The 56,673-nt window shown below is 67.9% G+C and carries 61 protein-coding genes (2 of these 61 running past the window's edge); 54 read left to right on the top strand and 7 right to left on the bottom strand.

Translation table 11 applies throughout. From position 1 onward, the window contains the following. Nucleotides 1–456 carry the 3' portion of a hypothetical protein gene (locus ACZ5UM_RS04165; protein WP_464847104.1) on the top strand. 57 nt of this gene lie to the left of the window's left edge, so only the last 456 of its 513 coding nucleotides appear in the window; its start codon lies off the left edge, out of view; it ends in the stop codon at nt 454–456. Between the two features lie 464 nt (nt 457–920). Beyond that, nucleotides 921–1,163 (top strand): hypothetical protein, encoded by a 243-nt coding sequence (locus ACZ5UM_RS04160; RefSeq protein WP_464847103.1) that lies wholly within the window; start codon nt 921–923, stop codon nt 1,161–1,163. A 246-nt stretch (nt 1,164–1,409) separates the two neighbouring features. Here the strand turns inward: ACZ5UM_RS04160 and ACZ5UM_RS04155 are convergent, their stop codons facing one another. Next, on the bottom strand, nt 1,410–1,832 hold the full coding sequence (locus ACZ5UM_RS04155; RefSeq protein ID WP_464847102.1) for a hypothetical protein: 423 nt from the start codon (nt 1,830–1,832) through the stop codon (nt 1,410–1,412). Nucleotides 1,833–2,002: 170 nt separating this feature from the next. Here ACZ5UM_RS04155 and ACZ5UM_RS04150 point away from each other — a divergent pair, with 170 nt between their 5' ends. The 44 genes from ACZ5UM_RS04150 to ACZ5UM_RS03935 all read left to right on the top strand — a co-directional run bounded on the left by ACZ5UM_RS04150 (nt 2,003) and on the right by ACZ5UM_RS03935 (nt 41,776). After that, complete coding sequence (locus ACZ5UM_RS04150; protein ID WP_464847101.1) at nt 2,003–3,106, top strand: HNH endonuclease; 1,104 nt, start codon at nt 2,003–2,005, stop codon at nt 3,104–3,106. A 123-nt stretch (nt 3,107–3,229) separates the two neighbouring features. Continuing rightward, complete coding sequence (locus ACZ5UM_RS04145) at nt 3,230–3,583, top strand: P27 family phage terminase small subunit (RefSeq protein WP_273381290.1); 354 nt, start codon at nt 3,230–3,232, stop codon at nt 3,581–3,583. Further along, the gene (locus ACZ5UM_RS04140) at nt 3,564–5,303 is read left to right on the top strand and encodes a terminase large subunit (RefSeq protein ID WP_464847100.1); all 1,740 of its coding nucleotides are present in this window, start codon (nt 3,564–3,566) and stop codon (nt 5,301–5,303) included. Before ACZ5UM_RS04145 ends, ACZ5UM_RS04140 begins: the two co-directional genes overlap by 20 nt. Next, the gene (locus tag ACZ5UM_RS04135; protein WP_464847099.1) at nt 5,304–6,569 is read left to right on the top strand and encodes a phage portal protein; all 1,266 of its coding nucleotides are present in this window, start codon (nt 5,304–5,306) and stop codon (nt 6,567–6,569) included. Next, on the top strand, nt 6,570–7,310 hold the full coding sequence (locus ACZ5UM_RS04130; RefSeq protein WP_464847098.1) for a head maturation protease, ClpP-related: 741 nt from the start codon (nt 6,570–6,572) through the stop codon (nt 7,308–7,310). Nucleotides 7,311–7,313: 3 nt separating this feature from the next. After that, complete coding sequence (locus ACZ5UM_RS04125) at nt 7,314–8,459, top strand: phage major capsid protein (protein WP_464847097.1); 1,146 nt, start codon at nt 7,314–7,316, stop codon at nt 8,457–8,459. Between the two features lie 13 nt (nt 8,460–8,472). Further along, nucleotides 8,473–8,817, top strand: coding sequence for a head-tail connector protein (locus tag ACZ5UM_RS04120; RefSeq protein WP_464847096.1), 345 nt, complete (start codon nt 8,473–8,475; stop codon nt 8,815–8,817). 256 nt (nt 8,818–9,073) lie between these two features. Continuing rightward, nucleotides 9,074–9,427, top strand: coding sequence for a phage head closure protein (locus ACZ5UM_RS04115; protein WP_464847095.1), 354 nt, complete (start codon nt 9,074–9,076; stop codon nt 9,425–9,427). Then, complete coding sequence (locus ACZ5UM_RS04110; protein ID WP_464847094.1) at nt 9,394–9,891, top strand: HK97-gp10 family putative phage morphogenesis protein; 498 nt, start codon at nt 9,394–9,396, stop codon at nt 9,889–9,891. The genes ACZ5UM_RS04115 and ACZ5UM_RS04110 overlap by 34 nt, the downstream gene beginning before the upstream one ends. Continuing rightward, nucleotides 9,888–10,283, top strand: coding sequence for a tail completion protein gp17 (gene gp17 / locus ACZ5UM_RS04105; protein ID WP_464847093.1), 396 nt, complete (start codon nt 9,888–9,890; stop codon nt 10,281–10,283). The genes ACZ5UM_RS04110 and gp17 overlap by 4 nt, the downstream gene beginning before the upstream one ends. Nucleotides 10,284–10,286: 3 nt before the next feature. Beyond that, nucleotides 10,287–10,712: a phage tail tube protein gene (locus tag ACZ5UM_RS04100; RefSeq protein ID WP_464847092.1), complete on the top strand. Its 426-nt coding sequence runs from the start codon at nt 10,287–10,289 to the stop codon at nt 10,710–10,712. Nucleotides 10,713–10,728: 16 nt separating this feature from the next. Next, nucleotides 10,729–11,094, top strand: a complete 366-nt coding sequence (locus ACZ5UM_RS04095; RefSeq protein WP_464847091.1) for a hypothetical protein — start codon at nt 10,729–10,731, stop codon at nt 11,092–11,094. 50 nt (nt 11,095–11,144) lie between these two features. Then, a complete protein-coding gene (locus ACZ5UM_RS04090) occupies nt 11,145–11,477 on the top strand; it encodes a phage tail assembly protein T (protein WP_464847090.1) in 333 nt (110 codons plus the stop codon). A gap of 14 nt (nt 11,478–11,491) precedes the next feature. Next, the gene (locus ACZ5UM_RS04085) at nt 11,492–15,130 is read left to right on the top strand and encodes a phage tail tape measure protein (protein ID WP_464847089.1); all 3,639 of its coding nucleotides are present in this window, start codon (nt 11,492–11,494) and stop codon (nt 15,128–15,130) included. 4 nt (nt 15,131–15,134) lie between these two features. Next, nucleotides 15,135–15,494, top strand: coding sequence for a hypothetical protein (locus ACZ5UM_RS04080; RefSeq protein WP_464847088.1), 360 nt, complete (start codon nt 15,135–15,137; stop codon nt 15,492–15,494). 7 nt (nt 15,495–15,501) lie between these two features. Next, nucleotides 15,502–17,361 carry a hypothetical protein gene (locus ACZ5UM_RS04075; RefSeq protein ID WP_464847087.1) on the top strand — a complete coding sequence of 620 codons (1,860 nt, stop codon included), beginning with the start codon at nt 15,502–15,504 and terminating at the stop codon, nt 17,359–17,361. Further along, the gene (locus tag ACZ5UM_RS04070; protein ID WP_464847086.1) at nt 17,362–18,096 is read left to right on the top strand and encodes a hypothetical protein; all 735 of its coding nucleotides are present in this window, start codon (nt 17,362–17,364) and stop codon (nt 18,094–18,096) included. A gap of 6 nt (nt 18,097–18,102) precedes the next feature. Beyond that, nucleotides 18,103–18,624, top strand: a complete 522-nt coding sequence (locus ACZ5UM_RS04065; protein ID WP_464847085.1) for a hypothetical protein — start codon at nt 18,103–18,105, stop codon at nt 18,622–18,624. 1 nt (nt 18,625) lies between these two features. After that, nucleotides 18,626–18,826: a hypothetical protein gene (locus ACZ5UM_RS04060; RefSeq protein WP_464847084.1), complete on the top strand. Its 201-nt coding sequence runs from the start codon at nt 18,626–18,628 to the stop codon at nt 18,824–18,826. A 33-nt stretch (nt 18,827–18,859) separates the two neighbouring features. Beyond that, nucleotides 18,860–19,687, top strand: coding sequence for a copper amine oxidase N-terminal domain-containing protein (locus ACZ5UM_RS04055; RefSeq protein ID WP_464847083.1), 828 nt, complete (start codon nt 18,860–18,862; stop codon nt 19,685–19,687). 13 nt (nt 19,688–19,700) lie between these two features. After that, nucleotides 19,701–20,114: a phage holin family protein gene (locus ACZ5UM_RS04050; RefSeq protein ID WP_464847082.1), complete on the top strand. Its 414-nt coding sequence runs from the start codon at nt 19,701–19,703 to the stop codon at nt 20,112–20,114. Nucleotides 20,115–20,149: 35 nt separating this feature from the next. After that, nucleotides 20,150–20,788, top strand: coding sequence for a peptidoglycan recognition protein family protein (locus ACZ5UM_RS04045; protein ID WP_464847081.1), 639 nt, complete (start codon nt 20,150–20,152; stop codon nt 20,786–20,788). Further along, entirely contained in the window at nt 20,770–21,171 is a 402-nt protein-coding gene (locus tag ACZ5UM_RS04040; protein WP_464847080.1) for a RusA family crossover junction endodeoxyribonuclease, read from the top strand. Before ACZ5UM_RS04045 ends, ACZ5UM_RS04040 begins: the two co-directional genes overlap by 19 nt. Continuing rightward, nucleotides 21,168–21,491 carry a hypothetical protein gene (locus tag ACZ5UM_RS04035; RefSeq protein ID WP_464847079.1) on the top strand — a complete coding sequence of 108 codons (324 nt, stop codon included), beginning with the start codon at nt 21,168–21,170 and terminating at the stop codon, nt 21,489–21,491. Before ACZ5UM_RS04040 ends, ACZ5UM_RS04035 begins: the two co-directional genes overlap by 4 nt. Before the next feature lie 234 nt (nt 21,492–21,725). After that, on the top strand, nt 21,726–22,400 hold the full coding sequence (locus ACZ5UM_RS04030; RefSeq protein ID WP_464847078.1) for a hypothetical protein: 675 nt from the start codon (nt 21,726–21,728) through the stop codon (nt 22,398–22,400). 542 nt (nt 22,401–22,942) lie between these two features. Beyond that, nucleotides 22,943–23,221: a ubiquitin-like small modifier protein 1 gene (locus tag ACZ5UM_RS04025; RefSeq protein ID WP_464847077.1), complete on the top strand. Its 279-nt coding sequence runs from the start codon at nt 22,943–22,945 to the stop codon at nt 23,219–23,221. 108 nt (nt 23,222–23,329) lie between these two features. Further along, entirely contained in the window at nt 23,330–23,806 is a 477-nt protein-coding gene (locus tag ACZ5UM_RS04020) for a 4Fe-4S dicluster domain-containing protein (RefSeq protein WP_464847076.1), read from the top strand. Between the two features lie 3 nt (nt 23,807–23,809). After that, on the top strand, nt 23,810–25,624 hold the full coding sequence (locus ACZ5UM_RS04015) for an aldehyde ferredoxin oxidoreductase family protein (protein ID WP_464847075.1): 1,815 nt from the start codon (nt 23,810–23,812) through the stop codon (nt 25,622–25,624). A gap of 77 nt (nt 25,625–25,701) precedes the next feature. Next, complete coding sequence (locus tag ACZ5UM_RS04010; RefSeq protein WP_464847074.1) at nt 25,702–27,141, top strand: hydrogenase 4 subunit D; 1,440 nt, start codon at nt 25,702–25,704, stop codon at nt 27,139–27,141. Continuing rightward, nucleotides 27,142–29,157, top strand: coding sequence for a proton-conducting transporter transmembrane domain-containing protein (locus ACZ5UM_RS04005; protein ID WP_464847073.1), 2,016 nt, complete (start codon nt 27,142–27,144; stop codon nt 29,155–29,157). It begins immediately after the preceding gene. Next, the gene (locus tag ACZ5UM_RS04000) at nt 29,157–30,710 is read left to right on the top strand and encodes a hydrogenase large subunit (RefSeq protein ID WP_464847072.1); all 1,554 of its coding nucleotides are present in this window, start codon (nt 29,157–29,159) and stop codon (nt 30,708–30,710) included. Before ACZ5UM_RS04005 ends, ACZ5UM_RS04000 begins: the two co-directional genes overlap by 1 nt. Further along, a complete protein-coding gene (locus tag ACZ5UM_RS03995) occupies nt 30,707–31,612 on the top strand; it encodes a respiratory chain complex I subunit 1 family protein (RefSeq protein WP_464847071.1) in 906 nt (301 codons plus the stop codon). Before ACZ5UM_RS04000 ends, ACZ5UM_RS03995 begins: the two co-directional genes overlap by 4 nt. Nucleotides 31,613–31,627: 15 nt before the next feature. Continuing rightward, nucleotides 31,628–32,143, top strand: coding sequence for a 4Fe-4S dicluster domain-containing protein (locus ACZ5UM_RS03990; RefSeq protein WP_464847070.1), 516 nt, complete (start codon nt 31,628–31,630; stop codon nt 32,141–32,143). Further along, the gene (locus ACZ5UM_RS03985; RefSeq protein WP_464847069.1) at nt 32,136–32,789 is read left to right on the top strand and encodes a hypothetical protein; all 654 of its coding nucleotides are present in this window, start codon (nt 32,136–32,138) and stop codon (nt 32,787–32,789) included. Before ACZ5UM_RS03990 ends, ACZ5UM_RS03985 begins: the two co-directional genes overlap by 8 nt. A 12-nt stretch (nt 32,790–32,801) precedes the next feature. Next, nucleotides 32,802–34,265 carry a complex I subunit 5 family protein gene (locus tag ACZ5UM_RS03980; RefSeq protein ID WP_464847068.1) on the top strand — a complete coding sequence of 488 codons (1,464 nt, stop codon included), beginning with the start codon at nt 32,802–32,804 and terminating at the stop codon, nt 34,263–34,265. A gap of 3 nt (nt 34,266–34,268) precedes the next feature. Continuing rightward, the gene (locus tag ACZ5UM_RS03975) at nt 34,269–34,802 is read left to right on the top strand and encodes an NADH-quinone oxidoreductase subunit B family protein (RefSeq protein WP_464847067.1); all 534 of its coding nucleotides are present in this window, start codon (nt 34,269–34,271) and stop codon (nt 34,800–34,802) included. Then, the gene (locus ACZ5UM_RS03970; RefSeq protein ID WP_464847066.1) at nt 34,789–35,328 is read left to right on the top strand and encodes a hydrogenase 3 maturation endopeptidase HyCI; all 540 of its coding nucleotides are present in this window, start codon (nt 34,789–34,791) and stop codon (nt 35,326–35,328) included. The genes ACZ5UM_RS03975 and ACZ5UM_RS03970 overlap by 14 nt, the downstream gene beginning before the upstream one ends. Next, entirely contained in the window at nt 35,321–35,665 is a 345-nt protein-coding gene (locus tag ACZ5UM_RS03965; protein ID WP_464847065.1) for a hydrogenase maturation nickel metallochaperone HypA/HybF, read from the top strand. The genes ACZ5UM_RS03970 and ACZ5UM_RS03965 overlap by 8 nt, the downstream gene beginning before the upstream one ends. A 3-nt stretch (nt 35,666–35,668) precedes the next feature. Further along, complete coding sequence (gene hypB, locus ACZ5UM_RS03960; RefSeq protein WP_464847064.1) at nt 35,669–36,343, top strand: hydrogenase nickel incorporation protein HypB; 675 nt, start codon at nt 35,669–35,671, stop codon at nt 36,341–36,343. Then, complete coding sequence (gene hypF, locus ACZ5UM_RS03955) at nt 36,280–38,604, top strand: carbamoyltransferase HypF (RefSeq protein ID WP_464847063.1); 2,325 nt, start codon at nt 36,280–36,282, stop codon at nt 38,602–38,604. The genes hypB and hypF overlap by 64 nt, the downstream gene beginning before the upstream one ends. Next, nucleotides 38,595–38,885: a HypC/HybG/HupF family hydrogenase formation chaperone gene (locus tag ACZ5UM_RS03950; protein ID WP_464847062.1), complete on the top strand. Its 291-nt coding sequence runs from the start codon at nt 38,595–38,597 to the stop codon at nt 38,883–38,885. Before hypF ends, ACZ5UM_RS03950 begins: the two co-directional genes overlap by 10 nt. Continuing rightward, the gene (gene hypD / locus ACZ5UM_RS03945) at nt 38,885–40,012 is read left to right on the top strand and encodes a hydrogenase formation protein HypD (protein WP_464848274.1); all 1,128 of its coding nucleotides are present in this window, start codon (nt 38,885–38,887) and stop codon (nt 40,010–40,012) included. The genes ACZ5UM_RS03950 and hypD overlap by 1 nt, the downstream gene beginning before the upstream one ends. Nucleotides 40,013–40,024: 12 nt before the next feature. Continuing rightward, a complete protein-coding gene (gene hypE, locus ACZ5UM_RS03940) occupies nt 40,025–41,032 on the top strand; it encodes a hydrogenase expression/formation protein HypE (protein WP_464847061.1) in 1,008 nt (335 codons plus the stop codon). A 174-nt stretch (nt 41,033–41,206) separates the two neighbouring features. Continuing rightward, a complete protein-coding gene (locus tag ACZ5UM_RS03935; protein ID WP_464847060.1) occupies nt 41,207–41,776 on the top strand; it encodes a restriction endonuclease in 570 nt (189 codons plus the stop codon). Between the two features lie 121 nt (nt 41,777–41,897). Here the strand turns inward: ACZ5UM_RS03935 and ACZ5UM_RS03930 are convergent, their stop codons facing one another. Beyond that, complete coding sequence (locus ACZ5UM_RS03930) at nt 41,898–42,431, bottom strand: histidine phosphatase family protein (protein WP_464847059.1); 534 nt, start codon at nt 42,429–42,431, stop codon at nt 41,898–41,900. Nucleotides 42,432–42,586: 155 nt separating this feature from the next. Here ACZ5UM_RS03930 and ACZ5UM_RS03925 point away from each other — a divergent pair, with 155 nt between their 5' ends. From ACZ5UM_RS03925 to ACZ5UM_RS03900, 6 genes are all read left to right on the top strand, one after another. Then, on the top strand, nt 42,587–43,591 hold the full coding sequence (locus tag ACZ5UM_RS03925; RefSeq protein ID WP_464847058.1) for a 2-hydroxyacid dehydrogenase: 1,005 nt from the start codon (nt 42,587–42,589) through the stop codon (nt 43,589–43,591). Continuing rightward, nucleotides 43,588–44,298 carry a response regulator transcription factor gene (locus ACZ5UM_RS03920; protein ID WP_464847057.1) on the top strand — a complete coding sequence of 237 codons (711 nt, stop codon included), beginning with the start codon at nt 43,588–43,590 and terminating at the stop codon, nt 44,296–44,298. Before ACZ5UM_RS03925 ends, ACZ5UM_RS03920 begins: the two co-directional genes overlap by 4 nt. Before the next feature lies 1 nt (nt 44,299). Continuing rightward, nucleotides 44,300–45,421 (top strand): sensor histidine kinase, encoded by a 1,122-nt coding sequence (locus ACZ5UM_RS03915; RefSeq protein ID WP_464847056.1) that lies wholly within the window; start codon nt 44,300–44,302, stop codon nt 45,419–45,421. 146 nt (nt 45,422–45,567) lie between these two features. Further along, entirely contained in the window at nt 45,568–46,344 is a 777-nt protein-coding gene (locus ACZ5UM_RS03910) for an ABC transporter ATP-binding protein (protein WP_464847055.1), read from the top strand. After that, on the top strand, nt 46,319–48,250 hold the full coding sequence (locus ACZ5UM_RS03905; protein WP_464847054.1) for an ABC transporter permease: 1,932 nt from the start codon (nt 46,319–46,321) through the stop codon (nt 48,248–48,250). The genes ACZ5UM_RS03910 and ACZ5UM_RS03905 overlap by 26 nt, the downstream gene beginning before the upstream one ends. A gap of 13 nt (nt 48,251–48,263) precedes the next feature. Then, nucleotides 48,264–49,073, top strand: coding sequence for a CPBP family intramembrane glutamic endopeptidase (locus tag ACZ5UM_RS03900; protein ID WP_464847053.1), 810 nt, complete (start codon nt 48,264–48,266; stop codon nt 49,071–49,073). 426 nt (nt 49,074–49,499) lie between these two features. On the opposite strand, the gene ACZ5UM_RS03895 is transcribed toward ACZ5UM_RS03900, so the two are convergent. The 5 genes from ACZ5UM_RS03895 to ACZ5UM_RS03875 form a co-directional block, all read right to left on the bottom strand. Beyond that, nucleotides 49,500–51,272, bottom strand: a complete 1,773-nt coding sequence (locus ACZ5UM_RS03895; protein ID WP_464848273.1) for an NADH-dependent [FeFe] hydrogenase, group A6 — start codon at nt 51,270–51,272, stop codon at nt 49,500–49,502. A gap of 7 nt (nt 51,273–51,279) precedes the next feature. Further along, entirely contained in the window at nt 51,280–53,112 is a 1,833-nt protein-coding gene (locus ACZ5UM_RS03890) for an NADH-ubiquinone oxidoreductase-F iron-sulfur binding region domain-containing protein (RefSeq protein WP_464848271.1), read from the bottom strand. Between the two features lie 74 nt (nt 53,113–53,186). Further along, nucleotides 53,187–53,744, bottom strand: coding sequence for an NADH-quinone oxidoreductase subunit NuoE family protein (locus tag ACZ5UM_RS03885; RefSeq protein ID WP_464847052.1), 558 nt, complete (start codon nt 53,742–53,744; stop codon nt 53,187–53,189). Nucleotides 53,745–54,028: 284 nt separating this feature from the next. Continuing rightward, nucleotides 54,029–54,457, bottom strand: coding sequence for a CBS domain-containing protein (locus ACZ5UM_RS03880; RefSeq protein ID WP_464847051.1), 429 nt, complete (start codon nt 54,455–54,457; stop codon nt 54,029–54,031). A gap of 29 nt (nt 54,458–54,486) precedes the next feature. Continuing rightward, nucleotides 54,487–54,951, bottom strand: coding sequence for a chemotaxis protein CheX (locus ACZ5UM_RS03875; RefSeq protein WP_464847050.1), 465 nt, complete (start codon nt 54,949–54,951; stop codon nt 54,487–54,489). 142 nt (nt 54,952–55,093) lie between these two features. Here ACZ5UM_RS03875 and ACZ5UM_RS03870 point away from each other — a divergent pair, with 142 nt between their 5' ends. Continuing rightward, a complete protein-coding gene (locus ACZ5UM_RS03870; protein WP_464847049.1) occupies nt 55,094–55,864 on the top strand; it encodes an ABC transporter permease in 771 nt (256 codons plus the stop codon). Between the two features lie 2 nt (nt 55,865–55,866). After that, nucleotides 55,867–56,673, top strand: the 5' portion of a protein-coding gene (locus ACZ5UM_RS03865) for an ABC transporter permease (RefSeq protein ID WP_464847048.1). It continues 3 nt past the right edge of the window; only the first 807 of its 810 coding nucleotides appear in the window; its start codon is at nt 55,867–55,869; its stop codon lies off the right edge, out of view.

Below are 56,673 nucleotides of genomic sequence, written 5' to 3'. Positions count from 1 at the left end.
GAGATCGCACAGGAGTTGCGCCAGTATCAGCACCGACGCCGGCGTTACGAGTACCTGCGTCTCCGCTACCAGCAGGTGCCGCTGGAGTCTCCGATGCCCTCCGAGGGTGCCGGCCGCAATCCTGGGCCGAGTAATCCAACCCTTCGGGCCGTCGAGCGGATGGAGTCGATTCAGCAGGAGATGGCGGAGCTGGCTGCCTGGATCACGACGGTCGACAGGGCCCTGGAGGATCTCTCGGAGATCCAGCGGGAGATCCTCCGGCACCTGTACCTCCTGCCGCGCTCGGCGCGGGAGTACACCATGATCGGCCTGGCCCGGCGCCTGGCCGTCAGCGAGCGGGAGGCGTATCGGGCCCGGAATGAGGGGCTGCTCTACATCGGCCTGGCCCTGCACGGTGAGGCGATTTTGGCAGGATCGTGGCAGAATCCTGGCAGAATCGTGGCAGGCCACCCCTGAGAAACCGTGTTACGCTGTTACCGTGGGATGTCGGGAGACATCCCGGGTTCCCTCCTCGCCCGGCCGCAGATCCGTCAGGCCCATTCTCCTCTCCCTTTCCTCCTTCGGCAGAGCCCCGCCGGCCAGCCAGCAGGTCGGCGGGGCACCCGTTTAGCGGGAGGTGACGCGGCCATGCGATGGGTCAGACGCACGGAGGACGGCGCCTACATCGTGCGGCGCACTGCTGAGGGCTGGACCGTCGAGACGGTCAACCGCAGAGGGCGGAACTTGTTCGGGCCGCGCCTGGTGAGCCAGGAAGCGGCTCTCGCTGTTATCCGAGGTACGTCAGCTATGGGCCGTAACCTGTCGGGCCTCCGTAAACGGCCGGACGCCCGAGCTCTACGACATCGGCGGAGGACAGCCGGGGGCAGACATCCTGCCTCCGGCTCCCCGCCGCGGCCCAGGAGATAGAAGGGGGAGAACGCATGGCGCATCCGTTGCAGACGGTGCTGGTCGATACGTACAAGGGCCTCATGGAGATGCGGTTCAGCCACGTCGTCTCCACACCCTTGGGAAACTTCGCCGTGTTCACGGCCGACGACGAGGAGAACACCGTCGCCTATTACAGACTGGTGGAGCCCACGCCGGACGAGGAGCAGATGCTCCTGGATATGTGGGCCGACATGGGCGAGGGTGAGGGGTTCCCGATGATCAGGCCGAGCGAGTAAGGAGGGATGAGGTTGTGTCGAGGTGGCAGCGGTTCTGGTGGGCCTGGAGCATCGCGAGGAGGAGCGGCTGCGGCCTGATCGAGTCATACCGCCTGGCGCGGTGGTTCAGCAGGAATCGAGGAGAGATCACCCGGCAGCAGCGCAGGGCATTCGAGCGTCGGCTCGCGGGATAAGGAAGTATAGGCGGGACATCCTTACAGATGAAACACACCCCATGCTGGGCACGGGGTGCATGTTTAGAATCGCTTAGCCGAGCCGTGCTATGGCTTCGAAGAACGCCTGCGGGTTTGCCGACACCTGGTCTCTGGATCTGCGGATCTCCACCGCGCCGAAGCCCTCGAAGTGAAGCGTCAGGGACGGGGTGACTCTGAACCCGGTAAGGTAATGCTGATCGGGAACCATTTCGTATGTACGGTCGACGCGAACAAGGCGGCTGAGTGGGAGCCGTCGAACCTCCACAGTCTCCTTCTGGATCAACTCTCCGTCTCTTACCAGCGCGATGTCCACCAGCAGCAAAGCGTCTGCAAGCAGAATGTATACCCGAATCGGTTCTTGGTCGATGGTTGCGAGGTAGTGAAAATCGTTGGGGAGATCAACGTCCACGTCTGACACTCGTGCCGGAGGCCAGTGAACCAGCCCCATGTTGAGCAGCCATTCAGCGAGCTTCATGGAACTTCCCCCAATCATCTTTGGATAAGTCTTAACAGTCAAATTCTACGCCTCTGGGGGAGTTCCTTTTATGCACGCGACCGGCGAGCCGGCGATTGGTACGGGTGTTCCACAGGTTAGTTAGGAACGATTTGCCCGGGCAGTGGACCGCGTTGCGGAGGTCTGGGTGTGTGCAGCCAGCGGCGACTGTGCGTAGCTCCGATGCCGACCGCTACTACGACAGGTACAAGTGCAACAAGGACGCCAGACGCTTCTACAACAGTGCGGCATGGAAGCGGCTGTGCCTGCTCGCTCTGCAGCGTGACCACTACCTCTGCCAGCCGTGCCTGCGCCGGGGAGTGCTGACGCTGGCTGATGGCACGCACCATGCTGTGGCACGATGGACGAAGCGGCCGGGGAATGACGATCTTGGCAGTACGCGAGAACTGCCAGCGCAACCCGGACGCGGACCGGCACTACGACTAGTAATGCACAACCTTGGCCGGCGCTGGCTGGCGGGAAAGAAAGGAGAGGACGTACTGGTGGCTGACACACGAGTTGTTCTGGTGTGCGGCCCACCCGGCTCCGGTAAGACCACCTATGTGCGTGAACGGGCCCAGCGCGGAGATCTCATTCTCGACCTTGACGCGCTTATGTCTGCCCTCTCCGGCCAGCCGTGGTATGAGGCGCCGCGCGAGATCCTGCCGTTCGCGCTGGCGGCCAGGGATGCGGTTCTGGAGCGGCTGAATCACCCGCATGGCGTTCGGAAGGTGTGGGTCATCTCATCTTTGGCCAACAAGGCCGACCGCGAGCGGTTGCGCCAGCGGTTGAACGCAGAATCGGTGATGTTGGATGTGCCGCCAGAGGAGTGCCTGCGTCGCATCGCACAGGACGAGAGGCGAGCACATCAACTCTCGCAGTGGGAGCCAATCGTATACCGCTGGTGGCGCGAATATTCCGAGGAAGCACCGCCCAAGCGACGAGGGAGACCGCCGGAAGCGAGGCAGTTCTACAACTCGGCAGCGTGGCAGAAGGCTCGGGAGGCAGCCTTGGTCCGTGACCACTATCTATGCCAGCCATGCCTGCGCAGAGAGCGGCTCACGCCGGCCGTGGCCGTACACCACATCAAACCGATAGAGACGCACCCTGAGCTGGCACTGGTGCTGGACAACCTCGAATCGACCTGCCTTGCATGTCACAACAAAGAGCACCCGGAAAAGGGGCGGGCACCAAGGGTGGCGGTCAAGCGGAGGGCCCGAATCATGGCCGTTCAGGCGAACCCAGAGGTGGTGTAGGGGGGCGAGGGAGCGCAGGGATCCCCCCCCCTGCCTGGAAACTGAAGGCAGAAAGCACCGGAGACCGGCCGCCGGCCCGCCTTCACACCGCGGGAAGTTTTCCACGCGAGGGGGGGTGTAGCGATGTACAAGCCAAAGCCGGTGATCAAGCGGAAGCAGGCCAAGGACCTGTTCAAGCTCCTGGTCAAGGAACTGGAAGAGTCCGGCAACCTCAACGACCAGACGATCCTGCTGGTGGACAACATGGTCCTCTTGGAGCAGCTGAAGTACCAGCACCTGGACGACATCAAGGAGCGCGGCGTCGTGGAGCTGTTCCAGAACGGGTCGCAGACCATGTACCGGCAGAACAAGAGCGTCGACGCCGTGTTGAAGATCGTGGAGCAGCAGCGGAAGCTCCAGGCGGAACTGAAGCTCACCCCCGCCTCGAACAAGCGGGTCACCGAGGCGGTGACCGTCGATGAGTTCGAGGAGTTCTAAGACCAAGATCACCCTCCCTCTCACCGCCCCGAGCCCGAAGCTGCTGACCACCTGGTACGCTCAGCAGGTTGTTGCCGGCAAGATTGTGGCCTCCCAGAAGGTCAGGCAGGCCTGCGAACGGCACCTCAACGACCTGAAGAGGCAGGGGACGACGGAGTTCCCGTGGGTGTTTGACGAGGAGAAGGGTCACCGGCCGATCCGGTTCATGGAGCAGTTCTGCCGGCCCAGCCAGGGCAACTATCGGCAGTTGGTCCTGCAGCCGTGGCAGCACTTCATCATCGGTTCGCTCTACGGGTGGGTGCACAAGGACACGGGGCTCCGCAGGTTTCGAGAGGGGCTCATCTTTGTTGGCCGCAAGAACGGCAAGACGACGAAGGTCAGCGGCCTGAGCCTCTACGGAGCATCGAAAGACGGAGAGCGCGGCGCCCGGGTGTATCAGCTCGCCAACTCGATGAAACAGGCCCGGCTCCAGTTCGACGAGTGCAAGGCCATGGTGCAGCAGTCGCCTGCCCTCGCGAAGCACTTCCGGGTGACCCGGGATGCGATCTTCTTTGACAAGACCCTATCCAAGATTGAGCCCCAAGCCTCGGATTCCGAGCGCCTGGACGGCCTGAACACCCACCTGGCGATTTTCGACGAGATCCATGAGTACCGGGACTACAAGCTGATCAACGTCATCAAGAACAGCCGGGGCGCCAGGCAGCAACCCCTGATCCTCTACATCACGACGGCCGGCACGGTCCTGGACGGGCCGCTCATGGACTACTATGAGCTGGGCGCCGACATCCTGAGTGGCGCCATCACGAATGAGCGGTTGTTCTTCTTCATGGCCGAGCTGGACCCGGAGGACGATGTGGAGGATCCGGCAACCTGGATCAAGGCCAACCCTAACCTCGGTGTGTCGCTCCAGTTGGACGACATGATCGAGGAGTGGGAGCGGGCGAAGTTGATCCCGGCGGAGCGCAGCGACTTCATCACGAAGAGGCTGAACGTTTTTGTGAAGGCCGGCGAGGAGTCCTGGCTCCCCTGGGAGGTTATCCAGCGCAACAACGGCGAGATCCCGATCGAGGAGTTGGAGGGTCTGGAATGCGTAGGCGGGTTTGACCTTTCCGACACCCAGGACTTCACCGCCGCCTGCCTGGAGTTCCCCATTCCGGGCGAGCGGAAGGTGGCCGTGATCTCGCACTCCTGGGTTCCCCAGGCCAAGGTGGCACTTGACCAGGAGAAGATCCCATTCCGGGAGTACGAGGAGGCTGGCCTGCTCACCATCGTGCCGGGCGATTACGTCCGGCACGAGCTCGTCTATGAGTGGTTCGTGAAGCAGGCCGAGCGGTTTGCCATCACCAAGATCGCCTACGACCCAGCCAAGGCCTTCGAGTTGGTGAAGGCGCTCACCGGGTATGGGTTTGAGTTGAAGCCGGTGAGGCAGGGCTTCATCACTCTCGGACCGGCGCTCGACCACCTGCAGGAATTGTTCCTGGACGGAGCTGTGGTATACAACAACAACCGCCTGCTCCGCTGGTACATCAACAACGTGAAGCTGGTGGAGGACCGCAACCGAAACAAGATGCCGACGAAGATTGGAAAATATCGCCGGATCGACGGCTTCGCGGCCCTCCTCAACGCCCACACCGAGGTCATGCACATGCTGACTACGCCGTCTCCTGGTGGATCCATCGAGTTCGTGTCGATCTCCAAGCTGCTGAAAGGGGGTGAGTAGGTGGGCTTCTGGGCGAGCCTCCGAAGCTGGTTCCGGGCTGTCGAAGCAGAGACCAAGAACGGCCAGGAGGTGAAGGCCGAGGCCGGAAAGAGGAGCGAATGGGTCTCCTCCAGCGGTAAGTCGGACTTCACCCGCTGGTTCGAGCCTAAGAACGTGTTCGCTTCGATGACGGCTGACAAGTTGGCCTCTAGCGAGACCGTCTTCGCGGCCATCTCGCTGCTTTCGAACGCCATGGCATCCCTGCCGCTGAAGCTCTACCGGGACTATGAGCCCATCCGGTCCCCGCTGGCAGACCTGATGGCAAACGAACCGAACCCGAACATGACCAGCTTCGATTTCATCCGCACCCTGGAGACGCACCGGAACACCCACGGGAAGGCGTATGCCATCAAGGACTATGACGACAGGTTCCAGGTCCGGGCTCTGTGGATCCTGGACCCGACAAAGGTCACACCTGTCATCGAGCAGGCCACGCAGGAGCTTTGGTACGAGATCCAGGGCGATAAGGGACGGTACTACGTCCACAACTCGGACATCATCCACGTGAAGCACATCCATGCTTCAGGGCATGAAGGGATCAACCCTCTAAAGGTGCTCCAGAACACCATGGAGTTCGACAGCGAGGTGCGGCAGTTCAGCCTGGACACCATGGACGGCGCCATCAAGGCCAGTTTCCTTCTGAAGATGGCGACGCACCTCTCCGAGGAGAAGAAGAAGCAGATCCTGGAGAACTTCCGCCAGTTCTACCGGGAGAACGGAGGGGTGATCATCCAGGAAGCCGGTGTAACGATTGACCCCATCAAGCGGGAGTTCATCGACACCAAGGTGTTCGAGGCCGAGCGCATCACCGTCCGACGGGTAGCTACGGTCTACAACTTGCCCGTACACATGCTGGGCGAGACAGAGGGTATGAACTACTCCAGCAACGAGCAACTCATGTTGGAGTTCGTGCAGCTGACCCTGGTGCCCATCGTCCGGCAGTACGAGCAGGAGTTCAACCGCAAGCTCCTGACGCCGCGACAGAGGCGGATAGGCTACACGTTCAAGTTCAACGTCAACGCTCTTCTCCGTGGGGACATCAAGACCCGCGGAGATTTCTACTTCAAGGGCGTCCGCAGCGGGCTGTTCACTCCCAACGAGGTCAGAGCCTGGGAGGAACTGCCGCCGGTGCCTGGTGGGGAGCGGCTGTTCATGAGCCGTGACCTGTCACCCATCGGCGAGCGGCTAGGGCCGCAGAGTGCAGGGGAGTCGGAAGGGGGTGAATAGGTGAAGCGCAAGTTCTGGGAGTTTCGGGCCCAGGCCGGGGGCACCGGGGGAAAGGTGGGAGAGCTCTACATCTATGGCTCCATCACCTCGTACAAGTGGGACGACACCGACGTCACAGCCAAGAGTTTCAAGGATGACCTTGAAGCCCTGGGAGACATCGACACCCTCAACGTGTACATCAACTCGCCGGGAGGCAGCGTGTTCCAGGGTCAGGCCATCTACTCGATCCTGCGGAGGTTCCGTGAGCGGGCGGCAGTCAACGTCTTCATCGACGGGCTGGCCGCCTCCATCGCGTCCGTGATCGCCATGGCCGGCGGCACCGTGACGATGCCGCGCAACGCCATGATGATGCTCCACAATCCCTGGACCATCGTAGCCGGGAACGCTGCGGAACTCCGAAAGGCAGCCGACGACCTGGACAAGATCCGGGTCTCGCTGGTGGAGGCCTACATGGAGAAAGCCGGCGACAAGCTCAGCCGGGAGAAGTTGGACGACCTGCTCAACGCTGAGACTTGGCTTACCGCCCGGGAGTGCTACGACTACGGCCTGTGCGACGTGGTGGCGCCCGAAAAGGAGATGGCCGCCTGCATCGACGAGCAGATCATGTCGCACTACCGCCACGTCCCGGAGACCCTGGTTGCCCGGGCCCCGACCCTGCTGACCGAGAGCGACCGCCAGGCGCGGATCGCCGCTGCCAAGCAGAACATCGAGCGCATCAAGTCTGTTCTGGAGGTGCTGTGAGTAATGAAGAGCACGGTGTACGATCTGAAGGCCAAGCTGGCCACCGTGGGCGAGCAGCTGCAGGCTGTCGAGAACGAGCTGGTCTCGAAGCTCGCCAATCCCGCCGTTGCGATGGAGGAGATCAACAAGCTGGAGTCCCAGAAGGCCGACCTGCAGAAGCGGTTCGACCTGCTGAAGGAGGCCCATGACCGGGCCGTCGCCGAGCAGGAGGCGCGGATCCGCCGGGACAATCCCATCGGCGCCGCGGCAACCGATAAGGAGCGCCTGATCGCCGCCAAGGCCGAGTTTATCCGGGCGACGATTCAGGGCCGGCCGATCGCTGACGAGGCGCGGAATGTGCTGCGGGCCATTCCGAGCCCCAATACCACTGGCGGCGACAAGTTCCTGCCCAGCACGCTGAGCGAGCAGCTCATCTATGAGCCGTTCGTCACCAACCCGCTGCGCGGCGCCATCCGTATCACCAACATCAAGGGCCTGGAGATCCCGAAGATCGCCTACACCCTGGACGATGACGGCTTCATTACCGACGAGGAGACCGCTAAGGAGCTCGAACTCGAGGGTGATCGGGTCACCTTCGGCCGGAACAAGTTCAAGGTTAAGGCGGCCATCTCCGACACCGTGCTGCACGGCTCCGATCTTGCGCTGGTGCAGTACGTGGAGAATGCGCTGCGGTCCGGCCTGGCCGCCAAGGAGAAGAAGGTGACGTTCGCCGTCAACGGCCCCGACGCGGAGAAGCACATGAGCTTCTACCAGGTCGGCATCAAGGAGGTCGAGGGCGCCGACCTGTACGAGGCGATCCTCAACGCCATCGCCGACCTGCACGAGGACTTCCGTGAGCGGGCCCGGGTGGTCATGCGGTTCGCCGACTGGGTGAAGATCCTGCAGAAGCTGGCCAACAGCTCCGTGGCCCTCTACCAGGCCCAGCCCGAGCAGATCATCGGCAAGCCCGTGATCTGGTCCGATGCCGCTGTCACGCCGATCGTCGGCGATCTCAGCTACGTGCACCTGAACTACGACGGCGAGCTGGTGTACGACAGCGACAAGGACGTCGACTCCGGCGACTACCTCTTCGTGCTCACCGGCTGGATGGACCAGCACATTCTGCTGAAGTCCGCCTTCCGCCTCGCCAAGGTGGTCCCGACCGTGTAAGGGGGGCTGCTCCGTGGCCCTGAGTCTCCTGGAGCAGGTCAGGCGGTATCTGCGGATCGACGGGGGCGAGGACGATGATGTCCTCGCCCTGCTCATCAACGACGCCAAGGGGTACCTGGCCGACGCCGGTGTGTTGGAGATTGCCGAGCCCGATTCGTCGCAGGATCCTGAACGGGCTGAGCGGATTCGGCGGTACCTGGACAGCTACAAGCTGGCAATCATGCAGTACGTGGCCGCCAAGTATGAGAACCGGGAAGCCATCGGCGGGCGACTCGAGGTATTCTCCCTGGGGTTTGCCAGCCGGATCCCGCAGCTGCAGCTGGAGTGCCGGGCGCTGATGGGAGGTGAGACGGCGTGAGGTACGAGGTCATCCGATCGTTCAGGGACAAGTTGGACAGCGGCCGACGCTACGATCCTGGCGACACCTATGCATCGCCCACCGAGGAGCGAGCCCGGCAGCTGGTCTCCATGGGGTTCATCCGCCCTGTCGAGGTTAAGGCAGCACCGGACCAGGCCGATCCACCGCCCGAGGCTCTGCCATCCCCCGAGCATGACCAAGTCAGGCCGCGGAAGACCCGACGGGGGCGGGGTGCCGAGGGCGCGGGTGAGGTCGAATGAGGATCGGCGACCTCCGTCACCGCGTGACCATTCTGCACCAGACCGACGGTGTGGACGAGTGGGGCGCCCCGGCCCCTGGTCAGTGGGTGCCGCTCGCCACCGTCTGGGCCTGTATGGAGGGCCTCCGCGGCAACGAATACTGGCAGGCCCAGCAACTCGTCGACCAGGCAGATCACCGCATTACCATCCGGTACCGCCGGGACGTGACCGCCCAGATGAGGGTGCAGCACGACGGGAGGCTGTTCGAGATCCGGGCGGCCCTGGATCGGGACGGCCGACGCCGGTGGCTGGAACTCATCTGCCGGGAGGTGCTGCCGTGGCAAGGCGCAGCGCAAAGCCAGTCTCCGTGAGGGTCTCGGGGGCAGATGAGATCCTCCGCAACCTCAACCGGCTGCCCCCGCAGGTGCGCCGGCAGCACCTCTTGGAGGCGGTGAAGCCCGGGGCCGAGGTGATCAAGCGGGCGGTGGAGGAGAAGGCCCCCAGGGGCGAGGGCGACGCCACCTACAAGGGGCAGCCCATCGGGCACCTGGCAGACTCCATCGTGGTCGAGGGCGAGGTCATGGATGATGATGCCGTGATCTACAAGATTGGGCCTGACAAGCACCACTTCTACGCCCCGTTCGTGGAGTTCGGCCATGCCATCGTCCGGGTAACCAACCGGATCAAGAACGCGGCGGGCCGGACGATCCGGCGGGAGACCCAGGAGCTCGGCCAGGTTCCGCCTCATCCGTTCATGCGGCCGGCCTACGACGAGTCGAAAAACGAAGCGGAGCGGGCGGTGGCCCGGGAGTTGCAGAGGAGGCTGGGACTGTGACCAGGATCGAGACCCTGTTTCGCTCGCATCTGCTGGCCCATCCCGGCCTCTCGGGTATCGTGGGCAACCGAATCTACATGATCGCCCGCCCCGGCAACTCTGCCCTACCGGCCATCACCCTGCACCTGATCAGCAACCTTGATCAGCGAGACCTGGATGACGTGGCCTACATGCAGGCCCGCATCCAGGTCTCGTGTTGGGCGACGAGCTACGGCCACGCCAAGGCAGTGCCTGACGAGATCCGGGCGGCCGTGGACACGTTCCGTGCCCAGCCTGGGGTGTTGGACGCCGAGGTTGTCTACGAGCGCGAGGACTACGATGGCGAGGCCACCATCTACCACGTCCCCGTGGACGTGCTCATCAAGTACGACCAGAACGAGATAGGGGGGTAGCACATGGCCCGTTCGACTGGTTTTAAGACCAGGTTCTACATGAAGGGCGAGACCGGCGAGTGGGAGCAGATCGCCCACGTGCGGTCCATCACGCCGCCTGAGGATGAGACCGATGAGATCGAGCTCGAGGAACTGGACGGTGACGGCTACAAGGAGTTCCTGCTGGGCCTGACCGACCCCGGCGAGGCGACCGTGACGCTGAACTTCGACCCGGAGAACGAGGGGCACCTGGCCCTCATCGAGGCCAAGGAGTCCAAGGAGGCCAAGGACTTCCGCATCGTGTTGCCCAGCGGCACGTTCGGCTGGGAGTTCAAGGCGTTCGTGCGGAGCTTCGCTGTCCAGGAGATCAGCGGCTCCGAGGTCATCCAGGCCCAGGTCACGCTGCGGATCACCGGCTCCAGCGCTCCGAAGCCGATCAGCAACCCGTAAGGAGAGGGGATAGAGCATGAGCAAGCTGCTGACCCGTGAAGCCATCCTGCAGGCGCAGGATCTGCCCTATGAGGACGTAGCCGTCCCGGAGTGGGGCGGCAAGGTCCGTGTCCGGGCCCTCACCGGCGCCGAGCGCGACCGGTTCGAGGCCTCAATCGTGGAGCAGCGCGGGAAGGCCGGCCCCAGGCTGAACACCGCCAACATCCGGGCCAAGCTGGTGGCGCTCTGCTGCGTGGACGAGCAGGGCAACCGGCTGTTCTCCGATGAGGACGCCGAACTTCTGGGTCGCAAGAGCGCCGCTGCCCTGAACCGGGTCTTCGAGGTGGCGCAGCGCCTCAGCGGCCTGACCCAGGCCGACATGGAGGAGCTCGAAAAAAACTAGTCCAGCGGCCAGAGCGGCGGTTCTACTTCCGCCTGGCTCTGGCCCTGGGCATGACTGTTCGGGAGCTCCTGGCTCGCATCGACAGCCGGGAGCTCTCTGAGTGGATGGCCTACTTCAAGCTGGAGCCCTGGGGAACCGAAGTGGACGACTGGCGGGCCGGCATGATCGCTTCGGTCATCGCCAACGTCAACCGGGACCCCAAGAAGCAGAGCAAGCCATTCCAGCCGACCGACTTCATGCCCAGGCGGGCCTCGGTCGAGGACCGGGAGCAGACTGAGGAGGAGATGCTCCTCGCCATCTGGCAGATCCATGCACGGTTCCAGGCAGCGCAGAAAGCCGCGCAGAAGGGCGGCCTCCCATCCGGGGGGCCGCCTGAGCATTAGGGGAGGTGAGGCACGTGGCGACCATCGGGACGCTGGTCATCAACATCATCGGCGACTCCAGCCAGTTTCGGGACTCCATCGAGGAGTCCATCAAGACCATGCAGCGGGCCGAGCGCCAGGTGGCCAGGAGCGCCCGCAACATCGAGAAGTTGGGCCAGGGCCTCATGATCGGCCTCACCGCTCCCCTGATGCTCATCTCCGGCTACGCCACCAAGGCGGCCATCGACTGGGAGGACGCATTCGCCGGCGTCCGCAAGACGGTCGAGGGCACCGAGGAGCAGCTCGCCGAGCTCGCCCGGGGCATCCGGGATATGGCCCGGGAGATTCCAACGGCTGCGACCGAACTGGCGGACATCGCGGCCATGGCCGGCCAGCTGGGGATCCAGCGCGAGGCCATCCTGGGGTTCACGCGCACGATGGCGGACCTCGCCGTGGCCACCGACCTCGCTGGCGAGCAGGGCGCCACCGCCCTGGCCCAGTTCGCCAACGTCATGCAGATGAGCCAGCGCAACTTTGACCGCCTGGGCGCCACCATTGTGGCCCTGGGCAACAACTCCGCTACGACGGAGAGCCGCATCGCCGAGTTCGGTCAGCGCATCGCGGCCGCCGGGCGGATCGCCGGCATGGCGGAGGCCGAGGTGCTGGCTATCGGTGCGGCGATGGCGTCCGTTGGTGTCGAGGCCGAAGCGGGCGGCACGGCGGTGCAGAAGATGCTCATCGCCATGACCCAGGCCGTGGCCCAGGGGAATGAGAAGTTGGCCGTGTTCGCGGCCGCCGCTGGCATGACTGCCGACCAGTTCGCCGCACTCTGGCGGGAGGATGCCGCCCAGGCGTTCACCGCGTTCGTGGAGGGCCTGGGCCTGGCCGGGGACCAGGCGTTTGTGATCCTGCAGCGGCTGGGCATGACCGACTCCCGGCTGACAAAGGCGTTCCTCTCCCTGGCAAACGCCGGTGACCTGCTGCGCCGGACCGTTGACCTTGGCAATCGGGCCTGGGAGGAGAACACCGCCCTCGCGGCGGAGGCTGCGGAGCGGTACCGGACCCTGGCCTCGCAGCTGCGGATCAACCGTAACCGGCTCCAAGAGGTGGCGATCACCCTGGGCGAGTCCCTGGCGCCGGTGGTGGAGTCGTTCCTCGATCTCATCCAGCCCATCATCAACGGGCTCCACCGGCTGGCGACGGCGTTCTACCAGGCGCCGCCGGTCATCCGCCGCACCGTCATCGCCATGGGACTGCTGGCTGTGTCCATCGGCCCGGTGCTCTGGGGTTACTCCAAGGTGGTCACGCTGAGCGCCACGTTGATCTCCGCCAAGCGTGCCATGGTCAACTGGGTTGGCAAGCTGGTGACGGCGTTTGCCGGCCTACGGGCAGGCACCATGACCGTCGGCCAGGCTCTTGTTGGCGTGTTCGGCCGGACGGGCCTCATCGTCGGCGGAACCCTCGCTCTCGCCTCCGCGGCCGTCTATGTGGCCGCCAACTGGGATCGCTTCGCCCAGGTGGCGGCCAGGGTATGGAGCGGGATCTCTGCGGTAGTGCTCTATGCCGCCTCTCTGATGGTCCGGGGAGTCGGCATCATCGTGTCCGCCATGGGTGCCATCATCCCGGCTCTGCGCCCCGCCGGCCAGGCGATCCAGGGGTGGGCCGACGGGTTGAAGTCCTCAGCTCAGGCAGCCATGAGTGCCGCCCGGACGGCCTCGGCGGTCCAGGAGGTGGCCGACTCTGCACAGGCCACGGCTGAGGCGGGGCAGGCGGCCGCGGCCTCGCAGGAGGGGCTGGCTGAGTCCATCGAAGAGGCGTCAGCGGCGGCCAAGGGCACTTTGGCGTCGTTCGACCAGGTCCACAACATCCAGGAGGAGATGGCCGACTCCGGCCTTGCCGGCCTGGATCTGAGCCTGGCCGACATCGCCGTGCCCGAAATCGCCATGCCCGGGGGCGATATGATGGTGGCTCTCGGCGAGCAGATGCAGGCGGTGGCCTCCACCGTGTCGACCGCCTGGGAGAATGCGTCCGCGGCGATCTCGGGCGCATGGCAGCGGCTACTGGAGCGGTCCCCGCTGCTCAGGTCGGCCGTGGACGGCGTGAACCAGGCGTTCGACTGGATCCGGCAGAACTGGCCGAGCATCCAGCCTGTTGTGGAGGGTATCGCAGCGGCGCTGACGCTCACGCTGGTGCCGGCGCTCATCCGGGCCGGTCTGGAGGCCACAATCGCAGGCGGGAAGATGGTGGCCGCGTGGGCGGCTGCGGGCGCGTCGGCTGTGGCTCAGGGTGCCAAGGTTGTTGGGCAGGTCATCACCGTGGCCGCCCGGTGGGCCTGGATGGGGATTCAGGCCACGGTCAACGCCGCGCGCATGGCGACCGCCTGGGGTGTCGCGATGGGACCGGTAGGCTGGGTTATCCTCGCCGTCGCCGCCGTGGGTGCCGCCCTGGTGGCGCTCTGGGCGACGAATGAGGATTTCCGCAACGCCGTCATCGCCGCCTGGGAGTGGATCAAGGCCCGGGCCGCGGTGATCTGGGACGGGATCCGGGCGGGCCTCGCTGCGGTGTGGGGCTGGATCTCCACCGCAGGCCCGGCCGCGTGGGCCTGGCTCTCTGCTGAGTTGTTGCCCCTGTGGCAGGTGGCGCGGGACGCGGCTGTTGACATCTGGGGTTCCCTGTCCGAGACGCTGCTGTGGCTCTGGGGCCTACTCAGGGATACCGGCATCTCCATCTGGACCGAGCTGTCGCTGACCCTGCAGCCTATCTGGGCGGCGATGCAGGAGGCTCTGATCCTCTCGTGGCAGCTGATCAGCACGGTCCTGCAGGCCATATGGCAGGCGATCTCCGCGGTGGCCATGGCCGTGTGGGACGCCCTCCGGGCTTGGTGGGAGGACTGGGGCGCTTCGGTCCTGGCGATCCTCTCCGCCGTCTGGGAGCAGATCAAGCTGATGATCGAGACGACCATCTACCTGATCCGAGACATCCTGGGGCTGGTGCTCGCCCTGATCCGCGGTGACTGGGAGGAGGCCTGGAACCGGGTTAAGTCGATCGCTGAGACGGTCTGGAACTTCATCCTGGGCACCGCTCAGAACGTCGCCGCCGTCCTGGCCGCCGTGTGGCAGGGTGTGGCGAACACCCTGCAGCGGCTCTGGGAGGGGATCCAGTCGGTTGCCCTGTCGGTGTGGAAGGGCATCGCCAACGGGGTTATCCGGTTCATTAACGGGATCATCAACGGGATCAACCAGATGATCCGGGCTCTGAACAACCTCAAGTTCAGCATCCCCGACTGGGTACCGGTGCTCGGCGGCAAGTCGTTTGGGCTGAATCTGAGCACCATCAGCACCATCCCCTATCTGGCCCGGGGCGGCAACATCGTCGGCACCGGCCTGGCCGTCGTGGGCGAGGCCGGTGCCGAGCTCCTGGAACTCCCCCGGGGTGCCCGGGTGACTCCCCTGTCCGGCGGCCGCGGCGGGGCCCTGTCCGATGAGGTAGGCAACGCCGTTTACCAGGCCGTTCGGGCCGCGTTCCGTGAGGCGTCCACCCAGCAGCGGCAGGGCACCCGGCAGGAGATCACCCTGCAGATCGACGGCCGGACGTTTGCCCGACTGCTGCTGCCCCTGATCGACGCCGAGACGGAGCGGCAGGGGTTCCGTTTCGTCCGGGTGCAGGAGGTGTAGCCCCATGGCACTCGTCACGATCAACGGGCAGGCCGTCACGCCGAACCCGAGCGATTGTAAGGTGGGCCACTTCTGGCTGACGAAGGCCGGGCGCGCGGCGTCCGGCCTCATGCTGATGGAGCGGATCGCCAAGAAGCGGACGGTCACGCTCTCCTGGGACGCGATCCGTGAGGACCACCTGAAGGCGATCCTGGACAACCTGGACAGCCGGACGTTCCACACCGTCACCTACCCGGACCCGCAGGGAGACGATGGCAAGGCCGCCATCACGGCCTATGTGGGCGACATCAAGATGGACCGCTACCACACCCGAAACGGGTACCGGTGGTGGATCGACGTTGAGATCCCCCTGATCGAGAGGTGAGATCCCGATGAGACAGGTCAGTCAGGCGTTCCTGGAGGCGATGGTGGCGCCGGAGCGGCAGGTGACCGCCCGGGTGACCATCGACTACACGGATCCCGAGATCGACCAGAGCATCGAGGTCTCCGCCTCCGATCAGGGGGCGATCTCGTATCCCGAGCAGACCGCCGACGCGGTGCAGGACCCGCCGTACAAGTGGGCCTCGCTGGACGGCTCCTGGGTGCTGGACGGCACCTACCACCTGATTCCAGACACTCCCGATGATGCCGCCCGGTACCAGGTTGGCTGGTGGGGCGCAACTTTGGCCGGCGCCGACGGAGCGTTCTCTGCGCCGTACCCAACGCTGACCGTGACGTTTCTTCCCCGGCCGGTCCACTCCCTCAAAGTGGTGGGCGATAGCGCCCGCCAGGAGTGGCCGGTCGATTTCGTGATCCGCCTCTACAACGCCGAGGGCGCCCTGCTCCATGAGGAGGTTGTCACCGGCAATACGGAGGTGGCGTGGGCCCGACCACTGGAGGAACCCATCACCTCCGTGACCCGAATGGAGCTGGAGATCCGGCGCTGGTCGCACGAAGATCGCGTGGTAAAGATCTTGGAGTTCTTCACCTCCGTCCAGCAGACGTACCTGGCGGGTGACATCCTGGAGATCAGTCTGCTCGAGGAGCGGGAGGTCTCGCAGAACACCCTCCCGGTGGGCTCGATCTCTGCCAACGAAATCAAGATCCGCCTGTCCAACGAGGACAGACGGTTCGATGCCAACAACGCACAGTCGCCCCTCTACGAGCTCCTGAAACCGAACCGCCGGATCAGGGCCTGGTTGGCCGCCGTGCTTCCCGATGGGACGGAGGAGTACGTGCCCCTTGGCCTGTTCTGGTCGACCGAGTGGCAGGCTGAGGACGACACCGTGGAGGCCTCGGTGGTGGCCCGGGACCGGCTGGAGCTCCTGCGGAAGTCCACGTACCAGACCTCCCAGGTCTTGCAGAACACCAACCTGCATGATCTGGCCGTGCTGGTACTCGCCGATGCCGGACTGGACCCGGAGGAGTACTGGGTCGACCCGGCTCTGCAGCAGATTCGGGTGCCCTATGCCTGGTTCGATCCGGTCTCCCATCGGGAGGCTCTGCGAATCATCGCGGAGGCCGGTCTGGCCCAGGTCTACTGCGACAGGGACGGTGTGGTCCGGATGGAGCGGCAGCCGGCCGGCGGGGCCCCGGTGCTGGAGATCACGGCCGACGACTACTACCGCCTGAGCAACCCGATGAGGCCGAACCAGGTGGCGAACGAGGTGATCGTGAGCACCTCGCCCCTGCGGCCGGCGGACGTGCCCGAGGAGGTCTACCGGTCGAACGAGCCCATCATGGTTCCGGCAGGGAAGGCAGTCACCGTGACCGTCTACTACCAGAAGACCCCGGTGATCGACGCCATCGCATCCTTGGACGGGGCCCCGGCCGGGGTTGCCATTACTCAGGCCACTTACTATGGCTGGGGCGCCGAGGTGACGATCCAGAACACCGGCGGAACCGATGCCGACGTGATCCTGGTGGTCATCGGCCGGCCTCTTTCGGTGCAGAACCGGGAGCGGGCCGTCGCCCGGGACGAGGCCTCGATAATCGAGAACGGCGTCCTGCGCTATGAGTTCCCGGCCAACCCTTTGGTGCAGTCCCTGGCCGTGGCCCAGGAGATCGCCAACCGGGTGCTCGCCTCGGCCAAAGATCCACGCCGAGACCTGGAGATCGACTGGCGGGGTAACCCGGCCCTGGAACTTGGGGATGTGGTGAAGGTGAAGGGCAGGAACTACGCCGTGATCCGCCAGGAGATCAACTGGGCCGGGGCCCTGTCGGCCTACATGACCGGAAGGAGGGTGTCATAAATGCCCTACACCCCAAAGACCAACTGGACACCGATGGACGCCCCCGGGCCCTCCGATTTCAACCGGATCGAGCAGGGCATCGCTGACGCAACGGTAGCCGCTGAGGTGGCCCAGGCAGCGGCCGACGCGGCGCAGGATACCGCCGATCAGGCCCTGGCCGCGGCGGGAGTGGCTCACTCGACGGCCAACGCGGCGCAGCAGACGGCCGACACCGCGCTGTCCGCGGCGCAATCGGCCGGGCAGGCGGCTGCGAACGCCCAAGCCACTGCCGATTCCGCTACTGCCCTGGCTGGTATCGCGGCTGACAGTGGCCTTGTGGTCGAGGCGGTCCTCCCGGTCGAGGGGGCAGAGCCTGAGCAGGTGCTGACCTCGGCCGGCCCTGCCGTCCGGTTCGCTGCCGGCGCCGTCCAGTCGGTCCAGTTCTGCCGGGTCTGGCCGTTCGATGGGCCGTTGCACATGGAACTGGTGCTGGCCGCCGACCTGGCCGATGCAGGCTCCTTTGTCGTGCAGGTCGGCTGGCAGGTGAACGGCGGTGCTGTAACCAACGTGACCCGGATCGTCACGCCTGGAGCTCTAACCGACCTCTACACCGCCGACCTGGGCGAGATCGTCCCCGCGGCATCGCTCCCGGCCGGGGCCATGGTGACCATCACGCTTTCCCGGGTTGGTACTAATGTTGCGGACACACACCCGGGAGCCTGCCTGATCTACCACTGCCGCCTACGGAGGGGGTGACGCGGCGTGCTGTTGATGGGCAAAGGCGGAGCCAAGATCAAGTCGGTGCAGACCGGAACGACCAACTTCGGCAATAACGACAGAAACGTAACGGCCACGATCGACGCCGTTGACTTGACAAAGACGTTTGTGATAGCCGACTACCGTGGTGGCGGTGAGAACCTGTCGTCCCTCATGTGCACCGCTGCTCTCACCTCCCCAACAACCCTTAGCTTCCAGCGGGAGACCGCCGATGGCAATTGTACCATATACTGGCAGGTGATCGAGCTCGAAGGGAATGCAAGTGTTCAGTCATTTGCAACCACGTTTACTGCTACATCGACCAACGTCACCATCTCTAAGGTGGACCCGGCGCGGGCGTTTGTTGTGACTACATGCAGGACGAAAAGCAACGCCACCGGGTTCAGCGCCGAGGCGGGCCATCGGGTTCGAAGCGTGATACAGTCAAACGGCACAACTGTTGCCCTTTCACGCCTCGCCAGCTCGGTTGAAACGACTGTCGTCGGGTTTGTGGTGGAGGTGAAGTGACGTGTTTGTCTGTGCTCAACTCGATCGAAATGATATTTGCATCACCGTAGCCAGGTTGAAGGGGGAAATCGAGGAGCCGAATATCATACCCTTGGGCGACATTGACGAGTGGCGGGATGACCTGCTGGGGAAGAAGTATAATCGTGAGACTGGCCAGTTCATCGAGGTAGAACCGACTGAAGAAGAGGCGTCCGGCGAGTAGACCGGGCGCCTCTCCTATTGGGGAGGTGAGCGCGTGGGACGCATCATCATCCGCGACCCTGACTGGTGCGACGACTACGTGAGGCCGCACCCGAACGGGGTGCATGGCGTCTACCGCCTATCGTACCTTGGCTCCGGCTGTCCACTCGGTCCACGGGAAGCGACGAATCAGGTCACGCCGGAACTGGTGCTGGATTCCCTCCAGAGGCTCCAGGAGCGATTCCCCCTGGGCGCCCTCGGGGGGTACGAGATCCTCTGCACTGGTCGGCAGTTGTTTGCATATGACGACGACCCGGCTTCAGGCTACGCCTCCGGCATCCGGGCCCCCGGGTGGATCGCCCTGTCGTGGCGCTCCTATGAGGACCTGGACGACCTACTCGCCCACGAGCTGGCCCACGCCCTGGCGGATCATCTGTCCGACACCCAGATGGAGTACATCTGGCGGGAGCTCGGGCAGGAGCCCGGAGATAGGCTGGACGCCAGGTGGGAGCGTCGGCCGCAGGAGCGGCTGGCCGAGTACCTGTCGGCGGCCCTGTGGGGGACGCCCATCGACAGCAGGGTCCTGGCCGCCAACGATCCTGACCCGACGCCGGAGGTGCTCGCCCGCCTCCGTGATCTGGTGGGGCCCATGCTCCTATCCCACGGCCCGGCCCGGGTGACCATCGGTGATGTGCCCCTCATCGAGATCACCATCGGGGCGACCACGGCCATCGTGGATGGGCGTGAGGTGCAGCTGGACGTGCCCGCGCAGATCATCGACGGGCGCACGTTGGTGCCCCTGCGGTTCGTGGCGGAGCAACTGGGGCACCGGGTGGACTGGCAGCCAAAACCGGGGCCCGTCCGGAAGGTCCTGATCTACTAGGAGGTGACGACACATGCACGCGCATGACTGGTTCCGACCGGTTGCGGCCGCCGTGGGGGCCGCGCTCAGCTACCTGTTCGGGGGGTGGAATGCGCTGTTGGGGGTGCTTCTGGCCTTCGTGGTGGCTGATTATGCCACCGGGGTGCTCGCTGCTGCGGTGGAGGGCCGTCTGAGCAGCGCCGTCGGGATGCGTGGAATCGCCAGGAAGGTCATGATCTTCCTCATCGTGGCGCTGGCCCACCTTGCCGACACCGTTCTGGGCGACAGCCATATGATCCGTGATGCGACGATTTTCTGGTACATCGCCAACGAACTCCTCTCAATCGTGGAGAACGCCGGCCGGATTGGGGTGCCCATCCCGCCGGCGATTTCGCGTGCGGTCGAGATCCTGCGGGGCAAGGGCGAGGGGCAGGCGACCGAGAGATGAGGATCACCCCCGATCTACTCCCGGACGATCATCCGTTGACCCAACTGCCGATGACCCCTCGGTATATCACCATCCACGACACAGGCAACCCCGCCCGGGGCGCTAACGCCGAAATGCACGGCCGGTACCTGAGGAGCCAGGAGGCCATCGAGCGGGGGGTGTCATGGCACTTCACCGTCGACGACCGGGAGATCCGCCAGCACCTGCCCCTGGACCGCAACGGCTGGCACGCCGGTGATGGGTGGGACGGGCCTGGCAACCGGCAGTCCATCGCCATCGAGATCTGCGAAAACAGCGACGGCGACCGGGCGGCGGCAGAGGCCAACGCGGCGATGCTGGTGGCCCACCTGGTGCGCACTGTGCCGAGCCTGCTGCCGTTCCCTGAGTGCGTGGTGCAGCACAACCGCTGGAGCGGGAAGAACTGCCCCCGGGTGCTCCGGGGGCGTCCTGACGGATGGGAGGGATTCATCGCCATGGTCAGGCAGTATCTGCAGTCGGAGGAGCGGCAGCCGGTACCCATCCGGGATGCCGCCGGCCGGACGCTGGCGACCGGCTGGCTCGACGGCAGCACCACAGTCGTTCCTCTCCGGGAGCTGGCCGAGGCCCTTGGCCTCCGGGTGGAGTGGATCCAGGAGGAGCGGGCGGTGACGCTGCGGTGGCCCGGGCGGGCGTAACCGAGTACCGAGTGGTCATCCCCGGCCGGCCGGTGCCCGCCCAGCGCATGACGCAGCGGAGCAAATGGAGCCGGCGCTCCCAACGGTCGCTGACCTATCAGCGGCTGGTGGCTCAGGCCGCTCTCGCCGCCCGGCTGCCCCGGCCCCTGCCGTGGGAGTATGTCCGGCTGGAGGCGGCTGTCTACCTCCGGCCCACCCGCATCGGCCGCCTGCCGGGTAACCGTGGCGACGCCGACAACTACCTGAAAGCCCTTGCCGACGGCCTCCAGTATGCCGGTGTTCTGGGCAACGACAAGAGCGTGATCGAGGAGTCGATTCGGATACGGCCCGCCCTCGACGGTGAGGAGCGGGCTGAAGTCGTTCTGAGGGAGGCGATCCTGTGAACGAGCTGCAGGTGTTGTTCGAGTTCCTGGCCTCGCAGCTGCCCGAGGCGGTGCTGACCCAGGCCCTCGCATACACGGCCGTCACTGCGGCCCTGGTTGGCCTGCTCCGGCGCATCCCCTGGATCGAGGAACGCAAGCAGGTGGCTGCCCCCACTGCGGCCTTGGTGATCGGGCAGGTATTCGGCTGGGTGATCGTCGGGTTCAACCCGGGCCAGTGGCTGGTAGCCACCGGAGCCGGCCTGGTGATCGCGCTGGCCGCCATCGGCGGGTACAGCGGTACGAAGAACGTGGTGCAGAGCGCCCGGCGGGACGCGGCATAGAGGAGCGACGAAGCCCCCATCTCCTACGTGGAGGTGGGGGCCCTTCCTGTCTCACTCGCCTCTGTAGTCATGTCTCGTCAAAAAGTGGGCCGGCGTGTTGGCCGGCCCATGGAGAGTAGAACCCCTCCCTACCTGGTCAGTACGGTGGGGAAGCGTCACTGAGTTCGCGCGAACTCCTCTATCCTTTTTCTAAGTCGTAATGATAGACTATTCGTTTAGAAAGGGGGAGTTATTATGGAACAGCAGGCATCAACGCAGATGCATGAGGTCCGATGGTACCATCGAAAGTGGTTCGTCGTTCTGATGATCCTGCTCTTCTGGCCGGTGGGCCTGTATCTCCTCTGGACCTCACCGGAGACGCAGCGGTCTGGTCGCATCGCCTGGACGGTGATCGTCGCTCTGATAGCACTGGTGCAGCTGAACACCATGTTTGGGGGTGACGAGCAGCAGGTCGGAACAACGCCGGTGGTCGCACAGCCGGCGCAGACGCCTGCGCCGACACGTGAACCCGAACCGGCTGTCTCCGAGGAACCTACTGTCCAGGAGCCAGCCAACCACGAAACTGCTATCGAGGAACCAGTCGCAACAGATGACCGTCCTGCTACCGAGTCTGAGCCGACCTGGCAGGTGACGCACGAATGGCGTGGCAGTGGGAGGAAGTCGACGGAAACTTTCCAGGTCGAACGTCGTGAGTGGCGCATCAGCTGGGAGGCTACGAACGAGCAGGTTGCGGGTATCCTGCAGGTGTTCGTGTTCGAGGAGAACGGAACCCCGGTTGATGTTGCGGTCAACCACATGGGCACGGGCGCCGATACAACGTACGTTAGAGGGCGGCCCGGAGGCCGCTACTACCTGGAAATCAACGCGGCGAACATCGACTGGGTGGTGCGGGTGGAGGAACTGCGGTGACTCTTTGTAGCCACCGTTGTAGCCACCGGAGCACGATTGAGGCCCATGGGATTTCCGGAGGCGAACACGAAACGTCGCATCCCACAAGCATTCATGGACACCCCACCGAACGCCACTAAAGATATGTACGAGACTTAAAATCTTGGGGCCGCAGCGGCCGTGCGGGTTCGAGTCCCGCCTCGGGCACCAACAGACACAAGGGCTGCAGGGTTTGTACCCCTGCAGCCCTTGTCGCATCCCCGGGCGCTGCACCGCACGCGTGGATAGCCCTTTGGTATGCATGACGCAAACAGCGCATACCCCGCTAGTCTCACGGCGCACATGGTAGACTTTGGGATTCGGTGCTGGGAAGAAATGTAACCCTTTGGAGGCCGCTGACCCTTTGTGCGCAGTTCGGCCGCGCGAAGGCCCCTGCGCGCTGGAAATGGGTACCATCGAAGCATACCCGGCGAAATGCAGCGGGGGTAGGATAGATATTGGCAGTTCGTAAACACCAGTCGATAGAGTACAGGGCCTGGCGATGCACAAAGGGGGTGGAGTGCATGCGCATCCGGCTCTACGGCCTTCTGCGCGAAGCGGCAGAACGGAAGACGGCGGTGGACGTGGACGTGTGCGAAGGGGATACCGTCGGCAGCCTGCTGGAGCGGCTGGTGACGACGTACCCGCGCATGCGTCCGCTTTTGTTTGAGCGCCCGGGCGTTCTGTTCCGCCACGTGATGATCGTGAAGAACGGCCGCGATATCCGCCACGCCGACGGCCTGAACACCCCCGTCCAGCCTGACGACGACATGGCCGTCTTCCCGCCCAGCGCCGGCGGGTAGCGCGGGCCCGAAACGGCAGCGCACCCCCGTGCGTGAAGGTCGATTTGTGAAATCCGGCACATGCCGCGGCGTCTCCCGTTCCAAGCACTTGAAAAGGGGTGGAAGTGGATGGCCAAGATGCTCCTGATCACACCGGACATCTGCACTGGCTGTCACTCCTGCGAGATTGCCTGCTCGCAGGAGCACGAGGGGTACTACGTACCCTCCAAGTCCCGGGTGACCGTGTACACCTGGGAAGATGAACTGGTCTCCGTTCCGATGATGTGTGTCCAGTGTGAAGATGCCTTCTGCATGAAGGCCTGCCCCGTGGGCGCCATCAGCCGCGACGAGGCCACCGGCGCCATGATCGTCGACCACGGCAAGTGCATCCGCTGCAAGATGTGCATGCAGGCCTGCCCCTTCGGCGGCACCTCCTTCGACCCTGTGGAGAGCCGGATCCTGAAGTGCGACCTGTGCGGCGGGGACCCGGAGTGCGTCAAGTACTGCCCGAGCGGCGCGCTCAAGTACGTGGACGCCAGCCGGGCCACCATCGAACGCAAGCGGGCGTACGCCGCCCGACTCAAGGCCGCAGTGGGGGTGAAGTAGATCATGTATGCCTACTCAGGGAAGATTCTGCGCGTGGACCTGACCGCCGGGACGATCAAGACCGAGTACATCCAGCCCAAGGTGGCCCGCCAGTACATCGGCTGCCGCGGCATGGGGACCTACTACTGGATGAAGGAATGCGACCCCACCGTGGACCCGCTGAGCCCCGAGAACAAGCTGCTCTTCTTCACCGGTCCGCTGACCGGCACCGCGGCCCCTTCCGCCGGCCGCTACAACGTCATCACCAAGAGCCCGCTCACCGGCGCGATCGCCGCCTCCAACTCGGGCGGTTACTGGGGGCCGGAGCTGAAGTTCGCCGGCTGGGACGGCATCATCTTCGAGGGCAGGGCCGAGAAGCCCGTCTACCTCTGGATCGAGGATGACCACGTGGAGCTGCGCTCCGCCGAGCACCTGTGGGGCAAGACCGTGTTCGAGACCACGGATGCGATCAGGGAGGAGACCGATCCGGACGCCCGGGTGACGTGCATCGGCCCCGCCGGCGAGAAACTGGCGCTGCTGGCCGTGATCGTCAACGACTACAACCGGGCGGCCGGCCGCAGCGGCGTCGGCGCCGTGATGGGCTCCAAGAACCTGAAGGCGATCGCCGTGCGCGGCCACGGCGGCGTGGAGGTGGCCGATCCCGAGGGCTTCAAGATCTTCGCCGAGCGCGACCGCAAGCTGATGAAGGACGACCCGGTGGCCGGCGGCGGCCTGCCGGCCTACGGCACCATGATCCTGGTCAACATTCTGAACGAACTGGGCGGCCTGCCCACCCGGAACTGGCGCGACTCCGGCCAGTGGTCCAAGGCCGAACTCACCAGCGGCGAGACCCTGGCGGAGAAGTACCTGGTGCGGAACAAGGGCTGCTGGGGCTGCAACATCGACTGCGGCCGCGTGACCAAGGTCCCCGAGGGGCCGTTCAAGAGCTTCGGCGAGGGGCCCGAGTACGAGGCCGGCTGGTCCTACGGCGCCGACTGCGGCGTCAGCGACCTGGGCGCCATCTGCAAGGCCAACTTCCTGTGCAACGAGCTGGGCCTCGACCCGATCTCGGTGGGCTCCACCATCGCCTGCGCCATGGAGCTGTACGAGAACGGCTACATCACCATCGAGGAGACCGGCATCCCGCTCAATTTCGGGAATGCCCACGCCATCGTCGAGCTGACCCGGATGATCGGCTACCGGGAGGGCTTCGGCGACATCGCCTCCGAGGGCTCGTACCGGCTGGCCAGCCGCTACGGCCACCCTGAGCTGTCCATGTCCGTGAAGAAGCAGGAGATGCCCGCTTACGACGGGCGGGCCATCCAGGGCATCGGCCTCAACTACGCCACCTCCAACCGCGGCGGCTGCCACGTGCGCGGCTACACCATCTCGCCCGAGGTGCTGGGCGTGCCCGAGAAGCTTGACCCGCAGTCGATCGACGAGAAGCCCCAGTGGGTGAAGACCTTCCAGGACCTCACCGCCGCCGTGGACTCCGCCGGCATCTGCCTCTTCACCACCTTCGCCTTCGGCGCGCCGCAGATCGCCGACGAACTGCGCGCCGCCACGGGTTTCGACTACACCGTGGAAGAGCTGATGCAGGCTGGCGAGCGCATCTGGAACCTGGAGCGGCAGTTCAACCTGAAGGCCGGGTTCACCAAGAAGGACGACACGCTGCCGCCGCGCCTCCTGAAGGAGCCCATCAAGTTCGGGCCGATGAAGGGGAACGTGAGCCGGCTGGAGGAGATGCTGCCCAGGTACTACGAGGCGCGCGGCTGGGATGAGGAAGGCAGGCCCACCCGGGAGAAGCTGGCGGAACTCGACCTGGTCGAATTTGCCTGAGCCTGCCCCTGACGGGCCGCCCTGTGGGCGGAGCCGGACGCCGGCTCCGCCCACCACATTCGCGGGAGGGATCCCCGATGCTGCTCTTCTTGCTCCTGGCGCCGCTGGCCGGCGCGCTGGCCTGCACTTTCACGGACGGGCGCAGGTCGGATGGGCTGGCCTCGGCCGCAATGGCTGCAACGGCTGCACTCACGCTGGCTGCCGCCCCATGGGGCGGCAGGCCCGCCGCGAGCCCCCTCGTGTGGAGCCCGCTGCCAGGCGCTGCCCTCGGCCTGCGGCTCGACGGGCTGGGCGCCCTCCTGGCCCTGGTGGTCAGCCTTATCGGCCTCTGCATCGTCGCCTACTCCGCCGACTACTTCAGCCTGCAGAACCGGGAGCACCCGGAGGCGGAAGGAAAGGGCCGGTACTACTTCTTCTTCCTGCTCTTCGTCACGGCGATGCTGGGCATGGCCATGGCCCCGGACTTCTTCCAGATCTTCCTGTTCTGGGAGCTGACCACCGTCTGCAGCTGGGCCCTGATCTCCCACTACGGGTCGACGGCGTCCATCCGCTCGGGTCTGAAGGCCCTGGCCGTCACCCAGTTCGCCAGCCTCTTCTTCATCGGCGGGTTGCTCCTGCTCTACGTGCGGACCGGCTCCTTCGGCTTTGACGCCGTGGCCCGGATGGCCCCGGGCGGGCGGGCGGCCTTCGCGATGCTGCTGCTGGTCGCCGCCTGGGGCAAGGCGGCGCAGGTGCCGTTCTTCACGTGGCTGCCCTCGGCCATGGTGGCGCCCACCCCGGCCTCCGCGTTCCTGCACGCGGCCGCGATGGTGAAGGCCGGCATCTTCCTGGCCGCCCGCTGCCTGGTCTCCACGGGCGCCTTCACCGGATGGGTCGCCGCCGCGATCATGGTGGCCGCCCTCATCACCCTTTACGTGGGCCTGGCCGGCTACTTCTACGCGGACGACCTGAAGCGGCTGCTGGCCTTCTCCACCATCGCCAACCTGGCCCTCATGCTGGTGGGCATCGGCCTCGGGGCCATGGGGAGCCCTGCGGGCCTGGAGGGCGGGCTGCTCCACCTGTGGAGCCACGCCTTCACCAAGACGCTGCTCTTCCTCTGCGTCGGCGCCATCGCCTGGGGCACCGGCGTGCGGGCCATCTCGCAGCTCACCGGCCTCGCCCGTACCATGCCGCTCACCGCCGCCGGCTTCCTGCTGGGGGCCCTGGCGATCAGCGGGCTGCCCCCGTTCGGCGTGTTCTGGTCGAAGCTGCTGATCCTGCGGGCCGCGCTGGACGTGGGCGGGGCGTGGGGCTGGTCGACGGCGGCGCTGGTGGTGGTGGAGAGTGCGCTCTCCCTGGCCTGGTTCCTGTGGGTCACCCACCTGGTTCTCTTCGGCGAGAGCAGCCAGCGTGCCCGCACAGGCCGGGATCCCTCACCGGCGATGCAGACCGTGCTTGCCGCCCTCATGGGCCTCGCTCTGGTTGCGCCCTACCTGGGCATGCCGCTGATTCACTGGATCGCAGGGGGGGTGGCGTAAGTGTCGGTGACGATGCTGCCCGGCCTGGTGGTGGCCGTTCTGCTGGGCGGCGCGCTGCTCTGCGCGGTCCTGCCGGCGGGTGCGCGGGCGGTGGCCCGGACCGGACTGGCAGCGGGTCTTGCGGGCGGTGTCCTGGCTGTTTGGCTGGCCGCGGCGGTGTGGACCGGCGGCCCGCTGTCTGCCACCTGGCTGCGCGCCCTGCCCCTGGGGCTACCGGCCTCGCTGGCGGTGGAGGTCGACGCCCTGAGCGCCCTCTTCCTGGTGTTGCTGGCCGTGGTGCCGTGCGCGGCGCTCCTTTACGCCCAGGGCTACCTGGATGGCCAACCGACCGGCGAGACCCGGCGGTTCTACGCCCTGTTCCTCCTGTTGATCGCGGGCATGATGACCGTCGTCATGGCGGCCGATTGGGTGCTCTTCCTGCTCTCCTGGGAGATCATGGGCCTCTCGGCCTACTTGCTGGTCATGTTTGACTGGCGCTCGTTTGCCAACACGAGAGCCGCCTGGGTCTACCTGCTCACCACCCACGTGGCGGGCAGCGGCATCTTGATCAGCGCCTGTGCCCTCTCGCTGGTCGCCGGCGACTTTTCGGTGACCGGGACGGCCGGGGCCCTGCAGGCGCTCTACGCTGAGACGCCGGCCTACGTGCACCTGCTGGTGGGTCTGTTTGCACTGGGCTTCGCCGCCAAGGCGGCGCTGTTTCCCCTGGCCTACTGGCTCCCCGGGGCACATGCGGCCGCACCGGCCCCGGTGAGTGCCGTGCTTTCCGGCCTGATGGTGAAGATGGGCGTCTACGGGCTGATCCGGCTTTTCGTCTTCATGCTGCCCGACGACCCGGTGGCCCGGGTCATCTGGGGCCTGCTGCTGGCCACCCTGGGTGCCGTCAACATGGTGGTGGGTAACCTGCGGGCGCTGGGCGAGCAGCATGCGAAGCGGCTGGTGGCCCAGTCCTCCATCGGTCAGATCGGCTACATCGTGCTGGGGGTGGGCATGGCCGTGGCCGTGGCGGGCCGGGCGCCCCTGCTGGCCGCGGTGGCCTTTGCCGGGGCGCTTTATCACCTGATCAACCACGCGACGTTCAAGCCGTTGCTCTTCCTCACGGTGGGGGCGGTGGAACACCACAGCGGCACCCTCGACCTCACGAAACTCGGCGGCCTGCTGAAGGCCGTGCCGCTCAGCGCGGGTCTCACCCTGCTCGGCGCCCTGGCCATCGCCGGCACGCCGCCGCTGAACGGCTTCGCCTCCAAGTGGCTGCTCTACCGGGCCTCCGTGTTCGGCGGGCTGCAGCTGCCGCTCCTGGCCGTCTACGGCGTGATCGCCATCTTCATCTCCACGGTGTCGCTGGCCGCGTACCTGAAGTACTTCGGCACCGTCTTTCTCGGGCCGGAGCGGGAGTACCCGGCAGGGCGCAAGGCGCCGGAGTCACCGGCGATGTCGGCCTCCCTGGCCATCTTGGGTGCGCTCTGCGTGCTGCTGGGCCTCTTCCCGGCCCCGGTGGTCCAGGCGGCCCTGGCGGCGCTGGCGGGGGTTCCGGGTGCGGCCCTCTACGGCGCCGGAACGGTAACGGGGGCCGACGTGATGGGTGCCGCCCTGGGCGGGTCGGGCTACCAGCCCCTCATGGTGGCGCTGGCGCTCCTGCTCTGCGGCGTGCTCGTGTGGCTGATCCGCCGGCTGGCCACCGAACCGGTGCGGCGCACCGAGCCCTGGTTCGGCGGCGAGTGGCTGCCGGCCAGCGAGGCCCGCTACGGGGCCGAGCACCTGTACAAGCCCTTCCTCGCCCGCTGGGCTGCCCTGTTGCGGCCCTGGTGGCAGCCAACCTTCCACGCGCCGCCGGCGGTCGAACGGGCCATTGACGCCGACCGCTGGCTGCTCGGTCCGATCTACGCCGGTTACCGGGCGCTGGCCGGCCTGGCCGGCCGGTGGCACGGCGGCAGGGCGAAGGCATACGTCGGCTGGCAGGTCCTGGCCACGGCGCTGCTGATCGCCGTCCTGATCGGCATGGAAGGGGGGCTGCGCTGATGCTGAAGTATGAGCCCGTCACCGTCGAGCGCGCCGACCTGGTCCGTGAGGTCTCCCGCCTCATGGAGGGCGGAGCGCGGCTCATCATGACCGTCGGTACCGACGTGCGCCCCCTGGGCCGGGGCTTCGAGGTGACCCACCTCTTCGGCTTCGACCGGGAGGGCCGGGTGGCGGGCGTGGTGGTGCCGGTGCCGGCGGACGACCCGCGCCACCCCTCGCTGACCCCGTCGCTGCCCCCGGCGGGCTGGATGGAGCGCGAGGTCTTCGACATGATCGGCGTGACGGCCGAGGGCCACCCGGACCCGCGCCGGCTGGTGGTGGCCGACGACTGGCCCGACGACATCTTCCCGCTGCGGAAGGACGTGCCCCACAACTACCGCCCGCCCCGGGCCGAGAACGCCCGGTCGGCGCTGAAGCCGACCCCCGAGGGTACCACGGTGGTGCCCGTGGGTCCCTTCTTCCCCACGCTGGAGGAGCCGGCCTATTTCCGGCTGTTCGTGGAGGGCGAGGAGGTCGTGGACTGCGACTACCGGGGCTTCTACAGCCACCGGGGCATCGAGAAGCTGTCGGAGCAGCTGCGCTACGACCAGGTGCCCTTCCTCGCCGAGCGCATCTGCGGCATCTGCGGCTATGCCCACTCCACCTGCTTCGCCCAGACGCTGGAGAAGGCGGCCGGCATCGAGGTGCCCAAGCGGGGCCGGTACATCCGGACCATCATGCTGGAGCTGGAGCGGATTCACAGCCACCTGCTCTGGCTGGGGCTGGCGGCCCACATCGTCGGCTTTGACACCGGGTTCATGCAGGCCTGGCGCGTGCGGGAGCCTGTCATGTGGGCGGCGGAGGCCCTCACCGGCAACCGCAAGACCTACGGGATGAACCTGCCCGGCGGCGTGCGCCGGGACCTGCTTCCCGAGGGCATCGCAAAGGTGGAGGAGGTCCTGAAGGCGGTCGAGCGGGAGAGCAAGGGGCTTATGCGGGCCCTGGAGCGGGATACCGCCCTGCGCTCCCGCCTGGAGCGCACCGGCGTGCTCACGCACGAGGAGGCGGTCCTCTGGGGCGCACTCGGCCCCACGGCGAGGGCCTCGGGCGTGGACATAGACGTGCGGCGGGACTACCCCTACGCCGCCTACGACGAGCTGCCTGTGAACGTGGTCGTCCGGCAGTCCGGCGACATCTGGGCCCGGCTGGAGGTGCGGGTGGCGGAAACGCTGGAGTCGGTGCGCCTCATCCGCGAGGCCCTGGCGAATCTGCCGCCGGGACCCACCTTCGTCGAGCCGGGGGAGATCCCGGCCGGCCTGGTCGCTGTCGGCCTGGTGGAGGCGCCGCGGGGCGAGCTCTGCAACTACCTGATGACGGGGCAGAACGGGAGGCCGTACCGGTGGCGGGTGCGGGTGCCCACCTACATGAACCTGCAGCTCACGCCGCAGCTGGCAAAGCCGGGCACCACCATCGCCGACTTCCCCATCATCGCCGCCTCCATCGACCCGTGCTTCTCCTGCACCGAGCGGATGGAGATCGTCCGGCGTCCCCGCGAAGGGAGGGCTGAGCCATGACCGGAGGCCTGCTGACCGCACTCTACAACCTGGCCTTCGTCCTGCTGCTGGCGCCGCTGTACGCCGGCATCAACCGGAAGATCCGGGCCCGGGTGCACTCCCGGCAGGGACCGCCGCTCCTGCAGCCCTACCGGGACCTCCTGAAGCTGATGGGCAAGGAGGACTGCCAGGTCTCGGACGATCCGGTCCACCGGTTGGCCCCGTACCTGGTCATGACCGGGGCCCTGGCGGCCGCGCTCCTGGTCCCGATGGGGTTCCGGGCGCCGCTGGCGTTCGCGGGGGACGGGCTGGTGCTCATCTACCTGCTCACGTTCTCGGCCATCGGCACGGCGCTGGCCGGCCTTTCGTCCGGCAGCCCCTTTGCCGGGGCGGGCGCCAGCCGGGAGATCATGCTGCTGCTGGCAGTGGAGCCGGTGCTGGCCGCGGCCTTCTTCACCTTCGGCACGCGGGCCGGATCACTGGGGCTCGCGCAGATCGCCGAGGGCATCGCGGATACGGGCTTCGCCCCCTCGCTGGTGGTCGGGGCGCTGGCGGCCTTCCTGGCGATCCAGGCCGAATCGGCCAAGCTGCCCTTCGACGTGGCCGAGGCCGAAACGGAGATCATCGGGGGGCCGTACGTGGAGTACTCCGGCCCGTCGCTGGCGGCCTTTGAGTGGGCCTTGATGGTCCGGCGGGTGGTGCTGGCGTCGTTCCTGGCAGCCCTGCTCGGGGCCTGGCCGGCGGGCGCGCCCGTCTGGCTCGGCGTCCTGCTCCACCCGGTGAAGGTGCTCGTGGTCCTGGTGCTGACCGAACTGGTCGCCGTGCTGAGTCCGCGGCTGCGCATCCGCCAGGCGATCCGCTTCTACGAGGGCGCCGGCGTGCTGGCCATCGCGGGGCTCCTGGTGGCCATCCTCGGCTTCTAGGGAGGGGTGATCCGCGTGCTGATCGCCAAGCTTCGTCAACTGGCCCTGGTGACCAGGGCCGGCAGGGTCACCCTGCCGTACCCGTTCCAGCCGCACCCGCCGGCCGAGGGGTTCCGCGGGCTGCCCACCGTGGACGGTGAGAAGTGCGTGGCCTGCGGCGCCTGCGCCGCGGCCTGCCCCGCCCGGCTGATCGCGGTGCGGCAGGAGGGGGAGCACATGGTGCTGTCGGCCGACTTCACCCGCTGCACCTACTGCGCCCGCTGCCAGGATGTCTGCCCGACGGGCGCGTTCCAGATGACCGGGAGGTTCGAGACCGCCACCGCCGACCGGGCGAACCTGCGGCTCCGGGTGGCGCTGAACGCCGCTACCTGCCCCCGCTGCGGCAAGCGCTTCGCCTCGCAGCGGCTCGTGCAGCGCGCCGCCGAGCAGGCCGGTGAGCCGGCGGAAACCCATGCCCTGCTCTCGCTCTGCCCGGACTGCAGGCGCCGTCTCTACGGCGCCCGGATCAGGGAGGTGGCGCGCCGTGGCTAGCGCCATGCTGATCGTGTCGCTCCTGGTGGCGGCCTCGGCCGCCCTGGTGGCCGAGATCCGGCAGCTGCCGCGGGCGGTGCTCGTCTACGCCGCCCAGGGCGCGGGAATCGCCCTGCACCTGCTGCTGGGCGCCTTCGCCTCCGGCTTCCACGGGCTGATGGGCTCCGCCGCCACGGTCCTGGCGGCCCAGGCCGTGGTCCTCCCGCTGCTGGTCATGCGGTACGCCCGGGAGGGCGCGCCGGCCGACCAAGCCCCGCCGGCGATGGGGCATGTCTGGGCCGGACTGGCGGCCCTGGCGGGATTCCTCGCCGGGGAGTTCCTGCTGCCGCCGGTGCTGGCGGGCATTCCCGGCGCGGCCGCCCACCTGCCCCACGGGCTTGCCGGCGGCCTGGCCCTGGTGGCCGCGGCGCTCTGGACCATCCTCGCCCACCGGGACACGCTGAAGGTGGTGCTGGGGGTCTGCGTGCTGGAAAACGGGGTGCATCTGCTGATGGCGGCCATTGCCCCCACGCTCCCTGAACTGGCCGCAATCGGCGCGGTGCTGGACGTGATCATCGCCGTCTGGCTGCTGCTGGCGGTGGGACGCCGGGCGGCGGAAGCCACGGGCGCCCGGGACGACGGGCTGCTGGACAGCCTGCGGGGCTAGGAGGTGGGCCTGATGGATGCGATCTTGCTGATCCTGATCCTGCTCCCGGCCGCGGCCGGCCTGTGCGAGTGGCTGGCAGACCGGCTGGCGCCCGGGCGCAGCGCCGCCGGGTTATGGTCGCTCTCCGGCCTCGCCCTCACCTCCGTCGGCGCCGCCCTCCTGATGGCCCGGGTGGCCGCCGGGGCCGAGCCCGCCATGCCCGGGGCCTGCCTGCGAGCGGATGCCCTGGGTGCGATCGTCACCCTCCTGGCCTCGTTCCTGGGCGTGGTCGGCGTTGCCGCGGCGCGCCGCCACCTGCGGGCCGACGTCGCGGCAGGCCGGGCGAAGCCCGAGTGGCTGCCCGGGCTCTTCGGCTGCTGCGGCCTGTTCGTGGCGGCCGCGAACTGGGCGGCGCTCACCGATCACCTGCTGGTGCTCTACATCGCGGTGGAGGCCACGACCCTGGCGACGGTGCTGCCGGTGGCCTTCTACCGGCGCCGGGCCTCCTGGGAGGCCGGGTACAAGTACCTGCTGCTCAACTCCCTGGGCCTCACTGCGGCGCTGCTGGGCCTCACAGTGCTCTACGCGGCAGCCGAGCCTTCCCTGGGCGCCGCGGCGCTGCGCCTGGCGTCCCTGGCGGACGGGGCGCCGGGCGTGCCGCCTGTGGCCGCCGGGCTGGCCGGTGCGCTGCTGATCTGCGGCTTTGGCACCAAGGCCGGCCTGGTGCCGCTGCACGGCTGGCTGCCCGACGCGTACCAGGTGAGCCCGCCGGGGTTCATCGCCCTGTTCTCGGGCATCGGCACGAAGATTCCGCTTGTGGCGCTGGCCCGTGCCCTGCCGCCGCTCATGGCCGCGGCGCCGGCGCTGCAGCCGGTCCTGCTGGCGGTGGCGTCTGTGACAATGGTCTTCGGCATTCTGGCCGCCTTCCGGCAGGACGACCTGCGGCGCCTCCTGGGCTACTCGTCGGTGAGCCAGATGGGCTACATCGCCATGGCCCTGGCCGCCGGCGGCGCAGCCGGCTACGGGGCCGCCGCGTACCATCTGGTGAGCCACGGCCTGATCAAGGCGCTGCTTTTCCTGGCCGTCGGAGAGGCCGTGCTGGCCGCGGGCACCGCCCGGATCTCCGAGCTGGGCGGCAGGCCGCTGCCGCCGCGGGTGGGCGTCACGTTCCTGCTGGCCTCGCTGGGGCTCGGCGGGGTGCCGCCGATGCCGGCCTTCTGGTCGAAGTTCCAGGTGTTCGCCGCCACGGCGGCGGCCGGCCACGGCTGGGCCGCCGGGGTGGCGGTGCTGACGAGCCTGCTCACCATCACCACCCTGGTGCAGGCGGGCGCCCGGGCGTTCCTGCTGAAGCCCGCGGGCGACAAACCGGCCCGGGCCGCGCCGGCGCCCTGGGCGCTGGCGGTGCTGGTGGTGGCGGTGTTTGCCGCCGGCCTGTTCCCGGGATGGATCAGCGGTTTCCTCTCCACGGCGGCCGCGGCCCTGGCGAAGGGGGTGTAGCCTGTGGGACTGCGGAGTTGGTTTGACGGTCTGGTGAGGCGCTCGTTCACCCGGTCGCTCTGGGTCTACCACGCGAATGCGGGCTCCTGCAACGGCTGCGACATCGAGGAGGTCAACGCCTTCACCCCGTTCTACGACGCCGAGCGGTTCGGGCTGAAGCTGGTGGGTTCGCCCCGGCACGCGGACGTGCTGCTGGTCTCGGGCCCTGTGACCCGGCAGGTGCGGCCGCGCCTGCTGCGGCTGTACGAGGCCGCGGCCAAGCCCTGTGTGGTCATCGGCGTAGGCTCCTGCGCCACCGGGGGAGGCCTTTGGTTTGACACCTATGGGACCGAAGGGGGACTGCAGGGCGTCCTGCCGGTGGATTACTATATCCCCGGATGCCCGCCGCGGCCCGAGGCGATTCTCTACGGCGTTGCGGTGGCGATGGGGCTGGTTGACCCGAAGGTGCAGCCTTACGAGTACGAGGAGCCGATCGAGGTCCGGGCTGCGAGCGGCGAGACGGTCTTCGCGGCGGGTGAGCGCAGTGGCGGCGACTGAGGGCGTTCGCCTGGCCGTCGCCCTGCGCAGGGCGCTGCGGGGGCGGGTGGTGGTGGTCGGCATCGGCAACCCCGGGCGCGGCGACGACGGCGCCGGGCCGCGGGTGGCCCGGCTGCTGGCCCGCCAGCTGTCCCCGGCGCCTCCGCCGGAGCGAGGGGGCGACCGCATCGTGGCCGTCATCGCCGCCGAGACCACGCCGGAGTCCGAGGTGGGCCGCATCGCCGAACTCCGGCCGGACGCGGTGGTGCTGGTGGACGCTGTCGATTTCGGGGCGCCGCCGGGGTCCGCCAGCCTCTTCGTCGAGGCGGATCTGACGGGCCGCAGCGGCTGGTCGGCCCACCGGCCGCCGCTCGGGCTGCTGATGCAGTACCTGGCGGCCCGCACCGGCGCCAGGGTCCTCCTGCTGGGCATCCAGCCGGCGGACGTGGGCTGGGGCGCCCGGATGACCGAGCCGGTCCGGGCCGCGGCCGCCGCTGCCGCCCGGTGCCTCTGCCGCTGGTCGGAGGGAGGCGGTGTCCGTGCATGAACTGGGGCTGGCCCAGAACGTGATCGAGGCCGTCGGCGCAGACGCCCGGCGGCGCGGCTTCCGCCGGGTGAAGCGGGTGACGCTGCGGATCGGCGAGTGGTCCGCGGTGCTGCCCGAGTCGCTGGAGGCCGGCTTCGCAGTGCTGGCCGCGCTGGAGGGCGGCCTCTTCGCCGGGACGGAGCTGCGCATCGAGCGGGAGCCCGCCCGGGGGGTGTGCACCGTCTGCGGCCGCAGCTTCCCGGCGGGCCGCAGTGGGCTCATCTGCCCGGGGTGCGGCGGCGCCGGCCGGCTGCAGAGCGGCGTCGAGCTGGAGGTCAAATCCTACGAGGGGGAGTAGCCGGTGGAGGTCAAGGTCGTCGAACGGATTCTGAAGGTGAACGATACCGTGGCCCGGTCCAACCGGTCCCGCTTCGATGCCGCCGGCGTGCTCGCGGTGAACTTCATTGGCTCGCCGGGGGCCGGCAAGACCTCGGTGCTGGAGCGCACGGTGACGGGGCTCCGGGGCCGCGTGGCGCTGGCCTGCATCGAGGGCGACCCCTACACCACCCGGGACGCAGAGCGCATCGCCGCCCTGGAGTGCCCGGTGGTGCAGATCAACACGCAGGGCGGCTGCCACCTGGACGCCGCGCTGGTGAGCCAGGCCCTCGACCAGGTGGACCTGGCCGCCGCGGACCTGCTGCTGATCGAGAACGTGGGCAACCTGCTCTGTCCCTCCCAATACGACCTGGGGGAGCACCTGACGGTGGTCGTCCTCTCGGTCACCGAGGGGGCGGACAAGCCGGAGAAGTACCCCGCCGCGTTTCAGCGGGCCCGCGCGGTGATCATCAACAAGGTGGATGTCCTGGCCCTGACCGACGTCGACCTGGGCGAGGTCTCGGCCGCCATCCGCCGCTTCAACCCGCAGGCGGCCGTGTTCCCGCTCTCCGCACGCACCGGCGAGGGGGTGGACGCATGGCTGCGGTGGCTGGAAGGCCGGGTGACGGCGGCGCGCGAGTGCGCCGGGAGCTCGTCGTAGAGGGCACCGTCCAGGGCGTGGGCTTCCGCCCCTTCGTCTACCGGCTGGCGCAGGACCACCGGCTGGCCGGGTGGGTGTGCAACGACGAGCGGGGCGTGGTGATCGCGGTCGAGGGCGAACCTGCGGAGGTGGCCGCGTTCGAGCGGGATCTGCGGGAGAGGCCGCCGGCGCTCGCGGTGGTGTCCCGCGTGTGCGGGCGGGACGTGCCGCCCACCGGGGAGACGGGGTTCCGCATCGTCGCCTCGCAGCGGGGTGAGGAGCGGGTGGCCACGGTGCCGGCCGACGCCGCCACCTGCGCTGCCTGCCGGGCCGACATCCTGGACCCGTCCAACCGGCGCTACCGCTACCCGTTCACCAACTGCACCCACTGCGGGCCGCGCTTCACCATCATCAAGGACATCCCCTACGACCGGCCGATGACCACCATGGCGGGGTTTGCCATGTGCCCGGACTGCGCGCGGGAGTACCACGACCCCGCCGACCGCCGTTTCCACGCTCAGCCCAACGCCTGCCCGGCCTGCGGCCCCTCGGTTCGCCTGGTGGACGCCGCGGGCCGTGACCTTTGCGCGGCGGAGGCGTGGCTGGAAGAGACGGCTGCGCGGCTCCGCGCCGGGCAGATCGTGGCCGTGAAGGGCATCGGCGCCTTCCACCTGGCGTGCGATGCCACCCATGAAGGCGCAGTCGCCCGGCTCCGGCAGGTGAAGCACCGGCGCCACCGGCCCTTCGCCCTCATGGCCCGGGATCTGGCGACGGCCAGGCTTGTCGCGGAGGTCAGTCCCGCGGAGGAGCGGGCGCTCATGTCGCCGGCTGCGCCCATCGTCCTGCTGCGGCGGCTGGCGGATCCGGCCCTGCCCGTCGCGCCCTCCGTCGCGCCGGGGGTGGACACCCTGGGCATCATGCTGCCCTACACCCCGCTGCACATCCTGCTCCTGCAGGAGGCCCCGCCGCTCCTGGTGATGACCAGCGGCAACCCGAGCGGGCTGCCGGTCCAGTACCGGGAGGAGGAGGCCCTCCGGGACCTGGCCGGCCTGGCCGACGCCTTCCTGATCCACAACCGGCCGATCCACGTGCCCTGCGACGATTCTGTGGTGCAGGTGGTGGACGGCGAGGTCCGCTTCCTGCGTCGTTCCCGGGGCTACGTGCCGCGGGAGGTGCCGGCGCCCGCCCCGAGCGGCGGCAGGACGGTTCCGGCGGTGCTTGGGGCCGGAGGCGACCTCAAGAACACCTTCTGCCTGCTGCAAGGCCGCCGGGCCGTGCTGAGCCAGCACCTGGGCGACCTCGAGACCGCGGAGGGGCAGGCCAACTACCTGCGGGCCCTTGACCACCTGCAGCGGCTCACCGGCATCCGGCCGGCGGCTGTCGCCTGCGACATGCACCCGGGCTACCACTCTGCCGCCCTGGCCCGGACGCTCGGTCTGCAGGCCGTGCTTCCGGTGCAGCACCACCACGCCCACCTGGCCGCGTGCATGGCGGAGAACGGCTGGGAGGGGGAGGCGGTCGGCCTGGTGCTGGACGGCACCGGCTACGGCACCGACGGCGCCATCTGGGGCTTCGAGGTCCTGGCCGGGGGGTACGAGGGGTTCCGGCGCATCGCCCACCTGGCTTACAGCCCGCTGCCGGGTGGCGAGGCGGCGGTGCGCCACCCCCTGCGGGCGGCGGCGGGCATGCTCTGGGCCCACCTGGGCGAGGGGGCCCTGGAGCGGCTGGCGGCGCTGCACCCCGGCCGGGCGGACGAGATCGCGAACGTCCGGCGCCTTCTGGCCGCGAATCTGAACTGCCCGCCGGCCGGCACCGCGGGCCGGCTCTTCGACGCGGTGTCCTCGATTCTGGGGATCTGCCTCGAAGCCACGTACGAGGGGCAGGCGGCCATCGAGCTGGGGGCCGTTGCCCAGCCGGTCCCGGACGGCGCCTACTCCTTCCGGCGGGAGGGCGGGGAGATCCTGCCCGGCCCGCTGCTGGAGGCCGTGCTGGCCGACGCCGAGCGGGGCATGGCGGCCTCGCGGATCGCCGGCCGGTTCCTGGCGGCGGTGGTGGACATGCTGGTGGACGGCGCCCGGTACGCCCGGGCGGAGACCGGGCTCACCACCGTCTGCCTGAGCGGCGGCACCTTCAACAGCCCGTGGCTGCTGGAGCACGCAACCCGGGCGCTGGAGCGGGAGGGATTCCGGGTGCTGACCCACCGGCACGTGCCCACCGGCGACGGGGGCCTCAGCCTGGGCCAGGCCGTGATCGCGCAGAGGAGGTGGCGGGGATGTGTCTAGCCGTTCCGGCGAGGGTCGTGGAGACGGACGGCCGCCTGGCGACGGTCGAGGTGCTGGGAAACCGCCGGCGGGCGGACGTGAGCCTGGTGGACGCGGCGCCGGGGCAGTACGTGCTGCTCCACGCCGGGATCGCGATCGCGGTGCTGGACGAGGCGGAGGCTGAGCAGACGCTGGCGGCTTACCGGGCGGTGACCGGCGGTTCCCCGGCTCCCGACGGCGGCCCGGCGGAGGACGACGGCCGGCCGCAGGCGCCGTCTGCCCAGGGGGAGGGTCAACCGTGATGCATGTGAACACGCCGGCGCGGCCGCTGCCGGTGGACGCGCCGCGCGCCGCGGCGGCCTGGGTGGAACGCATCCGCCGGAAGGTGGCGGAGGCCGGGCGGACCGTGCGGCTGATGGAGTTCTGCGGGACCCACACAATGGCCATCGCCCGCAGCGGCCTCCGGGGCCTGCTGCGGGGCGCGGTGGAGCTGGTGAGCGGGCCCGGCTGCCCGGTGTGCGTGACGGCCGACGGGGAAATCGACCGGATGCTTGCCTACTGCGACGTCCCGGGGGCCATCGTGGCCACCTACGGCGACCTGCTGCGGGTGCCGGGCTCCCGAAGCAGCCTGGCGAGCCGCCGGGCTGAGGGGGCCGACGTGCGGGTGGTCTACTCCGCGCTGGATGCGGTGCAGCTGGCCCGGGAGAACCCGGACCGGCCGGTGGTCTTCCTGGGCGTGGGCTTCGAGACGACGGCGCCGGCGGCCGCCCTGGCGGTGAAGGCCGCCCGGGAGGAGGGGCTGCGCAACTTCTGCGTGCACAGCGCCCACAAGCGGACGCCCGCGGCGATGCGGGCGCTGCTGGAAGGGGGCGGCCTGCGGCTGGACGGCATCCTCTGCCCGGGGCACGTGTCCACGGTGCTGGGGTCGGACGCCTTCGCCTTCCTCCCCGCCGAGTACGGCGTGCCGGCCGCCGTGGCCGGCTTCGAGCCCCTGGACATCCTGATGGCCGTGGACCACCTGGTGGACGCCGCCCTGGGCCGGCGGCCGGCGGACCTCTGGAACGGCTACATCCGCTGGGTGCGGCCGGAGGGCAACCGGCGGGCGCAGGCCCTGCTGGACGAGGTCTTCCGCCCCTGCGACGCCCGGTGGCGCGGACTGGGGCTCCTGCCGGAGAGCGGCTTCCGCTTGCGGGAGGGGTTCGCCCCGTTCGACGCTGAGGTGCGCTTCCCGGCGGCGGTGGACGAGCCGCACGGCCGACCGGGCTGCCGGTGCGGCGACGTGCTGCGCGGCGCCCTTTCGCCGGCCGGGTGCCCCCTATTCGGCGCCGCCTGCCGGCCGGACCGGCCGGTGGGGCCGTGCATGGTCTCCAGCGAGGGGGCCTGCGCCGCGTGGTACCGATACGGCCCCGGCGAGGAGGGAGCAAGATGAGGAGGGAGGCGAATGACGGCACGCGTGACCCTGGCCCACGGCGACGGCGGTGAGGCGACCCACCGGCTGATCGCGGAGGTCTTCTACCCGGCTCTGGCCAACCCGGCCCTGCTGCAGGGGGGCGACAGCGCGCTCCTCGACCTGCCGGGGACGGGGCGGCTGGCGCTTACCACCGACTCCTTCGTGGTGCAGCCCCTCTTTTTCCCCGGCGGCGACCTGGGCCGGCTGGCGGTCTGCGGGACCGTGAACGACCTGGCGGTGGCCGGCGCCCGGCCGCTCTGGCTGAGCGCGGGTTTTATCATCGAAGAAGGGTTCCCGGTGGATGATCTGCGCCGGCTGGTCGCCTCGATGGCCGCCGCGGCCGCGGAGGCGGGGGTGCAGATCGTCGCCGGCGACACGAAGGTGGTGGGCCGCGGCCAGGCCGACGGCTGCTTCATCAACACGGCGGGGGTCGGGCTCGTGCCGCCGGGGCGCGACATGGGCGCGCACCGCATCCGGACGGGGCAGGCCATCCTGGTCAGCGGCCCCGTGGGCGAGCACGGCGTGGCCGTGCTCTCGGCACGAGCGGGGCTGGCGTTTGAAACGCCGGTGGTCAGCGACGCGGCCCCGCTGGACTCCCTGGTGCAGGGTGTGCTTGCGGCCGTTCCCGGCGCAGCCTGCATGCGGGACCCGACCCGGGGCGGGCTGGCCACGGCCCTGGCGGACCTGGCGGCCGGCAGCGGCTTCGACCTGTTCGTGAACGAGGCGGACATCCCTGTCAGCCCGCCGGTGCGGGGCGCCTGCGACCTGCTGGGCGTTGACCCGCTGTATCTGGCCTGCGAGGGGCGCCTGTTGCTGTTCTGCCCCGCGGAGGAGGCGGAGGCGGCGCTGGCGGCGGTGCGGGCCCATCCGCTGGGTCGGGATGCCCGCATCATCGGCCGGGTGGAGGGGCGCGGGGGACGGGCCTTCCTGCGCACCGCGGTGGGCGGCACCCGGAGGCTGGCGCGCCTGGCGGGGGAGAACCTGCCGCGGATCTGCTGAGGGGGGACCGGTGGTGGTCGGCATGCGGCCGGCAGCTTCCTGTGGGGTCCTGGGCGGGCACCGCCAGCCCTCGGGCCGCGACAGCAGGAATTCCCGGGAATGTAAGCGAACCTAAATTTGGTATGCATTGAAAAGTGGAGGCCAGGACTTGCTGCCTCCAGGGAGGGAATCCGCGTGTCGACCTGGCTCGAAGCTGTCGGCCGGGTGCTCTGGGAACTGCGCTGGGCGCTGCTCCTGTACTTTGGCGGACTGCTCGTCTGTTACAAGACGATCGATTCGATCCGGTACTGGATCGGTGAATGGCGGCGGGCCAAGGTGGAAGCCCGCTACCGGGACCTCGACCTGGCGGCCGTCGACGAGATGAGCGGCCAGGAGTTCCTGAAATACCTGGACTACCTCTTCCGGTCTGCGGGCTTCAAGGTGCAGTTCACGCTGCCAGTGGGCAACTACGGCGTCGACCTGGTGCTGACGCATCCGACCACCGAGCAGCGGATCGCGGTGCAGGCGCACCGCACGGAGGAGCCGGTGGAGGCGGGGCCCGTGCTGACCGTGCAGGCGTCCAGCCTGCTGTACGGCTGCGAGCGGGCGATGGTCGTGACCACCGGGGAGTTCACGGAAGAAGCCCGGGAGCAGGCCGAGTCCGCAGGCGTGATCCTGGTGGACCGGACCCGGCTGCAGGAGTTCATGGTCCTGACGTCCTCGCCCCGCGCCGCGCTGTTCGCGCTGGGCGGGCGGGCGAACTGACCGGCTGACTGGCCGGCCGCGGCGACGACAACGGAGGCCACCACGCGCACCCGTGGTGGCCTCCTCTACGTACCGGAGAGAACCGCGACGGCCTGGCGTAGTGGCCTTCCTGCAGAGCGTCTTACCGTTCGAACACGTACAGCAGCCCGTTGACGGCATGACCGAACCAGGGCCCCCTGAAGCCGCGCCGCTTAAGCTCGGTCCGCAGAAAGGGCATGAGGGCCGCGTGGCTGACCACCAGGGAGTCCGCACCCGACTGCAGTACCCGGTCGATCACCTGCCTGGCCCGTTCCCGCACCGCGCGCCGGCTCTCGACGTGGGGGTGCGATTTGAAGTACCACACGATGCGGACCAGGATCGCCCACAGGAGAAAAGGCAGCCGGATGCGGTTGCCCCGAAAGGGGTATGGCTCGATCTCACGTAACTCTTTGAGAACGATGATTTCCCCCGGAAAGATCGCCCGGGCGGTCTTGATGGCCCTGGGGAGGTCGCTGCAGAAGCAACGCTGCCAGTTGCCGCCGCTCAGATCGACGTGGCCGTATTCGATATCCGCATCGTCGTAGCCCGCGAACCATTCTGCGACCTCATCGGGAGTCACCCACTTGGTGGGATACGGGTGTTTTACCCGAAAATGTCTGACCAGGCCAACCTTCACCGTTCACTTCACCGCTTCCCGGACGTGATTCCAAAGAATGGGCTCGCATAGGACGTTCGCTGTCGCGCACCGGTTCCCTGCGTGCGCAGGAGCGGGAACCGACGCGAAGCAAGGAGAAGATAGGTCTAGATCGACCTCAGGGGGAGGCACGAAAGATGGCGACACCGCGTGTCTACGTCACCCGGCGGATTCCTGAAGCGGCTCTGGATATCTTGCGCACCGCGTGCGAGGTGCACACCTGGGACCACGAAGAGGAGCCCGTGCCCCAGGAGGAACTGGTGCGTGCGCTTCAGGCGTCAGACGGCGCCCTGATCGTCGGCCCTCACCGGATCGACGGACCGCTCATGGATGCGGCCCCGCGCTGCCGCGTCTACGCGAACATGGCGGTCGGCTACGACAACATCGACGTGCCCGCGGCGACGGCGCGAGGCGTGCTGATCACCAACACCCCGGGCGTGCTCACCGAGACCACGGCCGATCTGGCCTTCGCGCTGATGATGGCCGCCGCCCGCCGGCTCTACGAGGGGCAGCGCACCATCGTGGAGGGCCGGTGGAAGGGCTGGTCGCCGATGTTCATGACCGGCCAGGACGTGTACGGCGCGACGCTGGGCATCATCGGCGCCGGCCGCATCGGCCAGGCGGTGGCCCGCAGGGCCCGGGGCTTCGACATGCGGATCCTCTACCACAACCGGCGCCCGAACCCGGTGTTTGAGGCGGAGGTGGGGGCGTCGTACCGGTCGCTGGACGACCTGCTCCGGGAGTCCGACTTCGTGGTGGTGCTGACGCCGCTGACGCCGGAGACCCGCGGCCTCATCGGAGAGAGGGAGCTGGCCCTGATGAAGCCGACCGCCGTCCTGGTCAACGCCGCCCGGGGCCCCGTGGTGGACGAGCGGGCGCTGTACGAGGCGCTGCGGGACCGCCGCATCTGGGCCGCCGGCCTGGACGTGTTCGACCAGGAGCCTCTTCCCCCCGACCACCCGCTCCTCACGCTCCCCAACGTGACGGCGGTGCCGCACATCGGCTCCGCCACGGTGCGGACCCGCACCCGGATGGCGGCGCTGGCCGCGGAGAACCTGGTGGCCGCGCTCACGGGGAAGGAGCCGCCCACCCCGGTCAACCCGGAGGTGCTGGGCCCTGAGTGGAGGGCGAAGCTCCCGTGACGGAGGGCCGCCGCTTCCGCATCATGATCGTCGAGGACGACGAGAAGATCGCGTCGATTCTGGCCGACGAGCTGGTCCGCTATGGGTACGACGTCGTCACGGCGCACGACTACGCCAACATCAAGGCGGAGTTTGTCGCGGCCCGTCCCGACCTGGTGCTCATGGACATCAACCTGCCCCGCTATGACGGCTACTACTGGTGCCGGCAGATCCGCACCGTTTCGCGGGTGCCCATCCTGTTCATCTCCGCCCGGTCGGACCAGATGGACCAGGTGCGGGCAATCGAGCACGGCGCGGACGACTACATCACCAAGCCGTTTAATCTGGAACTGGCCCGGGCCAAGGTGAAGGCGGCCATCCGCCGCGCTTACGGGGAGTACGCCGCCGGCGGGGAGAGCGATCTGCTCAGGGTCGGGCCGCTGCTGCTCGACCGCGCGACGAACCGGGTCAGCCGGGGGGACCGGGCCGTGGAGCTGAGCCCGAAGGAGTTCCGGCTGCTCTGGTGCCTGGCCCGGCGGGCGGGCGAGATCGTCAGCCGGGAGACGCTCCTGGAAGAGCTCTGGGACGACACGGAGTTCGTCGACGACAACACGCTCACGGTGAACGTGACCCGGGTCCGCCGGCGGCTGGAGGACCTGGGGCTCACCGGGGTGATCGAGACCAAGCGTGGCCAGGGCTACCGGTTGAACGCGGGCTGGGGGGAGTGAGGTGCGCTTCGGGCAGTTTCTCCTGGACCGGCTGAACTACATCGCGGTCTACGTGGCCTTCGCCTTCCTGGCCCTGCTGGTGGTCCACCTGGATCTGATGCTTTCCGGGGCCAGGCTGCAGTTCGTGAACCTTGTCTATATCTTCATCCTGGGGCTGGCCGGGCTGGTGATCTACCTCTTCTGGGAGTACCGGCGGCTGGCCTCGTTCTACCGCCACCTGGCCGGGCTGACGGGCAGGGAGCCCATAGAGGAACTGGCCGTGCTGCCTGTCCCGCCCACGGCCGAGGGGCAGCTCCTGGCCGAGGCCTGGAGCCGGATGTACGGCCGGCTGAGCGGCGAACTGGCCGCCGAGCGGGAGCGGGGGCAGAGGAACGTCAGCCTGGTCACCCAGTGGGCTCACCACATGAAGACCCCCATCTCCGTCATCGACCTGCTCCTGCAGCGGACCGGGAAGGAAGGGTGGCCGGACGCGGCGCGGGCCCTCGCGGCCGGCGTGGCGGAGGAGAACCACCGGCTCCAGCACTCGCTGCAGATGCTGCTGAACACGGTGCGGCTGCAGGACTTCGCCCAGGACCTGCGGGCAGAGCGGCTGGACCTGCTGACGCTGGTGCGGCAGGTCGTGAACGACCAGAAGCGCGAGTTCATCGCACGGCGGGTCTATCCCCAGGTGGAGGCAGACCCTGACCCCGGCCTGCCGTGGCTGGTGGAGAGCGACGCCAAGTGGCTGCGCTTCGTGCTGGAGCAGGTTCTGAGCAACGCGCTCAAGTACGCCGCCCGGCCCCCGGAGGCCGACGAGCAGGGCCGGGTGCGATTCGTGCTGCGCCGGGAGGGCGGCGGCGTGGTGCTGGAGATCGCCGATAACGGCGTGGGGATCCCGCCCGAGGACCTGGGCCGGGTCTTTGACCCGTTCTTCACGGGGCTGAACGGCCGCGCGTTCCCGCAGGCGACGGGGATGGGGCTCTACCTGGCCCGGGAGGTGTGCCGGCGGCTGGGGCACGAGATCAGCCTGGACTCGGCCCCGGGGAAGGGCACGACCGTGCGGCTGCGCTTCGCCGTTCCGAGGACCCTTTTTGCGGGGCTGCGGGATTCGCTCGCAGCGAACGGGGCCGAACCGTCGGGGTAAGCGGTCGCCGGGGCACATCCGGCGTTCCTGCGGCGTACATGACAAGACCGTAAGGTTTGCATGCTGAACTGAAAGGTGAATCGAAGGAAGCTGCCTGCCGGCACCGTTACACTGGGGCCTGAACAGCAGAACAGGGAGGCAGCATGATGCTGGTGCTTGAAGCCAAAGGTCTCACAAAGGTGTACGGTGGGCGGGGCAAGGTCGCCACCCGCGCCCTCAACAACCTCTCCCTCCAGGTGGAGAAGGGGGAGTTCCTGGGCATCATGGGGCCGTCGGGCAGCGGCAAGACGACCCTGCTGAACCTGCTGGCGACCATTGACCGGCCCACGTCGGGCACGGTGGCCATCGAGGGCACCGACGTGAGCCGGCTGCGGGGCGCGCAGCTGGCCCTGTTCCGCCGCCGGCGGCTGGGCTTCGTCTTCCAGGACTACAACCTGCTGGACAGCCTCACCATCGGGGAGAACATCGCCCTGCCGCTGGTGCTGGACCGGGTGCCGGTGAAGGTGATCAAGGAGCGGCTCCGGCTGCTGGCGGAACAGCTGGGCATCGGCGACATCCTCGACAAGTATCCTTATGAGGTCTCCGGCGGCCAGCAGCAGCGGGCTGCCGCGGCCCGGGCCATCATCCACGAGCCGGCCGTAATTCTGGCCGATGAGCCCACGGGCAACCTGGACTCCCGGTCGGCGAAGGACCTGATGGAGACCCTGGTGATGCTCAACAACCTGGCCGGCGTGACCATCGTCATGGTGACCCACGACGCCTTCGCGGCCAGCTACTGCCGGCGCATCCAGTTCATCCGTGACGGCGAGCTGTACACTGAGATCCGCCGGGGCGAGAGCCGCGAGGCCTTCTTCCAGCAGATCCTGGACGTGCTCTCGCTGATGGGGGGTGGCCGGGGTGAGCCTCTGGCAAATCGCGGCTAGAAACGTCTGGCGGAACCGGGGGCGCTACCTGGCCTACCTGGGCAGCGCCGCCTTCGCGGTGATGATCTACTTCATCTACACCGCCCTGGCCCGGCACCCCGATCTGCAGGGAGGCTACGCCGGTGCCTCGGCCGTCATCCAGGGCATCCGGGCCGCGTCGGTGGTCATCGCGGGCATCACCTTTGTCTTCCTGATGACGTCCAACTCGGCCTTCGTCCGCTCACGCAAGAAGGAGTTCGGCCTCTGGAGCCTGATGGGGGTCACCCGCGGGCAACTGATGGCGGTGGTCCTCTGGGAGAGTCTGTTCATCGGGGCTGCGGCCCTGGCGATCGGCCTCGGCTTCGGCGTGCTCTTTCTGCGGCTCTTCTTCATGGCGATCAGCGTGCTCCTGCGGCTGCCGGAGACGCTCTCCATCTACGCGGGCCCGCCTGTCTGGGTGCAGACGCTGGCGGTCTTCGGCGCTTTCTTCGTGTTCGTTTCCCTGTACTCGCTGACAGACATCGTGCGCAGCACGGTGATCGACCTGATCCGGGCGGAGCGCAAGCCCAAGGCGGCTCCCACCTTCCGGTGGTGGAAGGCCCTGCTGGGGCTCCTGCTCGTGGCGGGCGGGTACGCCTGGGCCAGCGCCCCGTGGCCCACCGCCATCATCCTCGGGGTGGTTCCGGTCACCATCATGGTCTCGGTGGGCACCGTGTTTCTCATGCAGGAGGGCAGCATCGCCCTGCTGGGCTGGCTCCGGCGGCGGGAAGGCTTCTACTACCGCACCGCGCCGTTCCTCACCGTCAGCCACCTGCGCTTCAAGCTGCAGGAAAACGCCCAGGTGCTGGCCAACACGGCCGTGGCCATCGCCGTCATCCTCACCGCGGTGAGCACCATCTACACGCTCCTGGTGGTCTTCGCGCAGGAGGCCCTGACCCGGAATCCACATCCGTTCCAGCTGACGGAGCCGGCGCAGGCCGCGTCGGCAGCGGATGTGGTGGAGGCCGAGCTGCGCCGGCACGGCCTGGACGGCTGGGTGCGCAGGGAACTGGTGACGGTCCGGGGAGAGCTGGACGCCGAGACCTCCGTCCTCCTCGTTCCCCACTCGCTCTACGCCGAGGTGCCGCGCTCCTCGGACAAGGTGCGGCCGCTTCCGGACGGCCCGGACGGGGCCCTGCTGATCTACCCGTTCCTGAACTTCGACCCCGGGCTGGAGGACCAGGATCCCGTGCAGCGGGAGCTGTCCGTGGGCGGGCGGACCTATGTGATCTCCGTCCGCCCCGACTGGAGCGGGCTGCCGGTGAACGTCACCGAAGAGGCGCAGTTCTCCCTGGTGCTTTCGGACGAGTGGTTTGCGCAGCTGGTGGCCGGGAGTGCGCCGGATCAGCTTCTGCGGGTGACGATGTGGGATATGGAGAGGTGGCGCAGCCGGGAAGCCGCCGCGGCGGCGGAGGCTCTCGCCCAGCGGTTTGTGGGCGACGCCCCGGAGACCGGCCGGCACTTCTCGTCCACCATTCCGTCGTACCAGGGCACCGTCTCGGGCTGGGGTCTCACCCTGTTCGTCGGCGTGTTCGTCTCCCTCGTCTTCTTCGTCACCAGCTGCAGCGTGCTCTACTTCCGGCTCTTTACGGAGATCGACGAGGATCGCCGCTACTTCCGCCGGCTGCAGCACCTGGGCGTGAGCCAGGCCGAAATGCGCCGGGTCCTGCTGCAGCAGACGCAGATCATCTTCTTCGTCCCCTTCCTCGTCGGTCTCATGCACTGCACCTTCGCCATGAAGGCCCTGGGGACGCTGGCCCAGCGGCCGGTGCTGCACTACGGGTGGCTCATCGCCCTCGGCTACCTGGGGCTGTACGTGCTGTACTACGCGGTGACCTACGCGGTGTACTGGCGCACCCTGTCGGGCGGCAACGCCCGGATCGCGTGAGGGGGATCCGACGATGCTGACGCTGAGCGACAAAACGCAATCGATCCTCTACATCCTGTTGGTCATGGCCGGGTCGGCGGCCGTGGTCGCGCTCGGGTGGCACCAGCTCCTGATGTTCGTCCCCGCCCTGACCGTTCTGGTGATGATGCTGGTCATCGGCCGGGACGGGTACACCCGTGACGGATGGCGCCGGCTGGGCCTCGGCCGGGCCGGCGTCCGGCGGTGGTCAGCGGCCCTGCTGCTGCCGGCCGCCGCCCTGGGCGGGGGCTACCTGGCCGCCACCGCCGCCGGGGCTGCCGCCCCGGAACCTCTGCCGGGCGCTCCCGGCGCCGCGCGGGCCCTGAACTACCTCCTCCTGGTCGCCTTCTACACCTTCACGTTCTCCCTGGGCGAGGAGGTGGGCTGGCGGGGCTACCTGCTCCCCCGGCTCATGGCGTTCGGCCACCGGCGGGGACACCTGATCTGCGGCCTGGCGTGGGCGGCATTCCACTACCCGGTCATCTTCCTGTCCGACCTCTACCTGCCTGATGGCAACCGGCTGCTCGGCGCCGGGCTGTTCACCCTGATGGTGCTGCCCCTGAGCGTCGTCATCGGCGAACTGCGGCTGCGCACGGACAGCCTGTGGGTGGCCTCCCTGATGCACTCCGCCCACAACGCCTTCGACGAGGTCGTCGGCAGCCAGGTCCGCATGACGGCGCCGCTCGGGCCGTATCTGGCGGGTGAGACCGGGATCGTCACGCTCCTCATCTACCTGGCGGCGGCTTTGTGGCTCCTGCACCGGAGCGGCCGGCGCACCGGGCGGGCGGCCCGGTCCGCAGCATGAGAACAGGAGGCCCTCCCTGCGGTTTCCCGCGGGGAGGGCCTCCTCGCACACCTGCCTGACGTGTTGCAAGTCTCCTGGGACGTGTGGTTGCGGTATGATGCCCGGGGGCTGTATGTCCGAGGGTTGTCTGGTGCATGTCTGCGCAGTGTTGGGTGCGGCGTCGTGCGGGCCGACTCGTCCAAGGATGGGCGGCGTCGTTTCCGGCGTTGGTACCTCATCTCGTTTAGGACCGTGCGGCGTAGGTCGCTGCGTTGGATGGGGTGTTGCATGGTAAGCCACGCGGCGTAGGTTCCATGTGTTGGCTGGGGCGTCTGGTGCAGGGATGTGCGGCGTCGAATCTGCGTCCAACGGGCTGTCTGGCGCCGGGATGTCCGTCACATGTCCGGCCGCGGGATGGGCTGGGCGTCAGGAAGGCAGCTGGCCTGGTTATCTGCCGGGCTGCCGGCGGCGAATGCCGGCCGGAACCCGTGCCTGGTAGTGGGTGTGCAGCAGGTGGTGTGCCCGCTCGCTGCCCGGTTGACCGAGGTACTCGGCGTACAGCTGCTGTACCGCCGGGTTCTCGTGGGAACGGCGCAGCGTCATGCGCTCGTCGATGGTGTAGAGTGCGGCGATGCGGGCGAGACGGACCTCGTCCAGAGCCTGCGGGCCCTTGGCGGGAATCGGCTGGCCGCCGCCGCCGATGCAGCCGCCCGGGCAGCCCATGATCTCGATGAAGTGGTAGTTCTTGTTGCCGGCGGAGACCTGCTCCATCAGCCAGCCGGCGGCGCCGAGGCCGTTGGCCACGGCGACGTTGAGGCTCATGCCGTTCAGGCTGACCGTCGCCTCACGGACCTGGAACGGGATGCCCCGGACCTCTTGGAACTCGATCTTCGGCGAGGGGCTGCCGGGCTCCAGCCAGGCGGCCGCGGTGCGCAGGGCTGCCTCCATGACGCCGCCCGTCGTGCCGAAGATGGTGCCGGCGCCGGTACCGATGCCGAGCGGGTTGTCGAACTCCTCGTCCGGCAGGGAGGGCAGGTCGATGCCGGCCTGGCGGAACATGCGGGCGAGCTCGCGGGTGGTCAGGACGTAGTCGACGTCCTGGTAGCCGGAGTCCCGCATCTCGGGCCGGTTCTTCTCGTACTTCTTGGCCGTGCACGGCATGACCGAGACCACGACGATGTTCGCCGGGTCGATGCCGGTCTTCTCGGCGTAGTAAGTCTTGGCCACGGCGCCGAACATCTGCTGCGGCGACTTGCAGGAGGAGAGGTTCTCCAGCAGGTTGGGGAAGAAATGCTCGGCGTACTTGACCCAGCCCGGGGAGCAGGAGGTGATGAGGGGAAGGGGACCGCCGCTCTGGAGCCGCTGGACCAGCTCTGTCGCCTCTTCCATGATGGTCAGGTCCGCGGCGAACACCGTGTCGAAGACCTGGTCGAAGCCCAGCCGCCTCAGTCCCGCCACCATCTGGCCGGTGGAGACCGCGCCGGGAGGCAGGCCGAAGGGCTCGCCGATCTGGACCCGGACGGCCGGAGCGGTCTGTACGACCACGTGCTTGTCAGGATCGAGCAGCGCCCGCCAGACGGCCTCGGTCTCGTCGTACTCGGTGAGCGCACCGGTGGGGCAGACCACGGTGCACTGGCCGCAGAGGGCGCAGGCCGCGTCGTTGAGCGACACGCCGAAGAACGGCGCGACCCGGGACTCGAAGCCGCGGCCGGTGACCGCGATGGCGGAGACGCCCTGCACCTCACGGCAGACGGCGACACAGCGCTGGCAGAGTACGCACTTGGAGCTGTCCACCGCGATGGCGCCGGACTCCACGTCCAGGTGCGGTTCGTGGCGAACGCCCTTCAAGGGGACCTCGCGCACGCCCATCTCGTGGGCGAGCTGCATGAGTTCGCAGTTGGACGCCCGCACGCAGGTGGGGCATTCGATGTTGTGGTCGGAGAGCAGGAGCTCCAGGACCAGCTTGCGGGCCTCACGGACCGTCGGGGTGTTGGTGCGGACCACCATGCCCTCGGTGCAGGGCACGGTGCAGGCGGTCTGCAGGCCGCGCGCCCCTTCGATCTCCACCAGGCACATGCGGCAGGCCCCGATCTGGTTGATGTCCTTCAGGTAGCAGAGCGTGGGAATATGGATGCCGTTCTGGCGCGCCGCCTCCAGGACAGTGGTTCCGGGCTCAACCGAGACGGGGCGCCGGTCGATGGTCAGATGGATCACGCGCAGCACCCCCTTAGTGTACCACCGCATTGAACTTGCAGACGCTGGCGCAGTTGCCGCACTTGATGCAGACCTCGGTGTCGATGTAGAAGGTCTCGGGCTTCCGCACCTCACCGTGAATGGCATCGACCGGGCAGTTGCGGGCGCAGAGGTTGCACGCCTTGCAAAGCTCCTGGTCGATACGGAACTCGGTGAGCGCCTTGCAGCGTCCGGCGGGGCAGTGCTTGTCGCGTACGTGGGCCTCGTACTCCTCACGGAAGTAGCGCAGCGTGGAGAGCACCGGATTCGGGGCGGTCTGGCCCAGGCCGCACAGCGCGGTGGCCTTGATGCCGGCGGCCAGCCGCTCCAGCTCGTCCAGGTCCTCCATGGTGCCCTCGCCCTCGACGATGCGGTCCAGGATCTCCAGCATGCGCTTGGTGCCGATGCGGCAGGGCGGGCACTTGCCGCAGGACTCGTCCTGGGTGAACTGGAGGTAGAAGCGGGCCACGTCCACCATGCAGGACTGGTCGTCCATGACGATGAGGCCGCCCGAACCCATCATGGAGCCGACCGCCGTGAGCGACTCGTAGTCCATCGGGATGTCCAGCAGGTGAGCGGGAATGCACCCGCCGGAAGGACCGCCGGTCTGCGCCGCCTTGAACGGCCGACCCTTCGGGATGCCGCCGGCCATGCCGTAGACGATCTCGCGCAGGGTGATGCCCATCGGCACCTCGACCAGGCCGGTGTTCATCACGTTGCCGGCCACGGCGAAGACCTTGGTGCCCGGCGACTTCTCCGTGCCCACGCTGCGGAACGCCTCGGCCCCGTGGAGGATGATGTACGGCACGTTGGCGTAGGTTTCGACGTTGTTGTTCAGCGTCGGCTTGCCCCACAGCCCCTTCTGCGCCGGGAAGGGAGGCCGGGGCCGGGGCAGGCCCCGCTGCCCTTCGATCGAGGCGATGAGGGCCGTCTCCTCGCCGCAGACGAAGGCGCCTGCGCCCAGGCGGATGTCGATGTCGAAGCTGAAGTCTGTGCCGAGGATGTTCTCGCCCAGGAGCCCGCGCTCACGGGCCTGCTGGATGGCGATCTCCAGGCGGTGCACCGCGACCGGGTACTCGGCCCGGACGTAGATGTAGCCCTGCTGCGCGCCGATGGCATAGCCGGCGATGGCCATCGCCTCGAGGATGACGTGGGGATCGCCTTCGATGATGGAGCGGTCCATGAAGGCGCCGGGGTCGCCCTCGTCGGCGTTGCAGAGGACGTACTTGATGTCGCCCTCCACCGCGGCCGCCAGTTCCCACTTCCGGCCGGTGGGGAAGCCGCCGCCGCCCCGGCCCCGCAGGCCCGAGCGCTTCACTTCGTCGATGACCTGCGCCGGGGTCATCTCCAGGAGCGCCTTGGCCAGGGCGAAGTACCGGTCGGCAGCGATGGCCTCCTCGATGCACTCCGGATTAATGAGACCGCAGTTGCGCAGGGCCGTGCGGTGCTGCCCCTTGTAGAAGGGCTGGTCCATCATCTTCTCGATCCGCTGCTTCTCCCGGGGATTGGGGGCGTACAGCAGCGCCTGCACGGGCTGGCCGCCGAGCACGTGTTCCCGGATGATGATCGGCGCGTGCTGCGGCCGCACTTCGCAGTAGAAGGTCTGGCCGGGATACACCACGACCACCGGTCCCACCCGGCAGAAGCCGAAGCAGCCGACGGGCACGATCTTCACCCGGTCAGCCAGGCCCTGTTCCTCCACGGCGGCCTTCAGCGCCTCCACGGTGCTCAGGGACTTGTTGGACTGACACCCGGTACCCGAACAGACGAGGATCTGCACCTCGGGCGCCTCCGCCAGGTTGAAGCGCTCGGCGTGCCGCAGGGCGATGTCATGGGCACGCGCAGCCCGTACGGCTTCCAGGTCTTCGAGAGAGCGAATCCGCTGAGGGGTCTGGACGGCCGTCACTGCGAATCACCTCCCACGGTGGCGACCGCTGCGCCGGCTTCCGCCTGTTCGGCTGAGGCCCGCTCACGCAGTTCGGCCACGAGCTTCAGGGCATCGCTCTCGGTCAGCTTCCCGTGCACCTCTCCGCCGACGGTCACCACGGGGGCCAGCCCGCAGGCGCCGAGGCACCGGCAGACCTCCAGCGAGAAAAGGCCGTCCGGGGTGACCTGGCCGGGCTGAATGCCCAGCTCCTTTTCCAGGAGGGAGAGAATGCGGCCCGCGCCCTGGACGTAACAGGCCGTCCCCATGCAGACGTTGATCGGGTACTTGCCCACGGGCGTCAGCGAGAAGAAGTTGTAGAACGTGACCACGCCGTAGACCTCGCTGGGAGGCACGTGCAGGGCAGCGGCCACGTGGCGCTGAACCTCCTCAGGCAGGAAGCCGAACAGCTGCTGGGCCTTGTGGAGCACAGCGATCAGGAAGTCGGCAGAGGCCCGCCCATCCTGGATGAAAGCATCCAGTTCGGCAAACCGGGGATCATCGGGGGTGATGCCCTTGCAAGCCGAATGTGTCATATTGCACACCACCTTTACAACGAACGGACGGATTGTTGTTTGTGAAATCACGAACTCGCCTTCACCTTGATGGTAAATCACCGCTGGCCGTGCGACAAGGGCCAGGGAGGGTCATCTTTTGGTTGTCACATTTACAAAGTGTCCTATCACTTTTGGGCCGTGAGAATGACACGTTTATAGTCCGTCTGTCCTAGTCACCGCGAAGGCGGGGCACCTTTGCTCTACCCTGCACAACAGGCAAAGGCCCCCTCGCACGGCGAGGGGGCCGGGGATGCACGGGAAGATCACTGCTGCCCGAAGATCCGGTCGACGACGGCGGACCGCAGGAGGTAGCCCACCGGCCGGCCGTCGACCAGCACCGGCAGCACCTTGCGGTGGTTGCGCACCATCAGCTCGGCGGCGTCCTCCAGGGTGCTGTCCGGGCCGATGGTGTCCAGTTCCCGGGTCACGACCTCCTGCAGCGGCTGTACCCGGAGGACCTGGCGGCCGGCGCCTTTGATCCAGTGCGGGACCGTCTCGCTGCGTTCGCGCGTGGCGCGATACACCAGGCGCACCAGGTCGCCCTCCGTGACGAGGCCGTGGAGGGTGCCGTCCGGCCGCACCACGGGCACGAACGTGGTCTTCTGTCTGCGCATCGACTCGAGCGCCACGAAGATCGGATCGTTCGGCGAGACCGGCTCGACCTGAACCATGAGATCGCGGACCAGGGTCATTCTGCTGCACGCTCCTTCGCTTCTGACGATCAGGCCGCCACGTCTACCGCCACGTGCAGGTTGAGTCTGCCGTGCCGGGTGGCCAGGGGAAGCACGACGCGGCTGATCCCCAGGGTGGAGATGCGGGAGCGCGCGCCGATCATGATGGTGGGCGGGGAGATGTCGGCCGACAGGCCGAGCTTCTCCAGCTCGATGCAGGTGCCGCCCGCCACCAGGTTGCCCAGTTCCGCCAGGGCGGACAGCCCCATCTCCGTGAGCTCGGTGAGCGGTTCGCTGACCATGGCCGAGGCGATCTTCCGGGCGGTGGAAAGGTCAAGCCCAAGCAGCATTGTGCCCCGCACCTGACCGACAAACGACAGGTAGATGACGACCTCGTCGATCGTGTTTTCCGAGGGGTCCACGAACAGACCGACTCGCTTGATCTCCGACTGCAACTCCTGGGACAGACTGTGACGAGCAGCAGCCAAGAACGCATTGACGACTTCCAGCTTCATCGCGCGAACCTCCGTCTCGGCATACCTCAAACTTTCCACAGGGGGAATGAAGAGTCCTTCTGGGAGGGCCGCACGGAGTGGACAGCGAAACGATGAGGGTGGCATTGGGGGACCACCATTTCGAAGGGGGGCTCTGGCGCACATGGGCGCCTTCGCAGCCTTTGTGGCGCAGGGATTCCGCCAACAGGCGGCCTATAAGGTGGAGGGCTGGATGGGCATTGCCTCCGGCCTCATCTGGTTCGTGCTCTTTGCAGGCATCTGGACGGCACTGCTGCGGGATGATCCCGCTGCACTGCAGCACCAGATGCGCTACGTGGTCGCGACCCGCGTCCTTTCCGATCTGCTGATGCTGCCCACCTGGGAGATCGCCGAGAAGTTCCGCATGGGCGACGTGGGGCTGGAGCTGATCAAACCCGTGCCCCTGCCGGTACGCATCCTGGGCGACTTCCTGGGCCGGTCGCTTTTCCGCACCCTGCGGTCGCTGCCGGTCTACGTGGTCATCTGGCTGGCGTTCGGGCTCGGGGCACCCGGCCTCTCGGCTGTGCTGCTGTTTGCCGGCAGCGCGCTCCTGGGCTGGGTGGTCGCCGCCGGCTTCCAGGTGGCGCTGACGCTGATTGCCCTCTGGACCACCCAGTTCAACGAGGCCGAGAACCTGTGGGACCTGTTCAGCTGGCTCTTCTCCGGCGAGTTCGTCCCGCTCTACTACCTGCCCGCGTGGGTCGGGGCCCTGGCGGCGTACCTGCCGTTTGCCGGAACCTTCTTCGTTCCGTCTGCGATCCTCGCGGGAACGCTGAGCGGCCCGGAGCTGTGGCAGGCACTCGGGCTGCAGGCCTTCTGGGCCCTGGTCGGCTGCGGCGCCGTGGCCGGCATGTGGCACGCCGGACAGCGGAAACTGACGATGCAGGGGGGATAGCGGTGGGCGAACTGGGGCATAACCTGTCCTGCTACTGGCGCATGGCGATGGCCCAGGCCCGGTCGCAGATGCAGTACCGGGTGAACTTCTTCGCGCACCTCATGAGCATGGTCCTGACCTACGGCGGGCAGTTCATCGCCCTGTACTGGCTGACCCAGCGGTTTACATCCGTGGGCGGGTGGCGGTTCGAGGAGATCGTCCTGCTGTATGCGCTGGCCATTCTGGCCTGGGGCTTCGCCGTTTCCGTCTTCTGGAGCATGGTCTCCTTCGAGGACCAGGTGCGCAGGGGCTTCTACGACCGGGCGCTGCTCCGGCCCATCAACCCGCTGCTGACGGTCCTGAGCACCCAGTCGCCCATCGCGGGGATGGGGCAGTTCGTCTTCTCGGTCGCCGCGTTCCTCTTCGCCGTGCAGGTGGCCGGCATCCGGCTGACGGCCGTGAAGCTCGCGTACCTGCTGCTCACGGCGCTGGGCGGGGCCATGATCCTCGGCGCCGCCATGGTGTGCGTCGCGACGATTTCGTTCTGGACCACCCGCACCTACACCTTCTACTGGAGCCTGGTGTTCCCGGCCCGTCAGCTGATCAACTACCCGATCTCCATCTACCACCGCGCCATTCAGGTCGTCCTGACGGTGCTGATGCCGTTTGCTTTCATTAATTACTTCCCCGCGCACGTGCTGCTCGACCGGGTGAACGAGCTGCCGGTGCCGCTCCTGGCCTGGGCGACACCCCTCATCGGCGTGGTCAGCCTGAGCGCGGCGTACCGCTTCTGGCAGTTCGGCACGCGCCGGTACACGAGCACGGGGAAC

Source organism: Symbiobacterium ostreiconchae, assembly GCF_055396975.1.
Note: the sequence above shows the minus strand (reverse complement) of the source record. Positions and strands in the feature narration are given on the sequence as shown.

Coding starts and splice junctions, on each gene's coding strand:
- ACZ5UM_RS04030 (WP_464847078.1), top strand. CDS start 21,726: ATGGAACAGCAGGCATCAACGCAGATGCATGAGGTCCGATGGTACCAT.
- ACZ5UM_RS04090 (WP_464847090.1), top strand. CDS start 11,145: ATGACTGTTCGGGAGCTCCTGGCTCGCATCGACAGCCGGGAGCTCTCT.
- ACZ5UM_RS03885 (WP_464847052.1), bottom strand. CDS start 53,744: ATGACACATTCGGCTTGCAAGGGCATCACCCCCGATGATCCCCGGTTT.
- ACZ5UM_RS04015 (WP_464847075.1), top strand. CDS start 23,810: ATGTATGCCTACTCAGGGAAGATTCTGCGCGTGGACCTGACCGCCGGG.
- ACZ5UM_RS03900 (WP_464847053.1), top strand. CDS start 48,264: ATGCTGACGCTGAGCGACAAAACGCAATCGATCCTCTACATCCTGTTG.
- ACZ5UM_RS03880 (WP_464847051.1), bottom strand. CDS start 54,457: ATGACCCTGGTCCGCGATCTCATGGTTCAGGTCGAGCCGGTCTCGCCG.
- ACZ5UM_RS04155 (WP_464847102.1), bottom strand. CDS start 1,832: ATGAAGCTCGCTGAATGGCTGCTCAACATGGGGCTGGTTCACTGGCCT.
- ACZ5UM_RS03910 (WP_464847055.1), top strand. CDS start 45,568: ATGCTGGTGCTTGAAGCCAAAGGTCTCACAAAGGTGTACGGTGGGCGG.
- ACZ5UM_RS03950 (WP_464847062.1), top strand. CDS start 38,595: ATGTGTCTAGCCGTTCCGGCGAGGGTCGTGGAGACGGACGGCCGCCTG.
- ACZ5UM_RS04115 (WP_464847095.1), top strand. CDS start 9,074: ATGAGGATCGGCGACCTCCGTCACCGCGTGACCATTCTGCACCAGACC.
- ACZ5UM_RS04025 (WP_464847077.1), top strand. CDS start 22,943: ATGCGCATCCGGCTCTACGGCCTTCTGCGCGAAGCGGCAGAACGGAAG.
- ACZ5UM_RS04010 (WP_464847074.1), top strand. CDS start 25,702: ATGCTGCTCTTCTTGCTCCTGGCGCCGCTGGCCGGCGCGCTGGCCTGC.
- ACZ5UM_RS04160 (WP_464847103.1), top strand. CDS start 921: ATGGCGCATCCGTTGCAGACGGTGCTGGTCGATACGTACAAGGGCCTC.
- ACZ5UM_RS04020 (WP_464847076.1), top strand. CDS start 23,330: ATGGCCAAGATGCTCCTGATCACACCGGACATCTGCACTGGCTGTCAC.
- ACZ5UM_RS04000 (WP_464847072.1), top strand. CDS start 29,157: ATGCTGAAGTATGAGCCCGTCACCGTCGAGCGCGCCGACCTGGTCCGT.
- ACZ5UM_RS04145 (WP_273381290.1), top strand. CDS start 3,230: ATGTACAAGCCAAAGCCGGTGATCAAGCGGAAGCAGGCCAAGGACCTG.
- ACZ5UM_RS04075 (WP_464847087.1), top strand. CDS start 15,502: ATGAGACAGGTCAGTCAGGCGTTCCTGGAGGCGATGGTGGCGCCGGAG.
- ACZ5UM_RS04095 (WP_464847091.1), top strand. CDS start 10,729: ATGAGCAAGCTGCTGACCCGTGAAGCCATCCTGCAGGCGCAGGATCTG.
- ACZ5UM_RS04140 (WP_464847100.1), top strand. CDS start 3,564: ATGAGTTCGAGGAGTTCTAAGACCAAGATCACCCTCCCTCTCACCGCC.
- ACZ5UM_RS04100 (WP_464847092.1), top strand. CDS start 10,287: ATGGCCCGTTCGACTGGTTTTAAGACCAGGTTCTACATGAAGGGCGAG.
- hypE (WP_464847061.1), top strand. CDS start 40,025: ATGACGGCACGCGTGACCCTGGCCCACGGCGACGGCGGTGAGGCGACC.
- hypD (WP_464848274.1), top strand. CDS start 38,885: ATGCATGTGAACACGCCGGCGCGGCCGCTGCCGGTGGACGCGCCGCGC.
- ACZ5UM_RS03925 (WP_464847058.1), top strand. CDS start 42,587: ATGGCGACACCGCGTGTCTACGTCACCCGGCGGATTCCTGAAGCGGCT.
- ACZ5UM_RS04050 (WP_464847082.1), top strand. CDS start 19,701: ATGCACGCGCATGACTGGTTCCGACCGGTTGCGGCCGCCGTGGGGGCC.
- ACZ5UM_RS03995 (WP_464847071.1), top strand. CDS start 30,707: ATGACCGGAGGCCTGCTGACCGCACTCTACAACCTGGCCTTCGTCCTG.
- ACZ5UM_RS04070 (WP_464847086.1), top strand. CDS start 17,362: ATGCCCTACACCCCAAAGACCAACTGGACACCGATGGACGCCCCCGGG.
- ACZ5UM_RS03875 (WP_464847050.1), bottom strand. CDS start 54,951: ATGAAGCTGGAAGTCGTCAATGCGTTCTTGGCTGCTGCTCGTCACAGT.
- ACZ5UM_RS03870 (WP_464847049.1), top strand. CDS start 55,094: ATGGGCGCCTTCGCAGCCTTTGTGGCGCAGGGATTCCGCCAACAGGCG.
- ACZ5UM_RS03980 (WP_464847068.1), top strand. CDS start 32,802: ATGGATGCGATCTTGCTGATCCTGATCCTGCTCCCGGCCGCGGCCGGC.
- ACZ5UM_RS04125 (WP_464847097.1), top strand. CDS start 7,314: ATGAAGAGCACGGTGTACGATCTGAAGGCCAAGCTGGCCACCGTGGGC.
- ACZ5UM_RS04080 (WP_464847088.1), top strand. CDS start 15,135: ATGGCACTCGTCACGATCAACGGGCAGGCCGTCACGCCGAACCCGAGC.
- hypF (WP_464847063.1), top strand. CDS start 36,280: ATGGCTGCGGTGGCTGGAAGGCCGGGTGACGGCGGCGCGCGAGTGCGC.